The sequence below is a fragment of the Phreatobacter aquiterrae genome, from assembly GCF_053471285.1.
The window spans coordinates 1-54,285 of the sequence record NZ_JBJPHW010000008.1 but is presented as its reverse complement, the minus strand read 5'-3'; the positions used below and the strand labels follow the sequence as shown (position 1 = coordinate 54,285).

Sequence of the window (54,285 nt, the reverse complement as noted above, 5' to 3'; positions counted from 1 at the left end):
TCAACGTTCTCGGCGCGACGATCATCGTCGGCTCGGAGGCCGTCGGCGCCGGCGGGGCGACCGGCTGGGCGCTGGCGAGCCTCCTGAAGCTCGGCGACCAGGCCGTGCTGGTCGCGACCCTTATCGGGGTCGGCATCGGGCTCGCCGCGACGGTGGCGTTCCTGCGGTCAGCCCATCGCGCTGAACCCTTCGGCTGAGCCTTCAGGCGATCTCTTTCGCCATATGCTGCGTGCGCCTGTCGGGCTTCACGTCGACGAAGGTACAGACAAACCCCTTGCGCTCGTACCAGGCGATGCGCTGGGTCAGCTTGGCGTGGGTGAACAACGCCAGCTTGCGCGCACCGAGCGCGATCAGCCGCTTCTCGGAAAATGCCAGGATCGCGTCGCCGTAGCGCCGCCCCTGCTGTGAGGGATGCACGGCCAGCGAGTAGATCACGCCTTCGTCGCCGGGCTCGATCACGGTGGCGGCGGTGAGGCCGTCCTCTCCGTCCGCCACCCAGATCTCGTGCGTGTCGAGGATCTGCGCATAGTCGACCATGCGCGGCAGCGACGTCACCTCGATGATCTTCTCGTTCTCGGTGTAGCAGACGTCCTTCAGCGCCTTGATGGCCGGGACATCGCGCAGCGTGGCGCGACGCAGCGTCAGGCCGCCCTCCTCGGCGGTGATCTCATTCATCGCCGCCAGGCTCACCTTCTGCCGGCCGTCAGCGTCAAAATTGTCCGGCGAGAGCCAGCAGGTGAAGGCGAGGCGCCGCTGCGGCCATTCGCAGTCGAGCATCGAATACCAGGCGGTGTCGCGATTGGCCCCCTTGGCGATCATGTGCTGGCGGAATAGCCCCTCGAAGGTGAAGCCGAAGCGTACGGCCGCTTTCTTCGAAGGCGCGTTCAGGTCGTTGCACTTCCACTCGTAGCGGCGGTAGCCCAGCGTCTCGAAGACGTACTGCATAAGGAGAAACTGGGCCTCGGTCGCCGCCGGCGTGCGCTGCAGCGCCGGTGTATAGAGGATCGATCCCACCTCGATCACGCGGTGGGTCGTGTCGATCCGCATCAGCGACAGCCAGCCTATGGCGCGGTCGTCGGTGTCGGCGATCGCCCAATAGACGGGATCTGTGGTGCCGGCAGCAATGGTCCGCACATGCGTGTCGAAATCGGCCTTGTCGGCATAGGGGCCGGTGAAGAGATAGGCCCATTGCCAAGCGGCTTCCGGCCCGTGCGACAGGGCATAGAGACCATCGGTGTCACGCGCCGGGTCGAGCGGCCGCAGGCGGCAGTAGCGCCCCTCGAGGGTCACGTGGGTTGGCCGCGGAGCCGGCGTTGGATCGACGGGGAAGCCGAATGTGGGCGCGTTCAAGGCAAGGCTCCGGTCAGGTCTGCGGGTGATGGGTGCGGAAAAAGCTGTTGAGTGCGCCAAACGGCTCCGCCTCGGCGAGGGCATGGAAGGTGCCGTCGCCGGCGAGCTCGCGGGCGGCCTTGAGGAAGCCGCCCCAGGCCGCCCGCGCCAGCGCCGAACCGAGGGAGATGCGACGCACGCCGAGCGCAGCGGCATCAGCGACGGACAAGCCGATGGGGGCGGATATGATCAGGTTCACCGGTTTCGGGGCCACCGCCGACACCACCTCACGGATCTGTTCCGGCGTGCGCAGGCCGGGGGCATAGAGCACGTCGGCACCCGCCTCCGCATAGGCGACGAGGCGCTGCAGCACCGTCGCCTGGGCGCCCGGCAGGCCGAAGAGATGCGCCTCGCAGCGCGCCGTCAGAAGCACACCCGTTCCCTTGAGGGCCTCGGCAGCGGCCCGGATGCGATCCACGGCGAGGTCGAGGGGATAGATCACCTCGTCGGGACTGTCGCCGTGATCCTCGATGGAAAGCCCGGCAACGCCGGTCGCCGCACAGAGGCGGCAGTTGTCCGCGACCCCCTCGGGATCGCGGGCATAGCCGGATTCGAAATCGGCGTTCACTGGCAGGTCGGTCGCCTTCACGATCTCGGCGATATGGCTGAGCGCCATGTCGCGCGGCACGGCCCAGTCGGCATCGGGTAGGCCGCGCGAGAAGGAAAAGCCTGCCGAGGTGGTCGCGAGCGCCTTGAAGCCGAGGTGCTTCAGCATCATCGCGGTGCCGACGTCCCACGGATTGGGAATGACGAAGCAGCCGCTCTCATGCAGGCGGCGGAAGACGGCGCGTTGTGGCGAGACGTCCATCGGACCCTTCCCTTCCTCTGAAATGCAAAAGTCGCGCGGACGGGGCCGCGCGACAATCGCGTTTTTCGTGATGTCAGGGATCGATGGACGCGATGGCCCGTCAGTGGTTGTCGCGCGGAACGCCGCGCTTCTGGGCGATCTTCTGGTATTTCACCGCCGGCTTCAGCACCATGCCGTCTGACAGCTGGCTGACCATCGACCGCTGGATCTCCTGCCACGGCGTCTGGCTTTTCGGCACCTTGTAGCCGCCGTTCGCCTTCAGTTCCGCCATGCGCGTCGCGAACTCCTCCTCGGAGATGAGGATGTTGGCCGAGCGCTTCTTCAGATCGATACGCACCCGGTCGCCGGTCTTGAGCACGGCAAGCCCGCCATTGGCCCCGGCCTCTGGTGAGGCGTTGAGGATCGACGGCGATCCCGACGTGCCGGACTGGCGGCCATCGCCAATGCAGGGCAGGTCGCGGATGCCCTTCTTCAGGAGCGCCGAGGGCGGCTGCATGTTGACCACCTCCGCCGAGCCCGGATAGCCGAGCGGGCCGACGCCGCGAACGAAGAGCACGCAGGTCTCGTCGATGGCGAGCGCCGGATCGTCGATCCGGTGGTGATAGTCCTCCGGTCCGTCGAAGACGATGGCGCGGCCCTCGAAGGCGTCCTTGTCCTTGGGGTTCGACAGGTAGCGCTTGCGGAAGTCCGGCGAGATGACGCTGGTCTTCATGATGGCACTGTCGAACAGGTTGCCCTTCAGCACGATGAAGCCGGCATCCTTCACCAGCGGCTTGTCATAGGGGCGGATGACGTCCTCGTCGGTAATGACCGCGTCCTTGACGTTGTCGCCCATGGTCTTGCCGTTGGCGGTGATGGCATCGGCGTGGATCTTGCCCGCCTTGAGCAACTGGTTCATCACCGCCGGCAGGCCGCCGGCGCGGAAATACTCCTCGCCGAGATAGGCGCCCGCCGGCTGCATGTTGACCAGCAGCGGCACCTCGTGTCCGACCTTCTCCCAGTCGTCGATGTCGAGCTTCACGCCGATATGCTTGGCGATGGCGTTGATGTGGATCGGCGCATTGGTCGAGCCGCCGATGGCCGAATTCGCAACGATGCAGTTCTCGAAGGCCTTGCGGGTGAGGATATCGGAAGGCTTCAGGTCCTCCCAGACCATCTCCACGATCCGCCGGCCCGTGGCGTAAGAAATCTGGCCCCGCTCGCGATAGGGCGCAGGGATCGCGGCGCAGGAGGGCAGCGACATGCCCAGCGCCTCTGCAAGGCCGTTCATGGTCGAAGCCGTGCCCATGGTGTTGCAATGGCCGATGGAGGGCGCCGACTTGGTGACGACGTCGATGAACTCCTCATAGGTGATCGTGCCGTCGGCCTGCAGCTTGCGGGCCTCCCAGACGACCGTGCCGGAGCCGGCGCGCTTGCCGTTCCACCAGCCGTTGAGCATCGGCCCACCCGACAGCACGATGGCCGGAATGTTGACGGTGGCGGCGCCCATCACCATGGCCGGCATGGTCTTGTCGCAGCCGGTCATCAGCACGACGCCGTCCATCGGATAGCCATAGAGGATCTCGACCAGCGACAGGTATTGCAGGTTGCGGTCGAGCGCAGCGGTGGGGCGCTTCAGCGTCTCCTGGATCTGGTGGACCGGAAACTCGAGCGGGATGCCGCCGGAGTCGCGGATGCCGTCGCGCACGCGCTGGGCGAGCTCGATGTGGTGGCGGTTGCAGGGCGATATGTCCGAGCCCGTCTGGGCGATGCCGATGATCGGCTTGCCGGAGCGCAGCTCTTCCACCGTGAGGCCCCAGTTGACCGTGCGCTCCAGATAGATCGCGGTCATTCCCGGATTGTCCGGGTTGTCGAACCACTGCCGCGAGCGCAGGTTATGGGGCTTCATTTTCCGGCGGGCCATGTGCATTCCTCCAATGCTGCACCGCGAAGCATTCAAATCGATTGAAGAGCCTGCGGCATCGTCGTTTGAAGCAATTTGACCGCGGGACCCGGCGGATTGCAACGCCAAAAGCGGCGCGCCCGACATGCAGGACTGGACAGGATGTGATATGCTGCGGAAGCATATGCTTCCAATGGGAGAAGATGATGGCGATAACCCTGCGCAACAAACCGGCAGAAGAGTTGATCAAGCAGATTGGCAGACAGCGCGGCCTCGGGCCTTCCGCCGTGATCATTCAGGCCGTGGAGGCGTTCGCCAGGATGCCTGCCCCGGAGATTCCGCCCGAGGAGGTCGCGCGGCGGAGGGCCTTCTTTGACGCGTTCCTGGCGGAGATGGCCGCCAAGACGACCGACGAGGATCGCAGGATCGCCCGGGAGATCGAGGCGGACATGTATGACGAAAACGGTCTGCCGAAGTGACGATCCTTGTCGACACCTCGGCACTGATTGCTGTCATCCAGAATGAGCCGGAGGCCCAATCCTTCGGAACATGCCTAGCAGCGGCGACTGCGGCGGCAATCCCAGCCTCTTGCTATCTCGAAGCCTGCATGGTGCTGCGAAGACGCCCCGATGGTCGTGCCGACCTCGATCAGTTGCTTGCCATGGCTTCCGTTACCATCAAGACGATCGACGAGGCCGTCGCGCGTCTCGCAGCCGACGCCTTCGCCCACTACGGCCGCGGTACTGGCCATCCAGCACAGCTCGATTTCGGCGATTGCATCAGCTATGCGACGGCGAAGCACCTCGATTGCCCGCTCCTGTTCAAGGGCGACGACTTCCGGCATACCGATGTGAAGGCCGCCCTCTAGCGCGGCCGTCGCTTCATTCGGAAACGCGCCATGACCCTCCAGACCGTCTCGAACTTCGACCGCATCGGCGAGGAGAATGCCTTCGCCGTTCTCGCCCGCGCCACCGCGCTGATGCGGGCCGGCAAGGACGTCATCAACCTCGGCATCGGCCAGCCGGATTTCGCCACCCCTGCCAACATCACCGAGGCCGCCATCAAGGCGATCCGCGACGGCCACCACGGGTATACGCCGGCCAACGGCATCCTGCCGCTTCGCGAGGCCGTCGCGGCCGATCTCGACCGCCGCTTCAGGGTTTCCGTCTCGCCGGACGAGGTGATGATCGTCCCCGGCGGCAAGGTCACCATGTTCATGGCGATCCTGATGTTCGGCGAGCCGGGCGCGGAAATCCTCTATCCCGACCCGGGCTTTCCCATCTATCGCTCGATGATCGAGTTCACCGGCGCGACGCCGATCCCGGTGCCGATCCGCGAGAAGAACGGCTTCGCCTTCTCCGCCGACGAACTGCTGTCGCTGATCACGCCGAAGACGCGCCTCGTCATCGTCAACTCGCCCGCCAACCCGACCGGCGGCGTCACGCCCAAGGCCGAGATCGACAAGCTGGTGAAGGGCTTCGAGCGCTTCCCCGACGTCGCCATCATGTCGGACGAGATCTACGACCAGATGGTCTATGACGGCGAGGAGCATGTCTGCCTCCTCTCCTACCCGTCCATCCGCGACCGGACGATCCTGCTCAACGGCTGGTCGAAGACTTACGCCATGACCGGCTGGCGCCTCGGCTATTCGGTCTGGCCGGGCAAACTCTACGAATACGCCCGCAAGCTCGCGGTGAACTCCTTCTCCTGCGTCAACGCGCCCTCGCAGTTCGCGGCGCTGGAAGCCCTTACCGGCCCGCAGGACGCGGTGGGCAAGATGGTCGCCGAGTTCGACACGCGCCGGAAGCTCGTGGTGGACGGCCTCAACAAGCTGCCCGGTGTCTCCTGCATCGTGCCGAAGGGAGCCTTCTACGCCTTTCCCAACATCTCGGAGACCGGCTGGAAGGCAAAGCCCCTCGCCTCCGCCCTGCTGGAGGATGCCGGCGTCGCAACCATCGGCGGGCCGGACTTCGGCGTCCACGGCGAGGGCTACATCCGCCTCTCCTATGCCAATTCCTCGGAGAACATCCTGAAGGCACTGGATCGGATGAAGGCCTTCCTCGAGCGGCGCAACAGCTGACGCCGCCCTACCCCCGCCCCGTCACCAACATCACCGCCAGCGCGGTGAGGATCGGCAGCGGCAGCGAGGCGGCGACGCGCAGCCAGACGACGCGCGTCGGCATGACCGGCAATTCCCAGACGATCAGCCTCTGGAAGGCGAACAGGGCCCAGGCGGTCACGTAGGTCATGACTGCGAGATAGCCGGCGCCGCTCTTCAGCGCCGAGGCACCGATGGCAAAGCCGATCACCGGCCCGCCGGGGGTGATCGCGCCGGCGAGCGTTGCCAGCAGCAGCCCGACGATCCCGGAGTCCGGACCGAGCCATGAGCGGACCACCTCCTGCGGCAGCAGGGCGGCGAGAAAGCCTGCCCCGATCACACCGATGGCGAGGCGCGGGATGAGATAGAGGAAGTCGAGCACGCCGCTGTGCGTGCTGTCGGCCAGCACGGTTTCGCCCTTCCGCCAAGCGAGGAGCGCGAGGGTCGCAGTGATCAGCCACAGGATGAGCGTAACGGCGAGCGTGGCGCTCATCGCGGCCCTCCCGGCACGATGCGGCCGAGGGAGTGGGCGAGGAACCCCGCGAGGATCGGCATCGGCAGCGAGACCAGCATGCGCGTCGTGACGAAGTCGACGCCGAGGAAGGGCGCCTCCCAGATGATCGCGCGGTTGAGGCCGATCAGCGTCCAGCTCGTGACGAAGGCGACCGCCGGGCCGACGCCGGCGCCGATGGCGAGCAGCGCGCCCGCCAGCGGATAGATGGTGAAGGGGCCGCCCGGCATGATGGCGCCGATGGCGGTGGCGATGACGAGGCCCGTCAGCCCCGAATCGCCGCCAATCCAGCGCGATACGATCTCACGCGGCAGCAGCGCCGCGACGAAGGCCCCGATCAGGCAGCCGGCCAGCACCTTCGGCAGGATGTCGAGAAAGAGCCAGCTGTCCTCGGCCAGGACATGGCGGACACCGGCAAGGCCGTCGCGCTGATAGACGAAGGCGGCGCCGGCCAGAACCAGCGCCAGCACGAACAGGGTCGAGCCGTCGAACAGGGTCCGCGGTTTCTTCGGAAGGGGGTCGGGAGACGTTGACAAGAGGCGGGCCGGATATGGATGCGGGCAAGCCCGAAAGGGCTCACCCGCAATCTAGTCTCCGGGAGTATGCGCCGGAACCTCCGGGCCGGCGCAGCAGGCGTGCGCCGCGCGGTCAGGCGCCGCGCGCCGCCTTCGCCTCGGCCGCCGCCTGGTCGAGATGGGCGACGAGTTGCCCGTCGAGCCCGAGCGTCTGGGCGAAGTCGCGCAGGAACTTCGCCTCGGCCGGCGTGTCGACGTTCACGCCGAGCTGGGCGGCGATGTAGGCTTGCGCCTTCATCTCGTCGGTGGTGCAGGAGGCTGCGATAATCTTCATGCTCACGGGCGCAGCGAGAACCCCCTCGAGATAGCTCTTCTCGGCCTGACCGAGGCCCATGGAATCGAGCTGCCCGACGATCATGGCGCGCTCTTCGGCGGACATCTCACCGTCGGCATAAGCTGCCGCGACCATGGCGCGGAGCAGGATTTCTGCGGTGTCTTCGGACGTGCCGCCGGCGTTCGCAAAGCCCTGCGGGGCCTGCCCGAGCCCGAACATGCCGGACACGTCGTCGATCGTGCCCTGAACCACGGGCTTACCCTGCTGGTAGTTGCGCAGCGCCACATAGGCGAGGCCGCCGATGGCCGCGAGGCCGCCGAGCCGAGCCGCCGTTCCAGCGATCTGCCGGCCGGCGCCAGTGCCGAGGAGCAGACCCGCCAGCGTGCCGGCCGCAGCGCCGCCTGCAAAGCCACCGGCATTCTTCTGCAGCACCTCGGCCGCCTGGCCGAACATGCCGCCGAGGCCTCCGCCGCCCTGGGACTGCGCATTGCGCAGCGCGCCCATCAACTGGTCGAGCAGGTTGCCGCTGCCCGGCTGGCCCGAGGAGGGCGCTGCCGACTGAACACCGCCGCCCTGCACCTGCGCATTGCGGAGCGCCGCGCCCAGCTGATCGAGAAGACCACCGCCGGACTGGGGAGCGCCGGCGCCACCCGGCCCGGCCGGGTTCTGCAGACCTCCGCCGGCCATGCCGGCAAGCTGGCCGAGAAGGCCGCCGGCACCGCCCTGCTGCGTTCCGCCCGACAGAACAGCCGTCAAAATCCTGGAAATATCGGTCACCGGATGTCTCCCTGAAGCTCCGCCCGCTCCGATCTATGCATGATCGGACCTGCAGCAAGTGTGACAACTGCGCCGAATTCGTGTCGCCACGGCCGGTCGTTCATGGCCGCAAGGCGCGCGCTGCCCTCGCAAGGGCCGTGATGCGGGCGAAGTCGCCGGATGCCAGCGCGTCGTCCGGCACGACCCAGGACCCGCCGACGGCGCCAACATTGCCGAGCGCCAGATAGGACGGCGCCTTCGCCGCATCGATCCCCCCGGTCGGGCAGAAGACGAGACCGGGAAGCGGGCCCGAGAGGCTCTTCAGGAAAGCTGCGCCGCCCGACGGTTCGGCGGGAAAGAACTTCAGCGCAGCGAAGCCGCGTTCGGCGAGCGCCATGGCCTCGGTGACCGTGGCGCAGCCCGGCAGCACGGGGACCGGCAGGTTGGCCAGCGCATCCGCCAGATCAGGCGGCGTGCCCGGCGAGACGAGGAAGCGCGACCCGGCGGCGGTCGCCGCCTGGATATCACCGGCGCGGGTGATGGTACCGGCTCCGACGACTGCGTCAGGCACGTCGCGCGCAATGGCGCGGATGGCCTCGAGGGCGACGGGCGTTCGCAGCGTCACCTCGATGACGGGAAGGCCTCCGGCGACCAGCGCGCGGGCGAGCCGCACGGCCGTCGACGCGTCCTTGATCGTGAGCACGGGGATGACGGGCGCGAGAGCGAGCAGCGGGCGGGCGTCTGGGGGCATGGAGCGTCTCTCTGGTATGGCAGAGACGTAGCACCTGGGCGGGCGAACGGGAAAGGGCGCCGACCCCGGCAAGCCGGTCAAGATTGGACCCGCGTCACTTCACCGTTGAAGGATCGTAGAAGAAGCGCTCGACGGCAATCCTCTCGCCGCGCCAGGTCTGCAGCGCCATCTCGTCGAAGCGGCGGGCGGTGCCGTCGGGCAGGGTGAAGTCGAAGACCCAATGGATCGCCACGTGGTCGCCATCCACCAGGAACGTCCTGACCTTGTGTGTGTGGACGCCGGCGACCCGCGCGAGCGCCGCCTTCTCGTGGGCGACCAGCGCATCGCGCCCGACGCGCGGCGGCCCGAGGTTCTCCTGCATCGAAGCGTCCTCGGTGTAGAACTCCTCGATGGCGCGCACGTGCTCGTTGGCCTCGACCAGGGCGATGAAACGCTCGACGATGTCGCGGTTCGGCACTTTGCGCCCTCTCGGTCAGTGACGGGTCCGGCATTCAATAGGCCCGGCCGAATCAGATCGCGTCAGGAGCCGTCGCGCTCAGTTCCGATTGGGCAGGCCGTTGGCGCGCCGCTGTTCGCGGATCTTGTCGGCGTCCGCGACGATCCGGCGCCGCAGCATATCCAGTCCCTCCTGGTTCACCCGGACGGCATCGGGAAACTCGGCCGGCGCGGTGAACGTGTCGGGATAGGCGAGGTCGAAGGCGAGGACCTGTGTCAGCGCGCGCTCGAGGGCCGGAATGTCGCCGAAGGCATACTCATTGATCGGTCGCCCCACCGATTCTGAGAGCGAGGCAAAGAGTGCCGCATCGCCGCCCGGCGGCAGGTTGGGACGTGCGCGCAGGTGGCTGCGATAGCGCAACTGCCCAAGGTAGAACAGGAACACCGCTTCGTCCCGGCGGCCAATCCTGAACAGGTTCGCGGCTTCCTGATAATAGGCGGCAGGGTGCTTGCCAGCGAAATGTGCCGCGACCCCCGCCGAGCCGGACGACTGGGCGCGGGCCGGCGCCGACGCCGGCATCAGCATGGCCGACACCATGCAGGTCACAAGCGCAAGCAGGCGGCGGCGGGAGAGATGCGTGTTTTTGTCGGCAGGCTGCACGGGCATGAAGCTGATCCAGAAGCTGTGGTGACGGCCCAGCCATCGGATAGGGCCGTTTCAATTCCATGTCGTCCCCGCCACGGGGCGCCACCATCAGCGCACGGCCAGCGGCAGGCGCGGTTCATCCTTCAGTGTCTCCAGCACGATGGAGGACCGCACCCGCGCCACGCTCTCGTGCGGCAGCAGCACCTCGTTGACCAGGACGGACAATCCCTTCAGGTCCCGCACCACCAGCTTCAGCAGGTAGTCGGCATCGCCGGTCATGGCGTGCGCCTCCTGCACCTCCGGCATGGTCCGCACCAGATCGGCGAAGCGCTTCGCATTCAGCCCCGAATGGGTGGCCAGCGACACGAAGATGTAGACGGTGACGCCGAAGCCGAGACGCGGCGCATCGAGGACGGCGCGGTAGCGGCGGATGAGCCCGTCCTCCTCCAGCCGCTGGCGCCGGCGCGAGACCTGGCTCGGCGACAGGCGGACCAGATCGGCAAGCTGCTGGTTGGTCCGTGCGCCGTCAGCCTGCAGGGCATCGAGCAACCGAAGGTCAAACCCGTCGACGGCGACTGTTTCATTCATTTCGACAGTCAATCACGCATGAAACGTGCGTTCAATATCCTCCTTCTCGTGACATTCGCACGCCCTTTGCGCCCGACTCGCACGACACTGCCGAAACTGTTCCTGTCCCCGGAGGAAAACGCCATGGGTCCGTTCCCCCACGATGCCCCGCCTGCCGAAATCAGTGCCCACAATCCCATGGGCACCGACGGCTTCGAGTTCGTCGAGTTCGCCCACCCCGATCCCGACTCTCTGAAGGTGGTGCTGGAACTGATGGGCTTTACCGCCGTCGCGCGCCATCGCTCGAAGAACGTCACGCTCTATCGCCAGGGCGACGTGAACTACATCGTCAACGCCGAGCCGGATTCCTTCGCGGCCGGCTTTGCCGCCGAGCACGGCCCCTGCGCCTGCGCCATGGCTTTCCGGGTGAAGGACGCGAAATTCGCCTATGAGCGCGCCATCGCACTCGGCGCCGAGCCCTATGTCGGCAAGGTCGGCCCGATGGAACTCTCCATTCCCGCGGTGAAGGGCATCGGCGGCTCGCTGCTCTATTTCGTCGACCGCTACGGCGACAAGGGCTCCATCTACGACATCGACTTCGTCTGGACCGGCGCGCACGACGCGCACCCCGAGCCCGCGGGGCTCTACTACCTCGATCACCTCACCCACAACGTCTATCGCGGCCGCATGGATTTCTGGGCCGGCTGGTACGAGAAGCTCTTCAACTTCCGCGAAATCCGCTTCTTCAACATCGAGGGCAAGCTGACCGGGCTCATGTCCCGCGCCCTCACCAGCCCCTGCGGCAAGATCCGCATTCCGATCAACGAGAGCCTCGACGACAAGAGCCAGATCGAAGAGTACCTCGCGCTCTATAAGGGCGAGGGTATCCAGCACATCGCCTGCGGCTCGCGCGACATCTACGCGACGGTCGAGGCCCTGCGCGCCAACGGCCTGCCCTTCATGCCCTCGCCGCCCGTCACCTACTACGAGAAGGTCGATGCCCGCGTCCCCGGCCACGGCGAGCCCGTCGACCGCATGCAGGCCAACGGTATCCTCATCGACGGTGAGGGCGCGGTGGCGGTGGGCGAGAAGGAGGGGCGCATGTCGCGCGTCCTGCTGCAGATCTTCTCCGGCACGGTGCTCGGTCCGATCTTCTTCGAGTTCATCCAGCGCAAGGGCGACGACGGCTTCGGCGAGGGCAATTTCCGCGCGCTCTTCGAGTCGATCGAGGAAGACCAGATCCGCCGTGGCGTGATCGGCGGCAAGGCCGCCTGAGGGGCGACCGGAACGATCCACTTCAGCGAGGGCGTCCTGCGGGGCGCCCTCGCGCACCCATTCGGGGTCACGCCGCCAGCCGCCCCTCTATCACGGCATGGCAGGCGACAGTCCCGAACTCGTCCGAGATCGAGGCTGGCACTTCCGTCCGGCAGCGCCCGTTGGCCAACGGACAGCGCGGATTGAACGGGCAACCCGATGGGGGCGTGATCGGGTTCGGGATCTCGCCGAGCACCGGCTTGCGCGGGCGCCCCGTCATGTCGAGGTCGGGCACGGCGTCGAGCAGCATGCGCGTGTAGGGATGGCGCGGCGCGGAAAAGAGCTGGCGCCCCGGCGCGACCTCGACGAGTCGGCCGAGATACATCACGCCGATCCGCGTCGCCATGTGCCGAACGACGGCAAGGTTGTGCGAGATGAACAGGTAGGTCAGGCCGAATTCGTCCTGCAGGTCGCGCATCAGGTTGAGGATCTGCGCCTGCACCGACACGTCGAGCGCCGAGGTCGGCTCGTCGCAGACGATGAATTCGGGCCGCGAGGCAAGCGCCCGGGCGATGGCGACGCGCTGGCGCTGGCCACCCGAGAACTCGTGCGGGTATTTCGTGCCGTCGGCAGGATCCAGGCCGACTGTCCTCAGGAGCCGGCCGACCTCCGCCTCTATCTCCCGGGCGTCGCTCATCAGACCGAAGGCGCGGATCGGCTCGGCGATGATGCGGTCGACGCGCCAGCGCGGATTAAGCGAGGCATAGGGCGACTGGAAGATCATCTGGATCTTCGACCGCACCGCCTTCAGGCGGGTCGCATCATCCTTGCGGGCCATATCGACGCCGTCGATGACGACCGAGCCCGCCGAGGGCTCGAGCAGACCGACCACCATATTGGCGACAGTCGACTTGCCGGAGCCGGATTCGCCCACCAGCGCGAAGGTCTCGCGCCGGCCGATGGTGAAGGAGACGTCCTGCACCGCGCGCAGCAGGCGGCGCTCCTCGCGCTCCAGCATACGGTTGAGCCAGGGCTTCGACACGTCGAAGGTGCGCGACAGATTGCGGACGGTGACGAGAGGCTCGCTCATGCCGCCTTCTCCGCGTCATTGGCGTAGAGCCAGCAGGCGACTCGCGTCGATCCGACGGGCATGGGCTCCGGCCGCTCCGTGAGGCAGCGGTCGAAGACCTTCGGGCAGCGCGGGTTGAAGGCGCAGCCGGACGGGATCGCGGTCAGCCGCGGCATGGAGCCGGGGATCTGCACCAGCCGGTCGGCGGTGGCGTCGAGCGAAGGGATCGAGCCCATCAGCCCCTCGGTATAGGGATGGCGGGCGCGCTTGATGACGTCCTGCACCGGGCCGATCTCGGCGATCCGTCCGGCATACATGACGGCGACGCGGTCGGCTGTCTCGGCAATCACCCCCATGTCGTGGGTAATCAGCATGACCGCGGTGCCGTGATCCTTGCAGAGGTTCTTCAGGAGCGAGATGATCTGCGCCTGCACGGAGACATCCAGCGCGGTCGTCGGTTCGTCGGCGATGACCAGTTCCGGCTCGGCGCAGAGCGCCAGCGCCAGCACGACGCGCTGCCGCATGCCGCCCGAGAACTGGTGCGGATAGGCGTCGATGCGCCTGTCGGGCGCCGGAATGCCGACCTCGGTCAGGAGGTCGATGGCGCGCGATCGCGCCTGGCTACCGGTCATGCTGGTGTGGGTCTGGATGGTCTCGATAAGCTGCTCGCCCACCGTGTAGAGCGGGTTCAGCGAGGTCAGCGGATCCTGGAAGACCATGCCGATGCGCTTGCCGCGGATGCGCCGCATGGCTTCGGGCGCAAGGTTGTCGATGCGTTCGCCCGTCAGCAGGATTTCGCCGCCGGCGATGCGGCCGGGCGGTTCGAGCAGACCGATGACGGCGGCGCCGGTCATCGACTTGCCGGCGCCAGATTCGCCCACGACCCCCAGCACCTCGCCGGGCGCGATGTCGAAGGAGATGCGGTCGACCGCCGTCAAGATCCCGCGGCGGGTGGGGAACTGGACGACGAGGTCACGGACGGAGAGAACGGGCGCGGTCATCGGCGCTCACCTGAGCTTCGGATTGAGGGCATCGCGCAGCCAGTCGCCAAGCAGATTGATGGAGAGCGCCAGCAGCACCAGCGCCAGCGCCGGGAAGAACAGGATCCACCACTCGCCGGAGAACAGGTACTGCTGGCCGAAGCGGATGAGGGTGCCCAGCGAGGGCTGGGTCGCCGGCACGCCGACGCCGAGGAAGGACAGGGTCGCCTCCTCGATGATGGCCAACGCCAGGTTGATGGTGGCGATCACCAGCACCGGCCCCGTCACGTTCGGCAGGACATGGCGCACCATGATGAACAGTGCCGGGCGGCCGATGACGCGGGCGGCCTGCACATACTCCTTGTTGCGCTCGACCATGGTGGAGCCGCGCACCGTGCGGGCATATTGCGCCCAGTTGGACAGGCCGATGGCGACGATCAGCACCCAGATCGCCATCTGCTCGTGATGCGAGGGCGGAATGAGGCCGCGCGCCACGCCGAAGAACAGGAGCGCGATGAGGATCGCCGGGAAGGACAGCTGGATGTCGGCGACGCGCATGATGAAAGCGTCGGTCCGCCCGCCGGTGTAGCCGGCGAGGAGCCCGAGCCCGACGCCCATCACCACCGAGAAGGCGACGGAGGAAAAGCCGACGAAGAGCGAGACGCGCGACCCGTAGAGGATGGCCGAGAACAGGTCGCGGCCCTGGTTGTCGGTGCCGAGCATGTACACCGTATTCGTGGCCATGCCGGCCTCGCCGGGCTTGGTGTAGGCGTCCAGCAGGTTGAGCGCCGAGGGGTCGAAGGCGTCCTGCGGGGCGATCCAGTTGGCACCGAGCGCGGCGCCGAGCAGGATCACCGTCATGGCCGCCGCCACCATGGCAACGGGCGAATGGCGGAAGCTCCAGGCGAGATCGGAATCCCACGCCCGGGCGAGACGGGCTCTGATGGTGATGCGCGGCTTGGGGGTGGAGTCGGTCACGGACATGGCGGGCCTCAATGCGCCGAGGCCGGACCCGCGCCACGCAGGCGGGGGTCGAGCGCAAAATAGAGAAGGTCGACGACGAGGTTGGTCACCACGAAGACGAAGGCGACGAACATCAGGTAGGCGGCCATGACGGGGATGTCGACGAACTGCACGGCCTGCACGAACAGCGCGCCGAGACCCGGCCACTGGAACACGCTTTCGGTGACGATGGCGAAGGCGATGACGCCACCGAGCTGGAGGCCGGCGATGGTCATCACCGGCACCATGGTGTTCTTCAGCGCGTGGCGGAACCAGATTGTGCGCTCCGGCACGCCGCGGGCGCGGGCGAACTTCACGTAGTCGGTGCGCATGGTCTCGAGCATTTCCGAGCGGACGAGGCGCATGATCAGGGTGAGCTGATAAAAGCCCAGCGTCAGCACCGGCATGACCAGTGACTTCAACCCAGAGGTCGTCAGAAGGCCGGTCGACCACCAGCCGATCTTGACGACATCGCCGCGCCCGAAGGAAGGCAGCCAGCGCAGTTCGACGGCGAAGAGCCAGATGAGGCCGATGCCGATCAGGAAGGTCGGCAGCGACACGCCGATCAGCGACACCGACAGGATGGCGTGGGAAAGGATGCCGTTCCGGTAAATCGCTGTGTAGACGCCGAGCGCAATGCCGGCGAAGAGGGCGAAGAGGGCCGAGAGCAGCGCCAGTTCGACGGTTGCCGGCAGGCGCTCGGCGATCAGGTCCGACACGGGACGTCCCTGCCGGTAGCTCACCCCGAACTGCAGTTGCGCGGCATTGCCGACGAAGCGGGCGAACTGGACCGGGATCGGGTCTTCGAGGCCGAGCTCGCGGGCGAGTTGCTCACGGTCCTGGATCGTTGCCTCCTGGCCCATGAGGTTCGACACTGGATCGCCGATGAAGCGGAACATGGAGAAGGCGACCAGGGCGACCGCCAGCATGACCAGGATCGCCTGGGCGAGGCTCTTGACGACATAGGCGATCATGAGGGGGCGACCACGGGGGGCAAAACAGGAGGGATCAATGCAGCACAGCCCCCTCCCGTCACCGGAAGGGGGCCGCGCGTCAGGTCAGGCGGATCACGAGCCGGCGAAGCGGAACAGCTTGAACCAGGCGCCGGCATCCGGATGCACCGGCACCTCGATGCCGCCGCGCGAGGCGTGGCTGATCGACTGCAGGTGGAGCGGGATATAGACGGCCGCGTCGCGCAACTGCTTCTGGATGTCGGCGAGCTCGGCATTGCGCCGAGTCAGGTCCGGCATCGTCTGCAGCGCCAGCATGCGGCCGTCGAGCGCCGGGTTGGAATAGCGCGTGCCGTTCCAGGTGCCGTTGTTCGCCGAACGCGTGTGGTAGAGGAAGGTCAGGATATATTCCGCATCATAGGTCGGGATGCCCCAACCGACGAGGAAGAAGTCCAGTTCCTGCCGCTGCAACTCAGGGAAGTGCTGGGCCGCCGGCTTGGCGACGAGATTGGCGCGGATGCCGATCTGGCCGAGCATGGCGACCACCGCCTGGCAGATGTTCTCGTCAGAGACATAGCGGTTGTTGGTGCACTGGAGCGACACCGAGAAGCGCGTGTTGCCCTCGGCGGACCTGCGCGGATAGCCGGCTTCGTCCAGCGCCTTGTTGGCGGCGGCGGGGTCGAAGCGCGGCACGGCGGCGAGTTCGGCCGAATAGCCGGAAATGAAGGGCGTTCCGATATAGCCGATCGGCTGGCCCTGACCGCGCATGACGACGCGGGTGATCGCCTCGCGGTTCACCGCGATGTTGATGGCGTTGCGCACGCGCACGTCGGCGAAGGGGTTCTTGCCCTTGATGTCGGAGGACTTCAGCTCGGCGTCGCCGACGTTGAAGCCGAGGAAGATGACGCGGTTCTCGGGGCCGGTCGTCACCTTGATGCCCTGGCTCTGCTGCAGGCGCGCGATGTCCTGCACCGGCACGTCATGGACCACGTCGACCTCGCCGGAGAGCAGCGCCGCGATGCGGGTTGCGTCCTGCTGGATCGGCACGACGATCAGCTCGGTGACCTGCATCGGGAACTGGCCCTTGCCCCAGTATCCGGGGAACTGGCGCATCACCGTGCGCACGTCCGGCTCGCGCGAGACGAGCGTGAACGGGCCGGTGCCCATGGCGTTGCGCGTCGCGCCGTTCTCCTGGCGCTCGCGGATGTTCTGCGGGTCGAGCGCGTTGTTCTTCTCGGCCCAGGCCTTGGACATCATGAAGATGTTGGTGAGGTTCTCGACCAGCAGCGGGTTCGGCGCCTTGGTCTTGATGCGGATCGTGTGAGCATCGACCTTGGTGACGCTGTCGATCGAGGTCAGAAGGCCGCGATAGTCGGAGGTCGGCTTGCGGGCGCGCTCGAACGAAAAGACCGCGTCGTCGGCGGTGAAGTCGGAGCCGTCGTGGAACTTGACCCCCTGGCGGAGCTTGAACTCCCAGACCGTCGGATCATCGGGCAGGATGCGCCATTCGGTGGCGAGGGTGGCGACCAGCTTGCCGTCATAGCCGCGAATGACCAGCGGCTCGTAGATCTGGTGGGCGAGGTTCGAGGTCGGGCCGATATTGGCCGACATCGGATCGAGGGTCTGGGCATCGACCGAGCGTGCCCAGCGAACGGTGCGGGCATCCGCCGCCGTGATGAAGGCTGCGGCAGCGATCATCGCTCCCGCAAGTAGTTTCAGTCCAGAACGCATGGTCCACCTCCGCAACATGGGTTGCAGCCGGGTCTTGCGCCCGGCTCATGGGAGGAATGATAGACAGCGTTCATCGGCCTGTCACGGCGGCACAGAGGACGAAATGCCGCGTTGACAGGCTCTATTCAGCCCTTCGAACGAGAAGCTTCAGGGCTTGATCTCGATCTCGATGAAGGCGAAGTCCCGGCCCGAGATGTTGATGATGTTGTGCTTCACGCCTTCCTTGCGGAAGTAGGGCTCGTGGGTCTTCATCTCGTATTCGCCCGACGTGCCGTCGGCGAGTTCGGCGATCAGCTTGCCGTCGGCAAGCGGCACCACGACATAGTCCCAGCCGTGGGTGTGCCAGCCGGTCTCGGCGCCGTCGGAGAAGTTCCAGCGCGTGACCTTGACCTTGTCGTTGTCGATCATGACCTGGGGATCGGCGGGGGGGCGGCAGGTGAAGGTCATGGGTCGGTCCTTTCGATGCGCTGCAGGCCGGCGGAGCGGCCGGCGATGATCCAGTAGACGAGGCCGCCGGCGAGGCCGGCGATCAGGGTCACCACGATCTTCGCGACGGTGATGGCCGGCTCCTCGTCGAGAAGCGGGTCGGGAGCTTCCTGGCGGCTGTGGAGAAACGTCCAGCCGAGGAAGGCCACGGCCACCAGAACACCCAGGCCGACATGAATGGCAAGCGCCCGCCAGCGCATGGCTTCGGCGACAAACTGGAAGAGCAGGAGCGGCCAGAGCAGCCGGGCCGCGAGGAATGTGTAGAAGCCGATGGCGACCAGCCCGGCCACGGGCTCGGGCATCCGGCCCTTGTTGAGGTCGAAGACGACGACAATGGCCGCCGCGACGGCCAGCGCCGCGAGGAAGCCGAGGGCCACGCGCGTTAGGCGCACCAGATAGTAGGCGAAGCGATTCATGCCGGCGAGGGTAGTCGCCGCCCGCCTCTCGCGATAGCGGGGCGCGGCATGCCGGCCGTGCCCCGGACGCGCCTTCGATTGTCAGCGCACCACCGCGCCATAGATCAGGTTTTTGAACAGCATGCGCGTATGCACGCGGTTCGATGGCCCCTGCGCCATCAGGATGCCGACGATCCTCTCGCGCGGATCGATGGTGAAGCTCGTCCCCCAGGCGCCCGCCCACATGGCATCACCGGTGGAGCCCGGCGCGACGGCGAAGCCGTCCTGCCGGCGCACGGCAAAGCCGAGGCCGAAGCCGTAGCCCGGACCCGTGGAGGCAGCCGTCGATCCGCCCATGCCGATCAGATGGTCGGAGAGCATGAACTCGACCCATTTCGGCGACAGCAGCCGGCGCCCCTCGAGCTGGCCGCCGTTGAGGATCATCTGCGCGAAGCGGAAATAGTCCTCGGCGGTGGAGACCATGCCGGCGCCGCCCTTGAAATACTGGCCGTGGTCGGCCGGGTTCTCGAAGATGCGGTAGGCGGTCCACATGCCGGCCTTGGCCGGATCGGAATCGAGCGCCTCGGCGAGGCGCGAGCGCCGCCCCTCGGGCACGAACCAGCCGGTATCGCGCATGTCCAGCGGATCGAGGATCATCTCCTTGATCAGGACGTCGAGGCGCTTGCCGGTGACCCGCTCGAGCAGCAGGCCGAGCACGTCGGTGGAGATCGAATATTCGAAGTTGGTCGCCGGCTGGTGCATCAGCGGGATCTGGCCGAGCCGGCGCAGCATCTCGTCACCGGTGATGTTGGCGGTGCGCGCCTCGATGTTCTGGTCGGAGAGAAGCTGCTTCAGCCGCGGCGAGCGGACCGAGCCGGCATAGGTGAAGCCGGAGGTGTGACGCAGCAGGTCCTGCACGGTAATCGGGCGTGCGAGCGCCACGTCCTCAGTCGTGGTGGTGCCGTCGGGGTTGCGACGCTCGACCTGCGCCTTCATGTCCTTGAGTTCGGTGAGCCAGTTGGCGATCGGGTCGGAGAGCTTCATCCGGCCCTCTTCGATGAGCATGACCGCAGCCGTGGAGACGATCGGCTTGGTCATCGACGCGAGCAGGAAGATCGTGTCACGCGTCATCGGCTGCGTCTTGGCCGCGTCGCGGAAACCGTGCGCCTCGAAATGGACGATGCGCCCCTGGCGGGCGATCAGCGTCACGGCGCCGGGGAACATGCCCCGGTCGATCTGCTCGCTCATGACCGGCCCGATGCGGGCGAGCCGCTCGCGCGACAGACCCTGCACCGTTTCGTCGCCGCGACCGCGGCGCGCGTCGCGATCGACACGGCCCTGGCCGCGATCCTCACGCTCGAAGCGGCCCCCCTGACCCTGGCCGGGAGCGAACTGGGCGAACGCAAGCGACGGAGCGAAGGCGGCACAGGCCAGGGACAGCGCGAAGGCTCCTGTCCGCACGGGCGGCAGTCCTTGGAACGACATGGGATCCTCCCGGGATCGTGGTGGTCTCGTCCGGTCTTGTGTCGCCGGTTGTCGAAAGCTCACCACCCGGCCGCAGGAGGGTCAAGCGCGCAGCGGCGGCGGCTGCCGCGCGGCGCGTGCAGGGGATGGCGTTCAGTCCACCATGCTCATGGCGCGGAAGGCGTCCTGCTCGGCCTTCGACATCAGCGCGGCCTTGTCCTTGGCGCGCAGGCGTTCGGTCTCGCTCTTCAACTGGCCGCAGGCGGCCAGGATGTCGCGGCCGCGCGGGGTGCGGACCGGCGAGGAATAGCCGGCCTGGAAGACGACCTCGGAGAAGCGCTCGATCTGCTCCCAGTCGGAGCACTCGTAGCGCGAGCCCGGCCACGGATTGAAGGGGATCAGGTTGATCTTGGCCGGGATTCCCTTCAGCAGCCGCACGAGGCGCCGGGCATCGTCGATTGAATCATTGACGCCCTTCAGCATCACGTACTCGAAGGTGATCCGCCGGGCGTTGGACGCGGCCGGATAGTTGCGACAGGCGTCGAGCAGCGCGGCAATGGGGTATTTCCTGTTGAGCGGCACCAGTTCGTCGCGCAGGTCGTCGCGGACAGCGTGCAGCGAAATGGCCAGCGCCACGCCCGTCGCGGCGCCCACGCGGCCGATCTCAGGGACGACGCCCGAGGTCGACAGCGTCACCCGCCGCTTGGAAAACTGCAGGCCGTCCGGGTCGAGCAGGGTCATCAGCGCCCCGGTGACATTCTCGACGTTGTAGAGCGGCTCGCCCATGCCCATGAAGACAATGTTGGTGACGAAGCGCCCGCCGTCGGTCGGCACGAAGGCGTCCTCGGGCGGCTCGGCTCCCGGCCAGTCGCCAAGCTGGTCGCGGGCGACGATCACCTGCGCGACGATCTCGGCCGCCGACAGGTTGCGGACGAGCTTCTGAGTGCCCGTGTGGCAGAACGAACAGGTCAGCGTGCAGCCGACCTGGCTGGAGATGCAAAGGGTGCCGCGGTCGCGGGTGGGGATATAGACCGTCTCGATCTCGTGCCACTTCTCACCGGCCATGCTCGGCGGGATGCGCATCAGCCACTTGCGGGTGCCGTCCTGCGACACCTGCTCGGCGACGACCTCGGGACGCTCCAGCGTGTAGGCCTCGGCAAGGGCCGTGCGCAGGTGCCTGGAGACGTTCGACATCTCCTCGAAGGTCCTGGCCCCCCGCTGGTAGATCCAGCCCCAGAGCTGGGCGACGCGCATGCGCATTTCCCGGCCCTCGATGCCGATGGCGGCAAGGGCGGCCGTCAGATCGTCGCGGCCCATTCCGACGAGCGAGGGCTTCGCCGGCAGGGCGCGGGTATCGTCAGCCAAGGTAGGCTTCACGACGGGCTTGGCATTCGCGAGATCGAGCGTCGGCATCGGTTCGGGGTTCCTGGCAAGCGGGCGCCTATAGCACGAAAGCGGCGTTCCTCGCAGGATTTCCGCAGGGACGCCGTATCAGCTGGTCGAATTGGGATCGGCGCACTCTCGGCGTGCCTGGGCGAGGGCCTCGGCGAAACCCTTCAGCGCATAGGTATCGACCGTCTCCTCGCCGAGCTGCGACATCGAGCGCAGCGTCATCTGAGCCCTGTCGCGCATCGCCGCCACCAGCCGCGTCTCGTCGGCGAGGTTGGCGATCCAGGCGCCCTGCATGTCACCGGAAAGCGGGAAGGTATCGTCGCCGATCGTCAGCGTCGATCCCGACGTGACCTCGAAGCCGAACTCGACCGCGAACTCGTCGCGCACCCGGTCGGACGGCCGCGTCGTGACGAAGACGAAGGCGCGGCCCCTCACCGCCCCTTCGGGGCGGCGCAGGCGGGGCGAGCCGGCGGCATAGCAGAGCTTGCCGCGATTGGTGTCGGCGACAACGACGGACCAATCGGCATGGCGGGCAATGACGCGGTTCGTCCCGGTAATCGGACGGTCCTGCGCAGCGGCGGGAGCGATGGCGCCGGCAAGCGCCAGCAACGCCGCAGAAGTGACAGGCCTCAGCGGCATTCCTGCGCGACGCGGTCGAGCGCCTGGCTGAGGCCGTTGAGCGAATAGGTGTCGGTGGTGACATTGCCGCGCAGCGAAGTCGACCGGATGGTCAGTGCCGATCCGCCGCGCATGGCCTGGATCATGCGGCCTTCCTCGGCGGCATTCTTGATCCAGGCGCCGGTGGCCTGGGTGTAGAGCGCGAAATTGGTGGTGCCGATGGTGGCGGTGGCGTCGCCCTTCAGCGGGAAGCCGAGGGTGAGCGAAACCTCGTTGCGCACATTCTCGCCCGGCCGCGACGTCAGGAAGAAGAAGGCGGGATCGCGCTGGAGGTTGCCGGGCGCCCGGGTCTTCGGCTGCGAGGCGGCGTAGCAGACCTTTCCGCGCTGCGTCGTCGAGGTGAAGACACCCCAGTCGCCGAACTGCGCCACGGCTGAACCCTGCTGGGCGCCGGCCGCCGGTCGGGCCGCCTGGGCCTGCTGGCGCTGCTGGGCGCCGGCGTCGGACGCGGCGAAGGCGACGGCCACGAGGGCCAGGACGGGGATCATTCGGATGGAGCGCATTGCAAAACTCGGCTCGTTCGAAGGGCGGTCGGGAACGGCGGCCCCGCCGGACTTGCCCCCTAGATGTCGAAGATCAGGGTAAACAAGCCGTTAAGACGGGGCGAATCCATGGCGAAGTGGGACCCGAAAGGCAAGTCCCGGCTGTGGCGTCGATCCCCACGGAGGTAACTTAAGGCCAATCCGGGCAAGACTAGGGCGGAGAGCGACAGGCGTCCGCCAAGAATCGCCTGCCGGCCCCCGGATGAACACGCGAGGCGGCCTCCGGGCGGCAACCGTTGAACCTCTTTCCGGCTGACGGCGACAGAGCAGTCCCGGAATGCCCGGACCCGCGCCCCCGGCGGGCGGGCGCCCCTTTCCCGCCGCGGCTGCCGCGGCGCCATCGGAGAAGACCATGACCATGATGTCCAGACGCGCCGCCTTCGCGGCGATCCTCGGCGCGGCGACCCTCGCCGCCACCTCGCAGAGCCAGGCCCTGTCCATGCGCGGCCCCGGCGGCCGGTCGCCCGGCGGCTTCCGTCCCATCGACCCCGGCATCGGCAACGGCGGCGGCCGTCGCATCGATCCGGGAATCGGCAATGGGCAGCCCGCCGGTTGGTCGCTGCCGCGCGGCCACGCCTCCCGTCGCACCATCATCGGCGGGCACGGCAACGGTCCCGACCCGCAACCCTTGCCGCCGCGCTGGCGCAACCGGCAAGGAGGCCTGCTCGGCGGACTGAACCAGCAGCCGTCGGGGCCGGGCGGCTACTACCACTGCCATCCGCGCCGCCGGCGCATGGGTCTGTGCTGACCATGCGAAGAGAGCGCCTCCCGGCCGGGAGGCGCCCTCTCATTCATGCCTGGCCTTTGGGGTCGAGCCGGCCGGCGTGCCTCAGCCCCACGTCCTGATGTCGACGAAGTGGCCTTCCACCGCCGCCGCCGCCGCCATGATCGGCGAGACGAGATGGGTGCGGCCCTTGTAGCCCTGCCGGCCCTCGAAATTGCGGTTTGAGGTCGAGGCGCAGCGCTCGCCCGGCTGCAGGCGGTCGGGGTTCATGGCGAGGCACATGGAGCAGCCCGCCTCCCGCCACTCGAAGCCTGCGGCGATGAAGATCTTGTCGAGACCCTCCTGCTCGGCCTGCTCCTTCACGAGGCCCGAGCCCGGCACGATCATGGCCGAGACGGTCGGCGAGACCTTCTTGTCCTTCACGACGCGGGCGACCTCGCGAAGGTCCTCGATGCGCGAATTGGTGCAGGAGCCGATGAACACCTTGTCGAGGCGGATGTCGGTGATCTTCGTCCCCGGCTTCAGGTCCATGTAGTCGAGCGCGCGCCACTTGGAGGTGCGCTTGTTCTCGTCCTGGATGGCGTCCGGATTGGGCACGATGCCGCCGATGGAGACGACGTCCTCGGGGCTCGTGCCCCAGGTGACGATGGGCGGCAGGGCGTTGGCGTCGAGCACCACGGTGCGGTCGAAATGGGCGCCCTCCTCGGTGAAGAGCGTCTCCCAGTACTTCTGCGCCATGTCCCAGGCCATGCCCTTGGGCGCCTTCGGCTTGCCCTTGAGATAGGCGTAGGTCTTCTCGTCGGGCGCGATCAGGCCGGCGCGGGCGCCCCCTTCGATCGACATGTTGCAGATGGTCATCCGGCCTTCCATCGACAGCGCGCGAATGGCCTCGCCCGCATATTCGATGACCGAGCCGGTGCCGCCGGCCGTGCCGATCTCGCCGATGATGGCGAGAATGATGTCCTTGGCGGTCACGCCGTCCTTCAGCTGCCCGTCGACACGCACCAGCATGTTCTTGGCCTTGCCCTGGATCAGCGTCTGGGTGGCGAGCACATGCTCGACCTCGGAGGTGCCGATGCCGTGGGCGAGCGCGCCGAAGGCCCCGTGGGTCGAGGTGTGGCTGTCGCCGCAGACGATGGTGGTGCCCGGCAGGGTGAAGCCCTGCTCCGGACCGATGACGTGGACGATGCCCTGCCGGATGTCGGCGGCATCGTAATACTCGATGCCGAATTCCTTCGCATTCTGGGCGAGCGCCTCCACCTGGGTGCGGCTCTCCTCGTCCTTGATGCCGAACTTGCGGTCCGGGGTCGTGGCGATGTTGTGGTCAACGACGGCGAGCGTCTTCTGCGGCGCGCGCACCTTGCGGCCGGTCGTGCGCAGGCCCTCGAAGGCCTGCGGGCTCGTCACCTCGTGGACGAGGTGGCGGTCGATGTAGAGAAGGCAGGTGCCATCGTCCTGCGTCTCGACCACGTGGTCGTCCCAGATCTTGTCGTACAGCGTGCGCGGCGCGGCCATGGCGGACCTCCCGTTCGAAAAGGTGGCGGGTCTCTTAGCCTTGAATGGTTCTGGAGAGAAGAGGCATCGAGACGGATGCAGGGCAGAGTAGCGGCCGATGCCGAACTTCTCGCACTCGCTAAGCGTTTGGCCTCAGCCCACGTGGGAACCAAGGCACTGAGTCGCAGTCCGGCCAATGACCAGCCGCCCTCGCCCAGTAAGAAATGGCATCCTCAAAAAGCGGGAAACCGCGGGCAAGCTCAGCCCACATTTGCTTGGCTTGGTAGCGGAGCGCTGGATCGGCTGCGCGATAGGTCACCAGCCAAACCGACATTACGCCTGCGGCAGCCACCAACCCACTACGTCTAAGCTCAACGACCTTCTTGCTCACCTTATATGCAAGCATAGGGTCAGCAGCGCCGAAGCCGATAGGATCATCTGCAGTGGCTGAGATCAGTGGATCGATGCGCTTGATGATCATCACATCGACAAGCAGGAGTGCCACTTCGAAGGCATCCATCCCGCGAACCATCGCAACTAATGTTTCATTCTCCCGGCGAAGCTTTCCGCGAGACAAGCTGAGAAAGAGTCGACTGAAGAACCCCATGTTGCTGGCCCGCCTGAGAACTACTGCGAATAAGCATTATTTCAGGAGCGCCAGCAATAGTTCGACTTCAAACCCCGAAGCACCAGGCCAGCACACCCTTCTGGGCGTGCAGGCGGTTCTCGGCCTCGTCGAAGACCACGGACTGCGGACCGTCCATGACCTCGTCGGTGACCTCCTCGCCGCGATGGGCGGGCAGGCAGTGCATGAAGATGGCGTCGGAGTTCGCCGCGCTCATCAGCTGCTTGTTCACCTGATAGGCCTTGAGCAGGTTGTGGCGACGGCCGGCGTCCTCGTCGCCCATCGACACCCAGCAGTCGGTGACGATGCAGTCGGCGCGGTCCGCCGCCTGATAGGGGTCGGAGGTCCAGGAGACGTCGGCGCCCTCGCGCTGGGCCAGAGCGATCGCCTCGCGTCGTGGCGCGAGTTCCTCGGGGGTGGCAATGTTCAGCTTGAAGCCGAAGCGCGGCGCCGCCTGGATCCACGAGGACAGGACGTTGTTGGCGTCGCCCGTCCAGGCGATCGTCTTGCCGCGGATCGACCCCTTCTTCTCCTCGAAGGTCATGATGTCGGCCATGATCTGGCAGGGATGCGACAGCTTGGTCAGGCCGTTGATCACCGGCACCGTCGCCGCATCCGCAAGCTCCCGCACGGCATTGTGGTCGAGCATGCGGATCATGATGGCGTCGACATAGCGCGACAGCACCTTGGCCGTGTCGGAGATCGTCTCGCCGCGGCCGAGCTGCATCTCGGTGCCCGTGAGCATGATCGTCTCGCCGCCGAGTTCGCGCATGCCGACGTCGAAGGAGACGCGGGTGCGGGTGGAGGGGCGCTCGAAGATCATGGCGAGCACCTTGCCGGCGAGCGGCTTGCCGGCCTCCGGCGTGCGGCGGACACGCTTCAGCGCGCCTGCCTTGTCGAGAATGGCTTTCAGCTCGGCCCCGCCGAAATCGGCGAGGTCGACGAAATGGCGCGGGGAATGGGTCACTCGGCCGCCCCCTTGACCATCTGCGCCTCGATGGTCCTCGCCGCCTTGTCGAGCATGCCGACGGCCAGATCGATCTCCTCGTCGGAGACGATCAGCGGCGGGATGAGGCGGATGACGTTGTCACCCGCCGGCACGACGAGCAGATTCTCGCGACGGGCCGCCGTCGTCACCTCGCCATTGGGGACGACGCATTTGAGGCCGGTCAGCAGGCCGGCGCCGCGCACCGTCTCGAACACCTTCGGGTGCTGGTCGACGAGGCCGGCGAGCTTCTGCTTGAACAGCAGCGCCTTGCGCTGGACCTCCTCGAGAAATCCTGGCGCCAGCACCACGTCGAGCACGGCATTGCCGACGGCCGCGGCCAGCGGACCGCCGCCGAAGGTCGTGCCATGGGTGCCGGGCGTGAACACGGCAGCGCATTTCTCCACGGCGAGGATCGCGCCCATGGGAAAGCCGCCGCCGATGCCCTTGGCGATCGACATGATGTCGGGGGCAACGCCCGACCACTCGTAGGCGAAGAGCTTGCCGGTGCGGCCGACGCCCGTCTGCACCTCGTCGAAAATGAGCAGCAGATCGTGCTTGTCGCAGAGTTCGCGCAGGTAGCGGAGCTCTTCGGTCGGGACCTCGCGCAGGCCGCCCTCGCCCTGGATCGGCTCGATCATCAGAGCGGCGGTGTCGGGGCCGATCATCGCCTCCAGCGCCTTGCGGTCGCCGAAGGGCACCTGGTCGAAGCCCTCGACCTTCGGGCCGAAGCCCTCCAGGTACTTGGCCTGGCCGCCGGCGGCGATGGTCGCCAGCGTCCGGCCATGGAAGGCGCCCTCGAAGGTGATGATGCGAAAGCGGTTCGGCTCGCCGCGCACGGCGAAGTACTTGCGCGCCATCTTGATGGCGCCCTCGTTGGCTTCCGCACCCGAATTGCAGAACAGCACGGAGTCCGCGAAGGTCGCCTCGATCAGCCGCTTCGCCAGCCGCTCGGTCTCCGGCACGTTGTGCAGGTTGGAGACGTGCCAGACCTTCTTCGCCTGCTCGGTCAGAGCCTCGACGAGATGGGGATGGGAATGGCCGAGGGAGTTGACCGCGATGCCGGCGCCGAAATCGAGGACTCGTCGCCCGTCCGCCGTCACCAGCCAGCAGCCCTCGCCCCGCTCGAAGGCGAGTTCGGTCCGTGCATAGTTCGGCATCAGCGGCGTGATCACTTCGACCTCCCGTCGAAACTTCCGGAAACCCAGAAAAAAACGGCCGCCCCGAAGGGCGGCGCGGCAAATTCTATGCGATCGGGGGGGCTGAAAGTCAAGGTTGCCGCAAGGTCCTGCACGCTGCGACGCAGCATAGCCGGCTAGGATCGCGCTGCCTTTCCGACGACCTCTCGGTGGCCGGTTCACGGCAAGTCGTGACGGTCATGGCCCTGTTTCTATTGCCCGCTCATCCCGGCTCACCGGAAGGGCGAGCGTCACCAGCCAACAGGTCGCCAGCATTGCCGCCGACCCCGCGAGACATCCCAGGATGCCGCCAGCCTGGAACAGAAGCCCCGACAGCAGCGTGCCGGCGAAGCGACCCGTGGCATTGGCCGCATAGTAGAAGCCCACGTCCTCGGCCGCCTTCTCGGAGCCCGCATAGGCGAGGATGAGATAGGAATGGACCGAGGAATTGACCGCGAAGGCGAAGCCGAACACGCCGAGCCCGGCGACCAGGATCAGGTCCGGACGGGGCGGCTGGACGGCAAGGATCGCGGCAATGAGCACTGGCACCAGCATCAGGCCGAACGACCAGAGCCGCGCCGCCGGCACCTCGCTCGACAGCCCGTCGGGGCTGCGCCGCACGAGAGCGGGCGCCGAGGCCTGCACGATGCCGTAGCCGATGGTCCAGACCGCCAGGAAGGCGCCAACCATCGGGAAGGTCCAGCCGGCGCCATAGAGGAAGACAGGCAGGCCGACGACGAACCAGACATCGCGCGCCCCGAACAGGCCGATGCGCGCCGCAGCCAGCAGGTTCACGCCGCGGCTCTTGCCGAACAGTTCGCGGGCCGTGCGGCTCGCCTTGGCCTTGCCCATCATCGGGGGCAGCGACAGCACGACCCCGAGAAGCACCAGCCCGAGCGCCGCCGCCATAAGCCAGAGCGCCAGCCGAAAGCCGAAGGCCTCCAGCAGAAGGCCCCCGAGGAAGAAGCCGGCGCCCTTCATCGCGTTCTTCGAGCCAGTGAACCAGGCGACCCAGCGGAACAGGCGCCCGTCCGATCCGGCATCGGCGCTGCGCGCCTCCTTCTCGGTGATCTTGATCGCCGATTTGGAGGCCGTCTTGGTCAGGTCCTTGGCGACGCCGCAGACGCCCTGCGCCGCCACCACCCAGGCGACGAGGAAGGCGGCCTCCCAGCCGGGCGACATCGCGGACAGCAGCAGGAAGCCGACGATCTGCGTCGATAGGCCCACCGTCAGCATCCGCGTGATACCGTAGCGGGTCGCGAGCCAGCCGCCGATGAAGTTGGCGCCGATGCCCGCCGCCTCGTAGAGCAGGAACAGCAGCGCCAGGGTGAAGGGCGAATAGCCGAGCTTGAAGAAGGTGAAGAGGACGAGCATGCGCAACGCGCCGTCCGTCAGCGTGAAGCCCCAGTAGGCCGCCGTGACGATGGCGTAGTTGCGCAGGCCTGCGGAGACGGGGGCCATGTCAGATCCCGACCGCGGCGAGATGGTTGGCGAGATCGACCATGCGGCAGGCGTAGCCCATCTCATTGTCGTACCAGGCGTAGACCTTCAGCATCACGCCGTCGGTCACCAGCGTCGACGGTCCGTCGACGATGGCGGAGCGCGTGTCGCGGGCATAGTCGGCTGAGACCAGCGGTAGCGCCTCGAAGCCGAGAATGCCGGCGAGTGGGCCGGCCGCGGCGGCCTTGAACATGTCGTTGACCTCGGCCGCGGTTGTCGGCCGCTTCAACTGGAAGACACAGTCCGTCAGCGAGGCGTTGAGCACCGGTGCCCGCACCGCATGGCCATCGAGCCGGCCCTTCAGCTCCGGATAGATCAGGGCGATGGCCGTGGCGCTGCCGGTCGTGGTCGGCTGCAGCGACAGCATGGCGGAGCGCGCCCGGCGCAGGTCCTTGTGCGGCGCATCGACGACCACATTGGTGTTGGTCGGGTCGTGGATCGTGGTGATCTGGCCGCGCTCGATACCGATCCCCTCATGAACGACCTTCACCACCGGGGCGAGGCAGTTGGTGGTGCAGGAGGCCGCGGTGACGATCGGATGCTTCGCCGGATTGTAGAGGTGTTCGTTGACCCCGACGACGACGTTCAGCACCGAGGGGTCCTTCACCGGTGCGGCGACGATGACGCGTTTCGCTCCGCACTTCAGGTGCCCCTCGAGCGTCGCGGGAGTGAGGAACTTGCCTGTGCATTCCAGCACCACGTCGACGCCGAGATCGCCCCAGGGAATGTCGCCGGGCGCCGCATGAGCGGAAAAGCTCATCCGCTTGCCGCCAATGGTCACAGCATCCTCGCCATCCGCCGCGATGGCGCCGCGCCAGCGCCCCTGCACGCTGTCGAATTCGAGGAGATGTGCAGTGGTGGCCGCACCGCCCTTGATCTCGTTGAGGTGGACGATGTCCAGCCGGTTGCCGGCCCGCGGATCGTCCAGGCCCCGATGGGCGGCTCCCATGGCGGCGCGGAGCGCCAGGCGCCCGATCCGGCCCATGCCGCTGATCCCCACTCTCATGATGCTGTGCTCCAGAAGTCTCGTCTGTCCATCAATGGTCCGCCTTGCCGGCAAGCCCGGTCGGGGCGGCGACCGCAGCGCCGCGCTCGTACCAGCCCTTCGACCGGTTCACGATCCACACGACCGAGAGCATGACCGGCACCTCGATGAGGACGCCGACGACGGTGGCGAGCGCCGCACCGGAATTGAAGCCGAACAGGCTGATGGCGGCTGCCACCGCCAGTTCGAAGAAGTTGCTCGCCCCGATCAGGGCCGAGGGTCCGGCGACGCAATGCGCTTCTCCCGCCGCGCGGTTGAGGAGATAGGCGAGCGCGGAATTGAAATAGACCTGGATCAGGATCGGCACCGCCAGCAGGGCGATGACGAGCGGCTGGGCGATGATCTGCTCGCCCTGGAAGCCGAAGAGCAGGACGAGGGTCGCCAGCAACGCCACGAGCGAGAGCGGCTGGAGGCGCGCAAGCAGCCGGTCCACCGCGACCTGCCCGCCGGTTCGAAGCAGCCAGGCCCTCAGCACCTGCGCCGCGATGACCGGAATGACAATGTAGAGCCCGACCGACAGCAGCAGCGTGGCCCAGGGAACGGTGATCGCCGACAGCCCCAGCAGGAGGCCGACGATGGGCGCGAAGGCGACAATCATGATGGCGTCGTTGAGCGCCACCTGGCTGAGCGTGAACAGCGGCTCGCCACGCGTCAGGTTGGACCAGACGAAGACCATCGCCGTGCAGGGAGCGGCCGCGAGGATGATGAGGCCGGCGATGTAGGAATCGATCTGGCTTTCCGGGAGCAGCGGCCGGAACAGGTAGCCGATGAAGAACCACCCGAGCAGGGCCATCGAGAACGGTTTCACCGCCCAGTTGACGAAGAGCGTGACACCGATGCCGCGCCAGTGTCGGCTGATGGTCGACAGGGCGGCGAAATCGACGCGGAGGAGCATGGGGATGATCATCAACCAGATGAGCACCGCCATCGGGATGTTGACCTTGGCCACCTCGGCCGCTCCAAGGGCCTGGAACGCACCCGGCGCCACGTGCCCGAGCGCGATGCCGACAATGATGCAGAGGCCGACCCAGACGGTCAGATAGCGCTCGAACAGGGTCATGCGGTCAAAGCCCTGCCCGGAAGTCGCCGGTGGCCCCCTCGCTCCGCCCGATGGCATCGAGACGCGTCTGCAGGGTCAGCCTGTCGAGGCTCGCCACCGGCAGGGCCGTAAACACCGAGATGCGGTTCTTCAGATAGCGGAAGGTGGCGACGAAGGCCGTTTCCTTCGCGATGTCGGTGCCCTCCACCGCCGCGGGATCCTCGATCCCCCAGTGCGCCGTCATCGGCTGTCCCGGCCAGACAGGACAGGCCTCGCCTGCGGCGCCGTCACAGACGGTGAAGACGAAATCCATGACAGGGGCGTCGGGAGCTGCAAATTCCTGCCAGTTCTTCGACCGCATGCCGTCAGTCGGGTAGCCCGCGGAAGCGAGCACCCTGAGCGCGAAGGGATTGACCGTGCCTCTCGGATGGCTGCCGGCAGAGAAGGCGCGAAAGCGGCCGCCGCCGTCTCTTGTAAGGATCGACTCCGCCATGATCGAGCGGGCCGTATTGCCGGTGCAGAGGAACAGCACGTTGAAGATGCGCGGAGTCGTCGGGTCGGTGGTCATGGGCTGGGAGCCTTGGCGGAGCAGCGGGGGGAGAGATCCTCGACGAGCGGCGCGCAGATCTCGGGCCGGCCGCCGCAACAGTCCTGGACGAGGTGCACGGTCATGGCGCGGAAGCGGTCGAGATCGGCGCGATAGACGATCGAGCGGCTGTGCCGTTCGCCCCGCACCAGACCGGCACGGGTCAGAACCGCGAGATGCGCCGACATGGTGTTCTGCGGCACGGCGAGGCGGCGGCCGACCTCGCCGGCGGCAAGTCCCTCCGGCTCATGGGCCACAAGCAGGCGGAAGGTCGCGAGCCTGGTTGGCTGGGCGAGTGCAGCCAGGGCCGCGATGGTCTCGATGTCATCCATATATCGAGAATTATCGATTCAATATGACGGGTGCAAGACGGTCCCATTGAGGCCGCCGGAGACTTTCCCTGCAACGGAACCAGACTGCCGGCGGATTGTTTTCAGCCCATGGCAAGCATTCCGGGCAAAGGCCGAAAAAGACCCCAGACGAGTGACTCAAAAACAACACCCCCCTTAAGGTCTTGGTAAGACTCAGGCATCGGCGGGCGAGACGAGCCGACGGGCTGTGGACGGATTCGCGACGGCCCTGAAGCGCTTGGGGAAAACGAAAGCGAGATTCGCCGGACTCTTGCCGCCGATTCAATCAATAGCGTAGAGTCATGTCGTCGGCATACGACATCTCGTGCGGCGGACCTTCGCGACAAGGTTATCGGCAGTGCAGCGGCGCTCCCTTGGGGCGGCGATCACTTGCGGATTCCAGAAGGCCCGCAGCGCATCTCGGGAGGAGACAGGAACATGCAGCAGTTGCAGTGGACCGATGAACGGGTCGAGCTCCTGAAGAAGCTCTGGAATGACGGTCTGAGCGCCAGCCAGATCGCCGGCGAGCTTGGACAGGTGACCCGCAACGCCGTCATCGGCAAGGTTCACCGCCTCGGTCTGTCCGGTCGCGCCAAGGCGCCCTCCTCCAGCGCGCCGCGGGCCCGCAAGGCCCCGCGCTCGGCGCCCTCCGCGCCGCCGCGCCCCTCCATGCCGGCCTCGCGCTCGAACCTCGCCTTCAAGCCGCGCCCGGCGCCGGACCTGATGCCCGCAGTCGACGTCGCGCCGCTCCCGGATATCGACAACGTCGTGCCCATGGGCGAGCGCTGCACCATCATGGAGCTGAAGGAATATTCCTGCCGCTGGCCGATCGGCGAGCCGGGCAAGGACGACTTCCGCTATTGCGGCGCCCGTTCCGGCTCCGGCATCCCCTACTGCGCCTATCACGCCCGCATCGCCTACCAGCCGGTGGCCGACCGCCGGCGCGACCGCAAGGCGTCCGGCGGACGCTGAGCCGACGAATTCAGGGCGGCGGGCCCCGACAAACCAAGAAAAGCGATGAAACCCAACGACCCTCTCCCGCAAGGGAGGGGTTTTTCTTGGGCTAACCCCGAGGGGTCAGAACGGCATCATGCGCTCGACGACGAGATAGCCGGTCAGAAGCCCCGCGCCGAACAGGACGACCACGACTGCCGCCGCAACCTCCAGCGCACTCATGGCGAGCATCATGGCTCCCGGCCGCGCCGCCGCCAGCCGCACCGCCAGCTCCTTCGCGCCCGATGCGACCGCGGCGATCAGCGCCACCGTGATCGCCGTGCCTAGCGCCATGGCGAAGGTGGCGATGACCCCCGCCTGGACGATGCCCTGCGACATGGCGAAGACCAGCACCAGCACCGCCCCCGTGCAGGGGCGCAGGCCGACGCTGAGGATGATGGCGAGCGCCTCGCGCCAGGAATGGATCCGCGCCACCTGCTCGGCGCCGGGCAGGTGGACGCAGCTGTCGTCGCAGCCGAGCCCGGCGACCGGCCGGGCGCTCCGCCACGCCGAAAGGCGGGCGATGAAGGCGCTGCCCTTCTGCCAGACCAGCCTCAGGCCGATGGCGATGATGAGGCCGTAGGCGGCAAGCTCGATCCAGTTGACCACCTGGCTCATCGTCCGGGCCGTGACGCCGAGGACGGCAGCGAGGAAGCCGACCAGCGCGATGGCGGTCAGCGCCTGCACCAGCGACGACAGGGCCGCCAGCGTCACGCCGCGCCGCACGGTCTCGCCGGTAGCCACGATGTAGGAGGAGATCACCGCCTTGCCGTGGCCGGGCCCGGCGGCATGGAAGACGCCATACAGGAACGACAGGCCGACGAGCGTTGAGAAAGCCCCGGCATGGCCGGCGCGGATGCCGCGCACTGCCGCCGACAGCTGCCGGTAGAACACGGCCTGCTGCTCGATGATCCACCCGAAGAGACCAGTGGCCGGCGGAGTCCTGGCGCCGCCAAAGGCCGAGGGCGGCGCCTGGGCGAGGGACGGGTCGGCAAGGAGGGCGCAGGCGGCCACCGCCGCGACGGCGACAACAGCCGCAATCCGCCGCGTTGGCCTCACGGGCAGGTCACCGTGAAGCGTCCGGCGAACTGCTGGCCGAAATTGGCATTGGCGCCGAGCGCCTGGAAGAAGCTCTCCGACAGAGAACCGACCGGGGCGTTGCTTCCTTTCGGCGCCGTGTAGTCGAGCTTGCAGCCGGAAGGCGCTCCGACGAGCCGCATCGGTTCGCCGTCAGCAGGAGTGAAGGCGACGAAATAGTCGGGATCATAGACTTCGAGCGTCAAAGGCTTGCCCGCCGCCTGGAACGGCGTCGCCAGCGGCACCGTGAAGTGAAGCCTCAGCTTGCCGCCGACAACCTCGGACCAGGCATCGCGCACCTGGCCGAAGGAGACGTAGCGCCGCTCGTGGCGCATCACCGTGAAGAACTTCTGCTGCCCGAGATGCTCGACATTGACCTTGGTCAGTTCCGCCAGTTCCTCCCGGCTGAGCTGGCCGTCGCCGTTCTTGTCGAGCCCCTGGGTGGCGAAGCTCGAATACATCTCGTCAAAGGTCCACACATGGACGAAGCCGGACACCTGTCCCGCCGCATCGTGGATGAGCTGCGTCTCGGTCTCGACCTGGACATGGGGATGCGCCTGCGCGGCGCGCGGCGCGAAACCCGCGAGGGCAATGAGGCAGACGGCGAGAATGCGGAGCGGCGTCACGGCGAACCCTGATGATCGTCGCGGCAGTCATTGGGCGGCGATCACGGCCAAGATATGGCCGCCGGCAGGGTTAACGAAAGGTGCACGGCGTCGCGGGGAGAAGACCCTTGCGCCGCGGCATCTTGCCTCCCGCCCCGCCGGATGAAATGGTCCCGCTTCCCCCGCCGGACATCGCCTCGAGGACACCATGCTCGCCAACCTGACCATCGACAGCCGCCGGCTCTGGGACATGCTGATGGAGACGGCCCAGATTGGCGGCACGCCCAAGGGCGGCATCCGCCGCCTGACCCTGTCGGACGAGGACCGGCGCGTGCGCGACTGGTTCCGACGCGAGTGCGAGGCGCTTGGCTGCGCGGTGCACGTCGACACGGCCGGCAACATGATCGCGGTCCGCCCCGGCAAGGACAATGCACGCAAGCCGATCGCCATGGGCAGCCATCTCGACACCCAGCCGACGGGTGGCAAGTTCGACGGCGTGCTCGGCGTTCTCGGCGGCCTGGAGGTGCTCAAGACCCTCCATCAGGCCGGTTACGAGACCAACGCCCCCATCGCCCTCGTCAACTGGACCAACGAGGAGGGAGCACGCTTCTCGCCCTCCATGGTCGGCTCCGCCGTCTATGCCGGCGCCTATACCCAGGACCAGATGGACGCGGTCACCGACAAGGACGGCGTCACCCAGGGCGAGGCACTGGAGGCCATTGGCTACCGCGGAACCGAGAAGGCCGGTCACATCCCCTTCCAGGCCTATTTCGAGATCCATATCGAGCAGGGCCCCATCCTCGACGAGGAGGGTCTGTCGGTGGGCATCGTCACCGGCATTCAGGCGATCAAGTGGTTCAACTGCACCATCACCGGGCGCGAGAGCCATGCCGGCACGACGCCGATGGCCTATCGCCGGGACTCGCTGGCCGCTTTCGCGGAAGCTGCGACCGAGATCCGCCAGATCGCCATCGACAATGGCGGCCTCGCCACGATCGGCATCGTCTCGGCCTTTCCCGGCTCGCCCAACATCATTCCCGGCGAGATGCGCTTCACCCTCGACATGCGTCATCATTCGGACGACGTGCTGAGCACCATGGTCACGAATGCGAAGATCGCCATCGCCAAGGCGGCGACCCGGCATGATGCGGCCTACGAGGTCAGCCCGCTGCAGGACTCGCCCGCCCAGCCCTTCGACGCCACCTGCGTGGCCATGGTGCGCCAGGCGACCGAGAAGCTCGGCCTGCCCGCCCGCGAGATCACCTCGGGAGCCGGTCACGACGCCATGTACACGGCGCGGGTCTGCCCGAGTTCGATGATCTTCGTGCGCTGTGCCGAAGGCCTCAGCCACAACGAGGCGGAAAGCGCGACCCAGGAGGATTGCGGCCTCGGCGCGCAGGTGCTGCTCGAGGCCGTCCTGGCCTACGACGCGCGAGCATGACCATTCCCGCGCTTTTCATCGCGGACCACGGCTGCTAGACCGCCCGCATCGAGCGGCGGAGAGCTGAACCCATGTCGGACATGCGCGTCGTCATCGCCGGTGCCGCCGGCCATATGGGCCGGGTGCTGGTGCGTCTCGTCCAGGAGGCGCCGGGATTGAAGCTCACCGGCGCGATCGAGCCCGCCGGTCATGTCGCGCTCGGCGAGGATGCCGGGCTTCTCGCCGGCGCCGGACGCGCGCTGGTCCAGGTCACCTCCGACATGGACGCCGCCCTCGCCCAGGCCGATGCCGTCATCGACTTCACCATCCCGCGCGTGTCGGTGGAGATCGCGGGCCTCGCCGCCAAGCACCGCAAGGTGCATGTCTGCGGCACCACCGGTTGCAGCGACGCCGAGAACGATGCCATCGCCTCGTCGGCGCGCATCGCCACCATCGTCAAGTCGGGCAATTTCTCGCTCGGCGTGAACCTCCTCGCCGCCCTGGTGAAGCGCGCTGCCGAGGCGCTCGACGATGACTTCGACATCGAGGTCGTCGAGATGCATCACAACCGCAAGATCGACGCGCCCTCCGGCACGGCGCTGATGTTCGGCGAGGCCGCAGCCAAGGGGCGGAAGATTTCCCTGGCTGACCACTCCGATCGCGGCCGCGACGGCCAGACCGGCGCCCGCAGGCGCGGCGACATCGGCTTTGCGGCGGTGCGCGGCGGCACCGTCATCGGCGAGCACTCGGTGATCTTCGCTGGACCGACCGAGCGCGTGGTGATGACCCACATCGCCGAAGACCGCGCCCTCTTCGCCCGTGGTGCGCTGAAGGCGGCGCTCTGGGCCCGGGGCAAGCCGGCCGGGCTCTATTCCATGGCCGATGTTCTCGGCTTCTGATCTCTCAAGGACCTGACCCATGACCGAACGGCTTCTCGTGCTCACCCGCCATGGCGAGAGCGAGTGGAACCTGAAGAACCTCTTCACCGGCTGGAAGGACCCCGGCCTGACGCCCAAGGGCATCGAGGAGGCGAAGACGGCCGGCCGCGGCCTGAAGGCGCTGGGGCTGTCCTTCGACGTCGCCTACACCTCGGCGCTGACCCGCGCCCAGAACACGCTGACGCTGATCCTTGACGAAATTGGCCAGCCCGACCTGCCGACCATCAGGGACTGGCGGCTGAACGAGCGCGACTATGGCGATCTCTCCGGCCTCAACAAGGCCGAGACGGCGGCGAAATACGGCGACGAGCAGGTCCACATCTGGCGCCGCTCCTATGACGTGCCGCCGCCCGGCGGCGAGAGCCTGAAGGACACGGTCGCCCGCGTCCTGCCCTACTATGTCGCGGAGATCCTGCCCCGCGTGATGCGCGGCGAGCGCGTCCTCGTCGCCGCCCACGGCAATTCGCTGAGGGCACTCGCCATGGTGCTGGACCGCCTCGACGAGAAGACCATCCCGACGCTGGAACTGAAGACAGGCGTGCCGCTGATCTACCGCCTGAACGCCGACACGACGGTGGCGAGCAAGCAGGTGCTGGAGGGCTAGGACGCCTTGCGTCCCGCCGGTGGCGCGGTCATGCGCGCATCGGCCGACGCGACCTGCGCCCGCCCGGTCGTGATCGCCATGGAGGCGGAGTCGTAGAAGCACTTGATGCTGCGAATCAGACCGCCGCGAAACCGGATCAGGTCGCAGCGCTCGCTGTCGATGACCCGCCCGTTCGGCCGGAACAGCAGCGAGGAGTGCCAGTGCACGAAGGCGTTCTCATCCTTGACAACGATGTTCTCGACGAGGAACTCGCGGACCTCGAACATCTGGTGGAAATGCTCGAGAACTTCCGTCAGCCCGACGATGCCGACCCGCAGGCCCGAATGCGGATTGAGGACCGGATTGCCGACGAGCGTGAACTCGCAGTCCTCGCAGAACAGTGAGGAGAGCGCGACCACGTCGCCACGTCCCCAGGCGGCGTAGGCAACCTTGAGCTTCTGCTCCAGCCCGATCTCGTCGGTGACGAGGTGCAATGCCATGCGGCACGGTTCCCGTGTGAGCAACAATGACAAACAAGTATGGGGCACCGGCGACACAAATCAATCGCTTGGCGAATGCGCTCCATAGCCCACCCCGGCTGATTCCATCACGCAACTTTCGTTGGATGAGGCAGGCGGGCTGCCCTTGCCGCACGCCTGCCGGACCTGTCGCGGGCAAGGCTTGCGGTCTCCCCGTCCTCTGCCCTAGGCTCTCCGTAAATCGATTAAAAAGACCGCCACGGGAGGATCGCCATGCCGTCGCGCGCCGTGCGCAACGTTCCGAAATCCGTCATTCGCGACAAGGCGAAACTCATCCGCCGCCAGACGGTGAGGCTCACCGACATCTGCGGCTCCGGCCACTACGGCTCGTCCTTCTCCATGGCCGAGATCGTGGCGCTGCTTTACTATCAGCTTCTCCACGTGAGGCCGGACGAACCGCGCTGGGGCGACCGCGACCGCTTCACCATGGGCAAGGGCCACGCCGCCATCGGCCTCTTCCCGGTGCTCGCCGACCTCGGTTTCTTTCCCGGCGACTGGCTCGACACCTACAGCCGCATGGGCTCCTTCCTCGGCGACCACCCCGAGATGAAGAAGGTGCCGGGCATCGACTTCTCCTCCGGCTCCATCGGCCACAACCTTTCCGTCTCGGTCGGCATGGCGCTCGGAGCGCGGCTGAAGAATTCGCCCGCCCGCGCCGTCTGCCTGATGGGCGACGGCGAGATGAACGAGGGCCAGATCTGGGAGGCGGCGCAGGCCGGCGCCCACTACGGGCTCGACAATCTCATCGGCATCGTCGACATCAACGGCGCCGGCTCCGACGGCGATCCGCAGCAGACGCTGCGCTCCGAGCCGCTGAAGGAGAAGTGGGAGGCCTTCGGCTGGAACACCTTCGTGCTCAAGGACGGCCACGACATCGACTTGACCTTCGACGCGCTGAACCGGGCGCTGAATGCTCCAGACGGCCGCCCGGCTTGCGTGCTCGCCTACACGGTCGCCGGCAAGGGCGTCTCGTTCATGGAAGGCACCTGGCAATGGCACCTCGGATTCCTCGGGCCGAAGGACATCGAGCGCGCCTATGTCGAGATCGATGCCGGCGAGATCGGGTGAGGAGCACGTCATGAGCCAGAGCGAGAAGTACCGCGCCAACCCGCCCGCACCCGGCATGGCCTACATGTCCGCGGAATTTAAGAAGACCATCGACCTCGCGGAATCGACCGTCACCGACGATTTCGACGAGCGCTCCTGGGACATGGTTGTCTCCCTCGGGCTGTCACGCCAGCTGACGACGGGAAGGACCCTGATCGAACTCGCCGAGGCCGGCCATGATGACATCGTCGTCTGCACCGCCGATCTCGGCCGCCCGACCCAGGTCATCGGCTTCGGCCAGAAATATCCCGACCGCTACTTCAACTTCGGCATCGCCGAGCGGAACATGATCGGCGCCGCAGCCGGCCTCGCCACGATGGGGCTCACCCCGGTTATCTCGAATTACTCGTTTTTTCTCGCCCTCATGGGCGTCGAGAACATCCGCAACGACATCTGCTACACCAACCTGCCGGTGAAGATGGTCGGCACCCATTCCGGCATCGCCATGGGCTTCTATGGCACCTCGCACCATTGCTGCGAGGACATCGGGGCGCTCCGGGCCATCCCGAACCTCACCCTGATGGCGCCCTGTGACGGAAACGCGCTGTCGTCGGCGCTGCGCACCAACATCAGGCACCCAGCGCCGATCTATTTCCGTGCCGGACGCGGCCGCGAGGCGGTGGTCTATGACAAGGAGTTCGACTTCCGTATCGGCGGCTCCAACACGCTGCGCGAGGGCCGCCACGCCACCGTCCTCGCTATCGGCAACCTGGTGAAGGCCGGCCTCGACGCCCACGACATCCTGAGAAAGGAAGGCATCGAGATCACCGTCGTCGACATGTACTCGATCCGGCCGCTCGACCTTGAGGCCGTGCGCGATGCCGCCAGGCGCGGCCCCATCGTCTCGGCGGAGGAGGCCAACGTCACCGGCGGCTTCGGCGCGGCGATCGCCGAGGTCATCGCCGAGGAGGGCCTCGGCACCCGCCTGACCAAGGTCGGCATGCCCGACGCCTATTCGGTGCTCGGCCCCCCGACGCACCTCTACCGCCACTACGGTCTCGACGGCGAAGGGGTTGCTGCGGCGGTCCGGAAGGCGCTGAAGCGGTAGGGCTCAGAAGTAGCGTGCGAGATTGCGGCGGATGCGGTCGATCACCCGCCCCTCCTCGGGGTGGATGTCGAAGCGCTTGCCGGTGATCATCTCAAAGGCCTCGATATAGACCGCCGCGGTCGCGACGATCACGTCGGCGGGGATCTCGGGAATCGTATCCCTGTAGGGATCGCAGCGCGCCACCACCCAGTTCCTCACGAAGTCCTTGTCGAAGCTGTCGGGCTTCTCGCCCGCGGCGAAGCGCACCGGATAGCTGTCGGCCTTCCAGTAGCGGCTCGAATCCGGCGTATGGATCTCGTCCGCCAGCACGATGCGGCCGTCGCGGTCGGTGCCGAATTCGTACTTGGTGTCGACGAGGATCAGCCCCCGCTCGGCGGCGAGCTTCTGGCCGCGCGCGAAGAGCGCGAAGGCGTAGTCGGTGAGCCTCTTCCACTGGTCCGGCGTGACGAGCTTCTGATCGAGGATCTGCTCGGGAGACAGCGGCTCGTCGTGCCCCCCGTCGAAGGCCTTCGACGTCGGCGTGATGATCGGCTCGGGCAGCCGCTGGTTGTCCCTCAGCCCGTCCGGCAGGGTGATGCCGTACATCTGCCGCTGGCCCTTCCTGTAGAGCGTCAGGACCGAGGTTCCCGTCGTGCCGGCGAGATAGTCGCGCACCACGATCTCGACGGGAAGGATGTCGAGGCGCTGTCCGACCACCACGTTGGGGTCCGGATAGGCGATGACGTGGTTCGGACAGATGTCCGCCGTCTCCTCGAACCAGTAGCGCGCCGTCTGCGTCAGCACCTCACCCTTGAACGGGATGGCGGCGAGAATGCGGTCGAAGGCGCTGATCCGGTCGGTGGCGATGATGACGCGGCTGCCGTCAGCGAGGTCGTAGTTGTCGCGCACCTTGCCGCGGTAGTGGTTCGGCAGTTCCGGAATGGTCGCGTCGTCGAGGACGCGGTTCGCGTTCGCCCGCAACGTGTCGATGTCCATCGCGTCGCCCTCCAGTAAGCCCTTGCCCCTCCTTTATCGCCGCACACGTGGGCCGTCGACGGTCCGCGACGATTGTCCACCGCCACCATGCTTGACCCGAGGGGCGCGATCGTCTTGGCTCTCGGGCCTTTCTTTCCGCAGCGTGAGATGCATGGAAGCCTACGTCACCCCGGTCATCGAGTTCGTCAAAGCCAATCAGGCCTGGGCTCCCGCCATCATCTTCGCACTGTGCTTCGCCGAATCGCTCGCCGTGCTGTCGCTGATCGTGCCGGCCTGGGCGATGATCGTCGCCTTCGGCCCGCTAATCGGTTCGGCCGGCATCCCGTTCTGGCCGATCCTCCTCGCCGCTGCGATGGGCGCGACGCTGGGAGACGCCGTCTCCTACTGGTTCGGCTATTATTTCAAGGACCGCATCGCGACGATCTGGCCGCTGTCGCGACACCCCGACATGCTGCCCAAGGGCCATGCCTTCTTCGAGAAATGGGGCGTCTGGGCCATCTTCATCGGCCGGTTCTCGGGACCCCTGCGCGCCGCCGTGCCGCTGGTCGCCGGCATGCTGGCCATGTCGCAGTGGAAGTTCCAGATCGCCAATGTCCTCTCGGCCTTCATCTGGGCCGGCGCGCTGCTGGCCCCCGGCAACTTTCTCGGCAAATACCTGCCCTTCCTGCACTGATCGCGGCAGGCCCGCCTCAGGCGAGCGTCGCCGTCCCCAGAAGGTCCACCGGGAAGGCGTGGACGTCCTGCAGAAGCTCGACGAAGGCCTTCGCCGTGAACTCGGTCTGCTCCCGGCCGCTCGCCGGCGTTGCCGCCGCCGCATTGCCCATCGCCCCGGCCGTGGAGAGGTCCTCGCTCATCCATCCGAACGAGACGCGCTGCGTCGCCCTCAGGTGCCGGTAGCGCTGCTCCATCACCACAGCGGCGGAGACGAAGTCGCGCGCCTTCGCCATGTGCACGAGGTCGCGGCGGAAATGCAGCATCTGCGAGGTCTCGATCTCGCCGCCATGGATGCCGTGCGTCTGCTCGGACTCCGAGAAAAGGCCCGTGGGCGAGCCGAGCCGATGCCAGGAGCACTGGACAGTGAACATGCCGTGGCGGCGGCGAAGATCCCGCGCGACGATCTCCATCGTCGCAACATTGCCTCCGTGGGAATTGGCAAGGACGAGCTTCTTCACCCCCGCCCGCGCCACGCTGTCGCCGATCTCGTTCAGGAGGCGGATCTGCGTTTCAGCGGAAATGGTGAGGGTGCCGGGAAAGGCGATGTGCTCGTCCGACTTGCCCATCCAGACCGTCGGCAGGAAGGTCACCGGCAGGCCCTTCGGCAGGATGTCGCGCACCGCCTGAATATTGCCCTCGGCGATCACCGTGTCGACGGCGACGGCGAGATGCGGTCCGTGCTGCTCCACCGCCGCGATCGGCAGCACGGCGATCCAGGGCGATGTATCGGAGGAGCGGAACTCCTCGGTGGTCATTTCCACCCAGAGCTGTTTCGGCAGCATGATCGCGCCTCCCCGCTTCGATGGCGTCAGCCCGCCTTCGCGGCCACCACCTCGACCTCGACCTTGAATTCCGGCTTCGTGAAGCCCGAGACAATCATCAGCGTCGAGGCGGGCGGCGGGCTGGCCACATGGCGGTCGCGCGAGGCCATGTAGCCGGCCATGTGCGCCCGCTCCGTGACGAAGGCATTGATGCGCACGATGTCGCCCATGTCCATGCCGGCCGCCGCGAGCATATGGCCGATGGCGGCGAAGCAGAGATCGGCCTGCACCTCGGCGCTCTCCGGGATGATGCCGTCCGAAGCGAGGCCGAGCTGTCCCGAGCAGAACAGCATGCGCGTTCCGGCCGGCACCACGACCGCATGGGAGTACTTGGCGAAGGGCGCCGGCATCGTCGTCGGCGTGAGCTTCTCGAGCATGGTCAGGGCTTCCCCATCTGGATCGGCAGGGCGGTCGTCTGCTTGATTCGCTCCATGGCGAAGCGCGAGGTGACGTTCTTCAGCGGCATCTGCGAGATCAGCCGCTTGTAGAAGGCATCATAGGCGTCCATGTCCGCCACGACCACCCGCAGCATGTAGTCGACGTCACCGGCCATCCGATAGAATTCCATCACCTCCGGCATGGCGGAGACGACCTCGGCGAAGCGGGCGAGCCAGCCCTCCGAATGGTCGGCTGTCTCGACCGAAACAAAGACGGTGAGTCCGAGGCCGAGCTTCTTCGGGTCGAGCAGCGCCACGCGCCCCTTGATGATCCCTTCGGCCTCCAGCTTCTGGATGCGCTTCCACGCCGGCGTCGTCGACAGGCCGGATCGCGAGGCGACCTCCGCGATCGAAAGCGATGCGTCGGTCTGCAGGACCGAAAGAATGCGGCGGTCAGTATCGTCCATCCCGGAAATCCCTTCTATGGGGACTGATCTTCGGAGGAGATGTAGCCGCTCCGCGCGCCCATGGCGAGCAAGACAAGGGTCTTATACACGCCGGCCGCGCAACGTCCGGCGAACAGACTACCGCGTGGGATCAGTTTCCGGCGTAGAAGGCTGCCGGCCAGGGCCAGTTGACCGTGTAGGCAGGCGCGCCCCAGAACCGGTCCGGTCCCGCGACGCCACGCATGCTGGAGGACATTGCGACCGGCTCGCCGGTCGCGGAATAGGGCGAGTGGATCATATCGGGGCGCATGCCGAGCCGGTCGCCGGGGAAGGACACCTTCGGGGTGATCAGCCAGCTCGGCCGCGAAACGCGCACCTCGGGAACGGCCCGACGGCGCTGCTGCGCCTCGGCCTGATGCACGGCGGCCTCAACCGCGAAGACGGCGGTCGCTGCGACGAGGCCGATGGCGAACTGGCGGATCATGTGGTGCTCCCGATGCGTCGACGAACTCTAGCCGTGTGTCGCGTCCCGGTCGAGAGCATGCCGGTCACAGATTGAGGAACTGTGACCGGCACGCATCGCTTCCTCAGGCAGCAATGCGCCAGGCTTCGGCAAGTTCCAGACTTTGCCAACGCGGCGCCTCGACACCCGTCGGGCTGACCAGCCCCCGCGCGCCGTCCAGTGCGCCGGGAACCAGTTCCATCCCGAGAAACCGCGACCGCTCCACCGGTCCCGGCATCCACAGGCGCTCCATCTTCGCGGTCGCGAAGCCAAAGCGCCGGTAATAGGGCTCATCGCCAACGAGGATGATGGCGCGATGGCCCTCGTCCCGCGCCCGCTCGATCGCCTCGCGCATCAGCAGCCCGCCGATGCCGGCCGCGCGGATCGTGCCGTCGACGGCCAGCGGACCGAGCAGCAGCGCCGGGCAATCGGGCCCGAGCGTGACGTCCCACAGGCGCACCGTGCCAACCAGACGCCCGCCCGCGAGGGCGACCAGCGCCAGGCCGTCCGCCGGCAGGCGACCCTCGCGCAGGCGCTCGGACGTCTTGGCGAATCGGTCAGCGCCGAAGGCGGCGTCGAGCAGCATCTCGCGCGCCTCGACATGGCGCAGCTGCTCGTCGCAGACGATGATCGGATCGGCGGGGGCGAATGCGTGGTTCTGGAGGGAGACATGCACGGTCATGGCCGCGGTCCTTCTCGGTCGAGAGAGACGACAGCCCTCGTACCGAGACGGAAGGTCTCGGCCGGTCGGGACGGTTTGCTTGGGGACGCCCGCCCGGTCACCCGGGCGGGATGAGGAGCGTCAGATGCAGACGCTCGCCAGCGGCGCGAAGCCGTTGAAGCCGACCGTGGAGTAGGTCGTGGTGTAGGCACCCGTGGCCTCGATCAGCACCTTGTCGCCGATGGAGAGCGACACGGGCAGGTCGTAGGGCTTCTTCTCGTACATGACGTCGACCGAATCGCAGGTCGGGCCAGCCAGCACGCAGGGGGCCGTCTCGTCGCCATCGCGATCCGTGCGGATCGGATAGCGGATCGCCTCGTCCATGGTCTCGGCAAGACCGTGGAACTTGCCGATATCGAGATAGACCCAGCGCACCTCGTCGTCGTCCGACTTCTTCGAGATGAGCACGACCTCGGACTCGATGATGCCGGCATTGCCGACCATGCCTCGACCCGGCTCGATGATCGTTTCCGGAAGACGGTTGCCGAAATGCTTGGTCAGCGCCTCGAAGATGGCCGCGCCATAGGCTTCCGCCGCCGGAACGTCCTTGAGGTACCGGGTCGGGAAGCCGCCGCCCATGTTGACCATCTTCAGCTCGATGCCGCGCTCGGCGAGCGTGGCGAAGATCGAGGAGGCGGTGGTCAGCGCCTGGTCCCAGGCGCCCATGTTCGTCTGCTGCGAGCCGACATGGAACGACAGGCCGTAGGCCTGCAGGCCCAGACGGTGCGCATGCTCGAGGACGCGCGGAGCCATCTCCGCCGCGCAGCCGAACTTGCGGGAGAGCGGCCACTCGGCGCCCTCGCAGTCCTGCAGGAAGCGGCAGAAGACCTTGACGTCCCTGGCGCCGATGATCTCGGCCTGGCGGGCGATCTTCTCGACCTCGGGCTCACAGTCGACGGCGAACAGGCGCACGCCGTACTGCAGGGCGCGCGCGATGTCCTTCTCCTTCTTGATCGTGTTGCCGAAGGAGATGCGGTCGGCCGATGCGCCCGTCGCCAGGGCCTGCTCGATCTCGACCACGGAAGCGCAGTCGAAGCACGAGCCCATCTCGGCGAGAAGGTTGAGGATTTCCGGCGCGGGATTGGCCTTCACGGCGTAGAACACGCGCGTGTCGGGAAGCGCCCGGGCGAACTTGGCGAAGTTTGCGGCGACGACCTCGAGATCGACGACCATGATCGGGCCGTCGTCGGATCGGTTGCGGAGGAATTCGCGGATACGGTCGGTCATGACAATGTCCCCCCAGCCCTCTCTCGCGAGGACCAGCAAAGGGTTGAACCCATGGGTCGCGTTCGCTTCCCGGATCCGCTGTGGAGACGGAACACCGGTGACGTCGGCAACCCGATGACGTTCGCCGAGACATCTCTTCCGCAGCCGGGATGGACACCCGTCAGAGCAAAAGACGCCTTCGATTGGATTGGGGACATCCCGCTCCGCACGGCCGGCAAGAAGAACAAGCCTCTTCGGTAGCTGGCTCTGGACACCAGCTGAGACCAAAAAAGCCCGATCGTCGTTGCTTCAAGTCGCGTCCCCTGCGGAGGGCAGGGTTCGCCGGTTTGCCTCCGGCTGCCGGTTAGGTATCGAAGACCCCGCGTCTTGCGACGCCCCTGGAACACGGCCCGGTAGGTCCCGGCGCATTCCCAAGTCTTCGGGCGGCTGTCCGGCCTCTTGTCCGGATGCCCACCAACCGGCACGCAACCACAGGCACGTGCGAAATTGGGCAGGGCCGTAGATAGCAGAATCCGCCCGGGGCGCAAGAGAATTTCGCCCCACGCATTCAAGAAAATTTGCTTGGCCGGCCATCGGCTTAACACCTGTTCATTTTGGCCGGCTACAGTCCGTCCGCGTGGACAAATCGCCGCACGAGCGGCTAGTTTGGCGTCTGGCCGGCCGGGGGGCACATCGACCCCCGCGCCCTGCCCCGGGAACCCAACGCGCATGGCCGCTGCGGTCGATCTTGCCGCCTACAAGGACGTCCTGATCATTCTGGCGTCCACGGCCGTCACGGTGCCGGTCCTCAAGCGCATCGGCATCAGCCCCGCCCTCGCCTTCCTGGGAATTGGAACGCTGGTGGGCCCCTTCGCGCTCGGCAGCCTGGCGCCGACCTATCCTTGGCTGAACTGGGTCACGGTGGCCGATACGAAGCAGATGGCGACCTATGCCGAACTGGGCGTGGTCTTCCTGCTCTTTCTCATCGGCCTCGAGCTCTCCTACGAGCGCCTGACGCGGATGAAGAAGCTGGTCCTCGGCCTCGGATCGCTGCAGGTGATGATCACCGCCACCGTCATCGCCCTCGCCGCCACCTGGGTCGGCCTGCCTGTGGCCGCCGCCATCCTGATCGGTGGCGCGCTGGCCCTCTCCTCGACCGCCGTGGTCGTCGAACATCTCGCCGAGCAGAAGCGGCTGGCGACCACCAGCGGCCGCACCACCTTCGCCATCCTGCTCATGCAGGATCTGGCCGTCATCCCCCTCCTTTTCCTCATCGGGGCCTTTTCCCAGCGCGGCGAGGGATCGGTGGTGATGGGTCTCGCCATCGCCATCGGCCAGGGCTTCCTTGCCGTCGCGCTGGTGGTGCTGGTCGGACGCACGATCCTGCGACCCTTCCTCCGCCAGGTGGCCGCGCTGCATGAACCGCAGGTGTTCATGGCGGCGGCAGTCCTCATCGCGGTCGGCACCGCCGTCGTCACCGCAGCCTTCGGTGTGTCGATGGCCCTCGGCGCCTTCGTCGCGGGCCTGCTCATCGCCGAGACCGAATACCGCCGCGCCATCGAGGCGACGCTGCAGCCGTTCAAGGGCATCCTGCTTGGCGCCTTCTTTTTCTCGGTCGGGTTGTCGATCGATCTGCCGGCCCTTTTCGGCCGGCCCGGCAGCTATGCCCTCGCCGTCGCTGCGCTGATCGCGCTGAAGATCGTCATCATCGTTCCACTCGTCCGCGCCTTCGGCCTGAGCTGGCTCGTGGCGATCCGCACGGCCCTGCTGCTGGGCCCCGCCGGCGAATTCGCCTTCGTCACCATGGGGCAGGCCACGGCGAGCGGCGTCGTCAGCGCGGAGACGGCGGCCTTCATCACCACCATGACGGCGATCAGCATGGCGACCGTGCCGCTGCTCGACCGCATCGGAGGCTGGATCGCCCGGCGCATCGAGACGAAGGCGGCCCCTGATCCGGAGCTCGCGGTTACCCCGCCGACAGCAAGCGGCAAGCGCGTCATCGTGGTGGGCTTTGGCCGGGTCGGCCAACTCGTCTGCGAGATGCTGGCGCGGCACAAGGTGTCGTTCATCGCGGTCGACAGCGACCCGCGCGAGATCGCCAGCCTCAGGCGGCAAGGGCACGACGTCTACTTCGGTGACGCCAACAACCAGGCCTTCCTCGAGCAATGCGGCATCCGCGACGCCGCCTCCCTCGTCCTGACGCTGCACACCGAGGGCGCGCTCGACGAGATCGCCCAGATCGCCCGCGCCCTCAATCCCGACCTCACCATCATCGCCCGCGCCCGCGACGCCGACCACGCCAAGAAGCTCTACGGGCTCGGGGTCACCGACGCCGTGCCGGAGACGATCGAGGCGAGCCTGCAGCTCTCCGAGGCTGTGCTCTTCGATCTCGGCGTGCCGGCCGGCAAGGTCATCGCCTCCGTCCACGAGCGCCGCGATGTCTTCCGCAGGGAGCTCCAGGAGGCCGGCGTCGACGAGACGCGCGTGCGCAACGCCGTGCGCTCCAGCCACCCGGAATCGGGTGCGCGCCGCCAGCCCTTGCCTGCGGCGAAAAGCTGAGCCATGCTCAATTGCTCACTGACGGCCCTCCGCCACACCGGACGGGGGGCCGTATCCGTTCCGCAGGGCCTTTCGGCATCGAGGACAGGATGAGCGTCAACAAGTCGGGTCACATCAGGCTGACCTCGCATCCCGGCGCCGGCACGGCGTCGCGCTTCAAGATCAACTGGGGGGCACCTAGCCCCGTGGAGCGAGGGCCGGTGGTCGCCACCGTCAATGCCGGGCCCGACCGCAACGCCATCGGCACCCATGGCGGCTCCTATGCCCTCTACCGGGCGCTCGCAGTCTCGGCCGGCGCGCTCAATCCGATCCAGCGACCCGACCTCACCAACACCCATCCCGTCGTCGATATCGGCCCCTTCCCGCAATGGTCGGAACCGGGGCGCATCGTCTCCATGGACCCGTTCGGCCATCTCGTCGGCGAAGCCTTCCGGCGTGACATCGCAGAGGGCGTTGACATCCGCCCCTCCATCGCCATCACCAAGGCGCGGCTGACGCTGCCCGAGCTGAAGGACGACATCGGCAAGCGCCTGAAGGTCGATGGCACCATCGTTCGCGACAGCGGCGACATCGCCTGCGTGAAGATCGCCATCGATCCGGTGTGGTACCTCCCCGGCATCGCAGAGCGTTTCGGCACGTCGGAGACCAACCTGCGCCGCACCCTCTTCGAGCAGACCGGCGGCATGTATCCGGAACTGGTGACACGGCCGGACATCTCGGTCTTCCTGCCGCCGATCGGCAACATCACCGTCTATCTCTTCGGTAACGTGGCGAAACTCGGTGACCCCGGGACGTTCATCTCCGGGCGCCTGCACGACGAGTGCAACGGCTCCGACGTCTTCGGCTCCGACATCTGCACCTGCCGGCCCTACCTGGTACACGGCATCGAGGAGGCCGCCCGCGACGCCCAGGCGGGCGGCGTCGGCTTCATCGCCTACAACCGCAAGGAAGGCCGCGCCCTCGGCGAGGTGACCAAGTTCCTCGTCTACAATGCCCGCAAGCGCCAGGAGGGCGGCGACCAGGCCTCCACCTATTTCGAGCGCACCGAATGCGTCGCCGGCGTGCAGGACGCGCGTTTCCAGCAGCTCATGCCCGACGTCATGCACTGGCTCGGCATCCGCCGCATCGACCGTTTCATGTCCATGTCGAACATGAAGCACGATGCGCTGATCGAAGCCGGCGTCGACGTGGTCGAGCGCGTGCCGATCCCGGCCGACCTCATTCCCGACGATGCCTCCGTCGAAATGGAGGCCAAGAAGGCCGCCGGTTACTTCACGCCAGAGGCAGCGCCCTCGAAGGATGACCTCAGCCGCGTCGTCGGCCGCAAGATCGAAGATTTCTGACGATGGGCCGCCCCTGCAAGACCGGAGTGCGTCCTTCGAGGCTCGGGCTCGCGCCCTCGCACCTCAGGATGAGGAGGGAGGCGCGTGGCATATGTCGCCCGAACGTGGCTTTGAGGTTCTCGCGTCCCCACGGAGGCGCAAGCCACAGCCCTCCTCATCCTGAGGAGCGAGCCCGCCAAGGGCGAGCCTCGAAGGACGCACTTCATTCATGCAGGGCCAATGCTGCCCTGCCATTCATGCCGGAGACGCCGTAATGGCCTTCGCAATGCTCGACGCGCCGCGTGCGGCGCGGTCTCTTCTCACCGCCTCCGCCGTTCGCGAACGCTCGGCCAAGATGCTCGATCTCGGCATCGAGGGGACACTCACCGCCTTCACCGTGGACATGGACCACCTGCCGGCCACCGCCGATGTCGTCGTCGAGGTGATCCGGGCGAACTATCCCGACCTCGTCATCCCCTTTCATGCCCGCTGGCGCCACTTCGTCGCCGGCGGACGCGATCTCGGCGCAGAGCTTCTGACAGGCATCGCAGATCCCGCCGAGCGCGGCCGCACGGCCTTCGACCTCGCCATCGTCTCCGTGCTGCTCGATGCTGGCGCCGGCATGGGCTGGCGCTATCGCGACGCGCCCACCGGCACCGAACTCTCGAAGTCGGAAGGGCTCGCCGTCGCCTCGCTCAGGATGTTCGCCGCCGGCGCCTTCGCCGACGACGGGGTGAGCCCGCGCGCCAATGCGGCGCGTCTCGCCGCACTCACCGCCAACGACATCGCGCGGGGCTTCCAGGTCGGTCCTGACAACCCGCTGGTCGGGCTCGATGGCCGCGCCGCCCTGCTTGCGCGGCTCGGCGATGTCGCGGCCGCCGCGCCCGCCATCTTCGCCATGCACGACACGCCACGACCCGGTGGCCTTTTCGACTATCTCACGGCGAGGGCGGATGACGGAAAGCTGCCGGCGACCGATATCCTCGCGGCGGTCCTCGCCCATCTCGGGCTGATCTGGCCGAGCCGGGTGATGCTGGGCGGCATCGCCCTCGGCGACTGCTGGCACCATCCCCTCATCCGCGCCGGCGACGCCTCGGACGGGCTGATCCCGTTCCACAAGCTGTCGCAATGGCTTTCCTACTCGCTCATCGAGCCGCTGGAGAGCGCCGGCCTCACCGTGACCCATGTCGACGGGCTGACCGGCCTGCCCGAATATCGCAACGGCGGCCTCTTCGTCGACACGGGTGTCATCGCTCTGCGCGATCCGGCCATGGCCGGGGCCAACAATACGGTCGACAGCCCGCTCGTCGTGGAGTGGCGCGGCCTCACCGTCGCCCTGCTCGACGCCATCGCGCCGCTGGTGCGCGAGCGGCTCGGGCTCACCGCCGCGGCCTTCCCGCTGGCACGGGTGCTGGAGGGCGGCACCTGGTCTGCCGGGCGGTGCCTCGCCCGCGAAAGGCGCGCCGATGGCGGTCCGCCGATCCGGGTCGTCAGCGACGGCACCGTCTTCTAAGCTGAAGCGATACAGCCAGCGCCTGGAGGGGCGAATGAACAAAGTGACCGTGGTCGATCATCCGCTGGTGCAGCACAAGCTCACCCTGATGCGCGACAAGAACCGCTCCACCAAGGGCTTCCGCCAGCTCCTCCATGAGATCGGCATGCTCCTGTGCTACGAGGTGACGCGCGACCTGCCGCTGGAAATGACGGAGATCGAGACGCCGCTGCAGACCATGATGGCGCCGCAGATCGGCGGCAAGAAGCTGGTCTTCGCACCGATCCTGCGCGCCGGCCTCGGCTTCGTCGACGGCATGCTGGAACTGGTGCCTTCGGCCCGCGTCGCCCATATCGGCCTTTATCGGGATCCTGCGACGCTCACCGCCGTGGAGTATTATTTCAAGGCGCCCGAGGACGTCGCCGACCGCCTCGTCATCGTCATGGACCCCATGCTCGCAACCGCCAATTCGGCGATTGCCGCCGTCGAGCGGCTGAAGGAGCGCGGGGTCACCAACCTGCGCTTCGTCTGCCTTCTGGCCGCGCCGGAGGGCGTCGCCAAGTTCCACGCCCACCATCCCGAAGTCGCCATCTGGACGGCGTCCATCGACAGCCATCTGAACGACCATGGCTATATCGTTCCGGGTCTCGGCGACGCCGGCGACCGGATGTTCGGAACGAAGTAGCCCGATCAGGCATCCGGCCCGTTCAGCCGCGCGATCAGCGCCATGGCAGCCGCCGGCGCCTTCGGCTTGTGGCCGTTGATCATGAAGATGAAGACGTCGCGCGGCTGCTGCGGAATGACGGCGCCGCCGTCGATCCGCGGCAGATCGTCGGGGATACCGCCCGATGCCCAGATCGACGCGCGGCGGGCCCAGGCGTCGAGCACCTCCGGCGCGTAGCCCACTGGCTCCGCCTCCTGCGCGCATTGCAGGCGCAGATAGACAAAATCGGCCGTCGGATCGAAGAAGTGGGGATAGTCCGGCTCGTCGGCGAAGACGGCGCCTACGCCATATCGGCGCAACAGACCGACGAACTCCGGCACCATGAAGCTCGCATGCCGCACCTCGACGACGTGACGCAGCGCCAACCCATCGGCCTCCCGCGGCAGCAACGCCAGAAAGGCCTCGAAATCTTCCGGCTGGAACGTCTTGGTCGCGGCCATCTGCCAGTTGATCGGCCCGAGCTTCGCCTTCAGCCGCGCGATCCCACTGGCGACGAACCGGTTCACCGACTCTCCCGCCTCCGCAAGGACGCGCCGGTTGGTGGTGAAACGCGGACCCTTCAGCGAGAAGACAAAATCGTCCGGCGTCTCGTCATGCCATTTCGCGAAGCTCTCCGGCTTCTGCGAACCGTAGAAGGTGCCGTTGATCTCGATCGCCGTGACCTTCCGGCTGGCGAAGGCGAGTTCCTGCTTCTGCGGTAGCCGGTCCGGGTAGAACACGCCGCGCCAAGGCTCGAAGGTCCAGCCGCCGATGCCCACCCGGATATCGCCTGTGACGTTCATGATGCTCTCCCCGACAGGAGGACATACTGCCATGACGACCGGCGGATGCGTGTCAGGAGCAGACAGACGATGGACCCGGCGCGCGGTCGGCGAAAGGTGGATGGCCGCCGCGCGGCGTGCCCGCCGTCAATCGCGCGGCCCACGACCCGAGCGCCCGACGAAATCCCGGATCGGCTCGAAGTCGCAGCCGAGCAGGAGATGGCCACCTGCCGGATAGACGATCAGTTCCGCCTGCGGAATGGCCCTCGCCAAATGGCGCGCGGCGGGCAGGGTGTTGAACAGGTCGTCTTCGGCGGCGACGATCAGCGTCGGCGCCCGGATCGCCGCAAGGTCGCGCTCCCTGAGGTCGGGCCTGCTGTCCCTGTTGATGCCGTGAACGCGGCGGGACAGCGGCAGCAGCTCACGCAGCATGCGCAGCGCACGCGCCTGTTCGAGCGGTCCGACCCGCGCGAAAACGGCGGGATCGACGCCGAGGAAGCGCAGGAGCCGCAGGGGCGCCAGCCGTGACCCGGCCCACCACAGGAAGTCGCCGCCGATATTGACGACCCGGAAGGCGAGCGCACTGGCCGGGCTCGGATCGATGGCGACAGGATCGTCCGGTGACAGGGTTGCGGGGACGACGAGGACCAGCGCGCGGACCCGGTTTGGATGGAGGATTGTCAGATCGAGGGCCGACCGCGCCCCAGTAGAGGCGCCGATCACCACAGCGCTTTCAATCTCGAGGTGCGCGAGGAGGGCTGCATGCGCGCTGGCCTCACCGTCGGGATCGTCGCCGGGAGCAAGGGGCGTTCCGAGATAGCCGGAGCGCGATGGAGCGACGATCCGGTAGCCGCTACCGAGAAAGGCCGCCGCATTGGCGAGCCCCTGATCGAAGCCGCCTCCCGCACCGTGGACGGACAGCACTGCCATGCCCTCTCCACACTCAGCATACTCGATTGGGCCGGTTCCGGTTATCATCCGTTTCGCGCCGTGCAGCGCGAGTTGGGCCCGCCGCAGATCCCTCCGGTAGGCGGCGCTGACAAGAGCTGCCATGACGACGACAATGACGTACGCATCCGGCGAAGGCCACCTTGCGGGAGTTGAGGCAAATCGTTGAGCACTGTCGGTATGGACAGCCATACGCACAGTGCCTTTGGGCGGCTTGAGATTGTCGAGACGGGGCGTCGCCGTCGT

Annotated in this window: 59 protein-coding genes (1 of these 59 only partly in view); 17 read left to right on the top strand and 42 right to left on the bottom strand. The window is 67.1% G+C overall.

Annotation, left to right across the window (positions count from 1 at the left end; all coding sequences use genetic code 11):
• Window positions 1-197: the 3' portion of a hypothetical protein gene (locus ACJ4V0_RS13435; protein WP_448300093.1), read on the top strand. It extends 37 nt beyond the left edge of the window; 197 of the gene's 234 nt are visible here — the last part of the coding sequence; its start codon lies off the left edge, out of view; it ends in the stop codon at window positions 195-197.
• Between the two features lie 4 nt (window positions 198-201).
• On the opposite strand, the gene ACJ4V0_RS13430 is transcribed toward ACJ4V0_RS13435, so the two are convergent.
• The 3 genes from ACJ4V0_RS13430 to ACJ4V0_RS13420 all read right to left on the bottom strand — a co-directional run bounded on the left by ACJ4V0_RS13430 (window position 202) and on the right by ACJ4V0_RS13420 (window position 4,100).
• On the bottom strand, window positions 202-1,350 hold the full coding sequence (locus ACJ4V0_RS13430) for a GNAT family N-acetyltransferase (protein WP_448300092.1): 1,149 nt from the start codon (window positions 1,348-1,350) through the stop codon (window positions 202-204).
• A 13-nt stretch (window positions 1,351-1,363) separates the two neighbouring features.
• The gene (locus tag ACJ4V0_RS13425; RefSeq protein WP_448300091.1) at window positions 1,364-2,197 is read right to left on the bottom strand and encodes an isocitrate lyase/PEP mutase family protein; all 834 of its coding nucleotides are present in this window, start codon (window positions 2,195-2,197) and stop codon (window positions 1,364-1,366) included.
• 100 nt (window positions 2,198-2,297) lie between these two features.
• A complete protein-coding gene (locus ACJ4V0_RS13420) occupies window positions 2,298-4,100 on the bottom strand; it encodes an IlvD/Edd family dehydratase (protein WP_448300090.1) in 1,803 nt (600 codons plus the stop codon).
• Between the two features lie 185 nt (window positions 4,101-4,285).
• Here ACJ4V0_RS13420 and ACJ4V0_RS13415 point away from each other — a divergent pair, with 185 nt between their 5' ends.
• Genes ACJ4V0_RS13415 through ACJ4V0_RS13405 form a run of 3 tightly spaced genes read left to right on the top strand, consistent with a single transcriptional unit; the run spans window position 4,286 to window position 6,159 of the window.
• Window positions 4,286-4,558: a type II toxin-antitoxin system VapB family antitoxin gene (locus ACJ4V0_RS13415; protein WP_448300089.1), complete on the top strand. Its 273-nt coding sequence runs from the start codon at window positions 4,286-4,288 to the stop codon at window positions 4,556-4,558.
• A complete protein-coding gene (locus ACJ4V0_RS13410) occupies window positions 4,555-4,947 on the top strand; it encodes a type II toxin-antitoxin system VapC family toxin (RefSeq protein WP_448300088.1) in 393 nt (130 codons plus the stop codon). The genes ACJ4V0_RS13415 and ACJ4V0_RS13410 overlap by 4 nt, the downstream gene beginning before the upstream one ends.
• Before the next feature lie 30 nt (window positions 4,948-4,977).
• Window positions 4,978-6,159, top strand: coding sequence for a pyridoxal phosphate-dependent aminotransferase (locus ACJ4V0_RS13405; RefSeq protein ID WP_448300087.1), 1,182 nt, complete (start codon window positions 4,978-4,980; stop codon window positions 6,157-6,159).
• Window positions 6,160-6,166: 7 nt separating this feature from the next.
• On the opposite strand, the gene ACJ4V0_RS13400 is transcribed toward ACJ4V0_RS13405, so the two are convergent.
• The 7 genes from ACJ4V0_RS13400 to ACJ4V0_RS13370 form a co-directional block, all read right to left on the bottom strand.
• Complete coding sequence (locus tag ACJ4V0_RS13400) at window positions 6,167-6,670, bottom strand: hypothetical protein (RefSeq protein WP_448300086.1); 504 nt, start codon at window positions 6,668-6,670, stop codon at window positions 6,167-6,169.
• Window positions 6,667-7,224, bottom strand: coding sequence for a permease (locus tag ACJ4V0_RS13395; protein ID WP_448300085.1), 558 nt, complete (start codon window positions 7,222-7,224; stop codon window positions 6,667-6,669). Before ACJ4V0_RS13395 ends, ACJ4V0_RS13400 begins: the two co-directional genes overlap by 4 nt.
• A 112-nt stretch (window positions 7,225-7,336) precedes the next feature.
• On the bottom strand, window positions 7,337-8,314 hold the full coding sequence (locus tag ACJ4V0_RS13390; RefSeq protein WP_448300084.1) for a tellurite resistance TerB family protein: 978 nt from the start codon (window positions 8,312-8,314) through the stop codon (window positions 7,337-7,339).
• A 100-nt stretch (window positions 8,315-8,414) separates the two neighbouring features.
• Complete coding sequence (locus ACJ4V0_RS13385) at window positions 8,415-9,044, bottom strand: bifunctional 4-hydroxy-2-oxoglutarate aldolase/2-dehydro-3-deoxy-phosphogluconate aldolase (protein WP_448300083.1); 630 nt, start codon at window positions 9,042-9,044, stop codon at window positions 8,415-8,417.
• A 94-nt stretch (window positions 9,045-9,138) separates the two neighbouring features.
• A complete protein-coding gene (locus tag ACJ4V0_RS13380) occupies window positions 9,139-9,501 on the bottom strand; it encodes a nuclear transport factor 2 family protein (protein WP_448300082.1) in 363 nt (120 codons plus the stop codon).
• Between the two features lie 78 nt (window positions 9,502-9,579).
• Window positions 9,580-10,146, bottom strand: a complete 567-nt coding sequence (locus tag ACJ4V0_RS13375; protein ID WP_448300081.1) for a hypothetical protein — start codon at window positions 10,144-10,146, stop codon at window positions 9,580-9,582.
• An 87-nt stretch (window positions 10,147-10,233) separates the two neighbouring features.
• A complete protein-coding gene (locus ACJ4V0_RS13370; RefSeq protein ID WP_448300080.1) occupies window positions 10,234-10,713 on the bottom strand; it encodes an Lrp/AsnC family transcriptional regulator in 480 nt (159 codons plus the stop codon).
• A 123-nt stretch (window positions 10,714-10,836) separates the two neighbouring features.
• Between ACJ4V0_RS13370 and hppD the strand changes: the two genes are divergently transcribed.
• Complete coding sequence (gene hppD, locus ACJ4V0_RS13365; protein WP_448300079.1) at window positions 10,837-11,967, top strand: 4-hydroxyphenylpyruvate dioxygenase; 1,131 nt, start codon at window positions 10,837-10,839, stop codon at window positions 11,965-11,967.
• A 67-nt stretch (window positions 11,968-12,034) separates the two neighbouring features.
• On the opposite strand, the gene ACJ4V0_RS13360 is transcribed toward hppD, so the two are convergent.
• The 11 genes from ACJ4V0_RS13360 to ACJ4V0_RS13310 all read right to left on the bottom strand — a co-directional run bounded on the left by ACJ4V0_RS13360 (window position 12,035) and on the right by ACJ4V0_RS13310 (window position 22,596).
• The gene (locus ACJ4V0_RS13360; RefSeq protein ID WP_448300078.1) at window positions 12,035-13,036 is read right to left on the bottom strand and encodes an ABC transporter ATP-binding protein; all 1,002 of its coding nucleotides are present in this window, start codon (window positions 13,034-13,036) and stop codon (window positions 12,035-12,037) included.
• Entirely contained in the window at window positions 13,033-14,016 is a 984-nt protein-coding gene (locus ACJ4V0_RS13355; protein ID WP_448300077.1) for an ABC transporter ATP-binding protein, read from the bottom strand. The genes ACJ4V0_RS13360 and ACJ4V0_RS13355 overlap by 4 nt, the downstream gene beginning before the upstream one ends.
• Before the next feature lie 6 nt (window positions 14,017-14,022).
• The gene (locus ACJ4V0_RS13350) at window positions 14,023-14,979 is read right to left on the bottom strand and encodes an ABC transporter permease (protein WP_448300076.1); all 957 of its coding nucleotides are present in this window, start codon (window positions 14,977-14,979) and stop codon (window positions 14,023-14,025) included.
• Window positions 14,980-14,987: 8 nt separating this feature from the next.
• Window positions 14,988-15,971, bottom strand: a complete 984-nt coding sequence (locus ACJ4V0_RS13345) for an ABC transporter permease (RefSeq protein ID WP_448300075.1) — start codon at window positions 15,969-15,971, stop codon at window positions 14,988-14,990.
• Window positions 15,972-16,064: 93 nt separating this feature from the next.
• Window positions 16,065-17,678 carry an ABC transporter substrate-binding protein gene (locus ACJ4V0_RS13340; RefSeq protein ID WP_448300074.1) on the bottom strand — a complete coding sequence of 538 codons (1,614 nt, stop codon included), beginning with the start codon at window positions 17,676-17,678 and terminating at the stop codon, window positions 16,065-16,067.
• 147 nt (window positions 17,679-17,825) lie between these two features.
• Entirely contained in the window at window positions 17,826-18,125 is a 300-nt protein-coding gene (locus ACJ4V0_RS13335; RefSeq protein WP_448300073.1) for a cupin domain-containing protein, read from the bottom strand.
• Window positions 18,122-18,580: a hypothetical protein gene (locus tag ACJ4V0_RS13330; protein WP_448300072.1), complete on the bottom strand. Its 459-nt coding sequence runs from the start codon at window positions 18,578-18,580 to the stop codon at window positions 18,122-18,124. Before ACJ4V0_RS13330 ends, ACJ4V0_RS13335 begins: the two co-directional genes overlap by 4 nt.
• 81 nt (window positions 18,581-18,661) lie before the next feature.
• Window positions 18,662-20,044, bottom strand: coding sequence for a serine hydrolase domain-containing protein (locus ACJ4V0_RS13325; RefSeq protein WP_448300071.1), 1,383 nt, complete (start codon window positions 20,042-20,044; stop codon window positions 18,662-18,664).
• 132 nt (window positions 20,045-20,176) lie between these two features.
• Entirely contained in the window at window positions 20,177-21,436 is a 1,260-nt protein-coding gene (rlmN, locus tag ACJ4V0_RS13320; protein WP_448300070.1) for a dual-specificity RNA methyltransferase RlmN, read from the bottom strand.
• 78 nt (window positions 21,437-21,514) lie between these two features.
• A complete protein-coding gene (locus tag ACJ4V0_RS13315; RefSeq protein WP_448300069.1) occupies window positions 21,515-22,054 on the bottom strand; it encodes an invasion associated locus B family protein in 540 nt (179 codons plus the stop codon).
• Window positions 22,045-22,596: an invasion associated locus B family protein gene (locus ACJ4V0_RS13310; RefSeq protein ID WP_448300068.1), complete on the bottom strand. Its 552-nt coding sequence runs from the start codon at window positions 22,594-22,596 to the stop codon at window positions 22,045-22,047. The genes ACJ4V0_RS13315 and ACJ4V0_RS13310 overlap by 10 nt, the downstream gene beginning before the upstream one ends.
• 391 nt (window positions 22,597-22,987) lie before the next feature.
• On the opposite strand from ACJ4V0_RS13310, the gene ACJ4V0_RS13305 reads away from it, so the two are divergent.
• Window positions 22,988-23,383, top strand: coding sequence for a hypothetical protein (locus tag ACJ4V0_RS13305; protein ID WP_448300067.1), 396 nt, complete (start codon window positions 22,988-22,990; stop codon window positions 23,381-23,383).
• Between the two features lie 81 nt (window positions 23,384-23,464).
• Here ACJ4V0_RS13305 and leuC read toward each other — a convergent pair whose 3' ends face one another.
• The 9 genes from leuC to ACJ4V0_RS13260 form a co-directional block, all read right to left on the bottom strand.
• The gene (leuC, locus tag ACJ4V0_RS13300) at window positions 23,465-24,874 is read right to left on the bottom strand and encodes a 3-isopropylmalate dehydratase large subunit (RefSeq protein ID WP_448300066.1); all 1,410 of its coding nucleotides are present in this window, start codon (window positions 24,872-24,874) and stop codon (window positions 23,465-23,467) included.
• 118 nt (window positions 24,875-24,992) lie between these two features.
• On the bottom strand, window positions 24,993-25,460 hold the full coding sequence (locus tag ACJ4V0_RS13295; protein ID WP_448300065.1) for a hypothetical protein: 468 nt from the start codon (window positions 25,458-25,460) through the stop codon (window positions 24,993-24,995).
• 67 nt (window positions 25,461-25,527) lie between these two features.
• Window positions 25,528-26,445: an ornithine carbamoyltransferase gene (argF, locus tag ACJ4V0_RS13290; RefSeq protein ID WP_448300064.1), complete on the bottom strand. Its 918-nt coding sequence runs from the start codon at window positions 26,443-26,445 to the stop codon at window positions 25,528-25,530.
• The gene (locus ACJ4V0_RS13285) at window positions 26,442-27,638 is read right to left on the bottom strand and encodes an aspartate aminotransferase family protein (RefSeq protein WP_448300063.1); all 1,197 of its coding nucleotides are present in this window, start codon (window positions 27,636-27,638) and stop codon (window positions 26,442-26,444) included. The genes argF and ACJ4V0_RS13285 overlap by 4 nt, the downstream gene beginning before the upstream one ends.
• 201 nt (window positions 27,639-27,839) lie before the next feature.
• Entirely contained in the window at window positions 27,840-29,102 is a 1,263-nt protein-coding gene (gene arsJ, locus ACJ4V0_RS13280; RefSeq protein ID WP_448300062.1) for an organoarsenical effux MFS transporter ArsJ, read from the bottom strand.
• A gap of 1 nt (window position 29,103) precedes the next feature.
• Complete coding sequence (locus ACJ4V0_RS13275; RefSeq protein WP_448300061.1) at window positions 29,104-30,147, bottom strand: ArsJ-associated glyceraldehyde-3-phosphate dehydrogenase; 1,044 nt, start codon at window positions 30,145-30,147, stop codon at window positions 29,104-29,106.
• Between the two features lie 31 nt (window positions 30,148-30,178).
• Window positions 30,179-31,246 carry an ACR3 family arsenite efflux transporter gene (gene arsB / locus ACJ4V0_RS13270; RefSeq protein WP_448300060.1) on the bottom strand — a complete coding sequence of 356 codons (1,068 nt, stop codon included), beginning with the start codon at window positions 31,244-31,246 and terminating at the stop codon, window positions 30,179-30,181.
• 4 nt (window positions 31,247-31,250) lie between these two features.
• A complete protein-coding gene (locus tag ACJ4V0_RS13265) occupies window positions 31,251-31,793 on the bottom strand; it encodes an arsenate reductase ArsC (RefSeq protein ID WP_448300059.1) in 543 nt (180 codons plus the stop codon).
• Window positions 31,790-32,143, bottom strand: a complete 354-nt coding sequence (locus ACJ4V0_RS13260) for an ArsR/SmtB family transcription factor (RefSeq protein ID WP_448300058.1) — start codon at window positions 32,141-32,143, stop codon at window positions 31,790-31,792. Before ACJ4V0_RS13260 ends, ACJ4V0_RS13265 begins: the two co-directional genes overlap by 4 nt.
• A 465-nt stretch (window positions 32,144-32,608) precedes the next feature.
• Here ACJ4V0_RS13260 and ACJ4V0_RS13255 point away from each other — a divergent pair, with 465 nt between their 5' ends.
• Window positions 32,609-33,133, top strand: coding sequence for a GcrA family cell cycle regulator (locus tag ACJ4V0_RS13255; RefSeq protein WP_448300239.1), 525 nt, complete (start codon window positions 32,609-32,611; stop codon window positions 33,131-33,133).
• Window positions 33,134-33,238: 105 nt separating this feature from the next.
• Here ACJ4V0_RS13255 and ACJ4V0_RS13250 read toward each other — a convergent pair whose 3' ends face one another.
• Both ACJ4V0_RS13250 and ACJ4V0_RS13245 read right to left on the bottom strand, forming a co-directional pair.
• Window positions 33,239-34,213 (bottom strand): nickel/cobalt transporter, encoded by a 975-nt coding sequence (locus tag ACJ4V0_RS13250; protein WP_448300057.1) that lies wholly within the window; start codon window positions 34,211-34,213, stop codon window positions 33,239-33,241.
• Window positions 34,210-34,857 (bottom strand): DUF1007 family protein, encoded by a 648-nt coding sequence (locus ACJ4V0_RS13245; protein ID WP_448300056.1) that lies wholly within the window; start codon window positions 34,855-34,857, stop codon window positions 34,210-34,212. The genes ACJ4V0_RS13250 and ACJ4V0_RS13245 overlap by 4 nt, the downstream gene beginning before the upstream one ends.
• A 187-nt stretch (window positions 34,858-35,044) precedes the next feature.
• Between ACJ4V0_RS13245 and ACJ4V0_RS13240 the strand changes: the two genes are divergently transcribed.
• The 3 genes from ACJ4V0_RS13240 to ACJ4V0_RS13230 all read left to right on the top strand — a co-directional run bounded on the left by ACJ4V0_RS13240 (window position 35,045) and on the right by ACJ4V0_RS13230 (window position 37,798).
• A complete protein-coding gene (locus ACJ4V0_RS13240; protein ID WP_448300055.1) occupies window positions 35,045-36,277 on the top strand; it encodes a M20 family metallo-hydrolase in 1,233 nt (410 codons plus the stop codon).
• 71 nt (window positions 36,278-36,348) lie between these two features.
• Window positions 36,349-37,155 (top strand): 4-hydroxy-tetrahydrodipicolinate reductase, encoded by an 807-nt coding sequence (dapB, locus tag ACJ4V0_RS13235; protein WP_448300054.1) that lies wholly within the window; start codon window positions 36,349-36,351, stop codon window positions 37,153-37,155.
• Window positions 37,156-37,174: 19 nt separating this feature from the next.
• Complete coding sequence (locus tag ACJ4V0_RS13230) at window positions 37,175-37,798, top strand: 2,3-bisphosphoglycerate-dependent phosphoglycerate mutase (protein ID WP_448300053.1); 624 nt, start codon at window positions 37,175-37,177, stop codon at window positions 37,796-37,798.
• Here the strand turns inward: ACJ4V0_RS13230 and ACJ4V0_RS13225 are convergent.
• On the bottom strand, window positions 37,795-38,277 hold the full coding sequence (locus ACJ4V0_RS13225) for a nuclear transport factor 2 family protein (RefSeq protein WP_448300052.1): 483 nt from the start codon (window positions 38,275-38,277) through the stop codon (window positions 37,795-37,797). The two genes, ACJ4V0_RS13230 and ACJ4V0_RS13225, sit on opposite strands and share 4 nt — an antisense overlap.
• 252 nt (window positions 38,278-38,529) lie before the next feature.
• Between ACJ4V0_RS13225 and ACJ4V0_RS13220 the strand changes: the two genes are divergently transcribed.
• On the top strand, window positions 38,530-39,384 hold the full coding sequence (locus tag ACJ4V0_RS13220) for a transketolase (protein ID WP_448300051.1): 855 nt from the start codon (window positions 38,530-38,532) through the stop codon (window positions 39,382-39,384).
• Between the two features lie 10 nt (window positions 39,385-39,394).
• Window positions 39,395-40,471 carry a transketolase family protein gene (locus ACJ4V0_RS13215; RefSeq protein ID WP_448300050.1) on the top strand — a complete coding sequence of 359 codons (1,077 nt, stop codon included), beginning with the start codon at window positions 39,395-39,397 and terminating at the stop codon, window positions 40,469-40,471.
• A 3-nt stretch (window positions 40,472-40,474) separates the two neighbouring features.
• Here ACJ4V0_RS13215 and ACJ4V0_RS13210 read toward each other — a convergent pair whose 3' ends face one another.
• A complete protein-coding gene (locus ACJ4V0_RS13210; RefSeq protein ID WP_448300049.1) occupies window positions 40,475-41,446 on the bottom strand; it encodes a phosphoribosylaminoimidazolesuccinocarboxamide synthase in 972 nt (323 codons plus the stop codon).
• A 151-nt stretch (window positions 41,447-41,597) separates the two neighbouring features.
• Here ACJ4V0_RS13210 and ACJ4V0_RS13205 point away from each other — a divergent pair, with 151 nt between their 5' ends.
• On the top strand, window positions 41,598-42,119 hold the full coding sequence (locus ACJ4V0_RS13205) for a DedA family protein (protein WP_448300048.1): 522 nt from the start codon (window positions 41,598-41,600) through the stop codon (window positions 42,117-42,119).
• A gap of 16 nt (window positions 42,120-42,135) precedes the next feature.
• On the opposite strand, the gene ACJ4V0_RS13200 is transcribed toward ACJ4V0_RS13205, so the two are convergent.
• From ACJ4V0_RS13200 to ACJ4V0_RS13175, 6 genes are all read right to left on the bottom strand, one after another.
• Window positions 42,136-42,942 carry a creatininase family protein gene (locus ACJ4V0_RS13200; protein ID WP_448300047.1) on the bottom strand — a complete coding sequence of 269 codons (807 nt, stop codon included), beginning with the start codon at window positions 42,940-42,942 and terminating at the stop codon, window positions 42,136-42,138.
• Between the two features lie 26 nt (window positions 42,943-42,968).
• On the bottom strand, window positions 42,969-43,358 hold the full coding sequence (locus ACJ4V0_RS13195; protein WP_448300046.1) for a RidA family protein: 390 nt from the start codon (window positions 43,356-43,358) through the stop codon (window positions 42,969-42,971).
• Window positions 43,359-43,360: 2 nt separating this feature from the next.
• Window positions 43,361-43,825: an Lrp/AsnC family transcriptional regulator gene (locus ACJ4V0_RS13190; protein WP_448300045.1), complete on the bottom strand. Its 465-nt coding sequence runs from the start codon at window positions 43,823-43,825 to the stop codon at window positions 43,361-43,363.
• 130 nt (window positions 43,826-43,955) lie between these two features.
• On the bottom strand, window positions 43,956-44,288 hold the full coding sequence (locus ACJ4V0_RS13185) for a hypothetical protein (RefSeq protein WP_448300044.1): 333 nt from the start codon (window positions 44,286-44,288) through the stop codon (window positions 43,956-43,958).
• Between the two features lie 103 nt (window positions 44,289-44,391).
• Entirely contained in the window at window positions 44,392-44,988 is a 597-nt protein-coding gene (locus ACJ4V0_RS13180; protein WP_448300043.1) for a GNAT family N-acetyltransferase, read from the bottom strand.
• 120 nt (window positions 44,989-45,108) lie between these two features.
• Window positions 45,109-46,254: a type III PLP-dependent enzyme gene (locus ACJ4V0_RS13175; protein WP_448300042.1), complete on the bottom strand. Its 1,146-nt coding sequence runs from the start codon at window positions 46,252-46,254 to the stop codon at window positions 45,109-45,111.
• A 708-nt stretch (window positions 46,255-46,962) separates the two neighbouring features.
• Between ACJ4V0_RS13175 and ACJ4V0_RS13170 the strand changes: the two genes are divergently transcribed.
• From ACJ4V0_RS13170 to upp, 4 genes are all read left to right on the top strand, one after another.
• Complete coding sequence (locus ACJ4V0_RS13170; RefSeq protein WP_448300041.1) at window positions 46,963-48,792, top strand: cation:proton antiporter domain-containing protein; 1,830 nt, start codon at window positions 46,963-46,965, stop codon at window positions 48,790-48,792.
• Window positions 48,793-48,881: 89 nt separating this feature from the next.
• Window positions 48,882-50,135 (top strand): GTP cyclohydrolase II, encoded by a 1,254-nt coding sequence (locus ACJ4V0_RS13165; protein WP_448300040.1) that lies wholly within the window; start codon window positions 48,882-48,884, stop codon window positions 50,133-50,135.
• 253 nt (window positions 50,136-50,388) lie between these two features.
• Window positions 50,389-51,627, top strand: coding sequence for a DUF1688 family protein (locus tag ACJ4V0_RS13160; protein ID WP_448300039.1), 1,239 nt, complete (start codon window positions 50,389-50,391; stop codon window positions 51,625-51,627).
• A 34-nt stretch (window positions 51,628-51,661) separates the two neighbouring features.
• On the top strand, window positions 51,662-52,291 hold the full coding sequence (gene upp / locus ACJ4V0_RS13155; RefSeq protein ID WP_448300038.1) for a uracil phosphoribosyltransferase: 630 nt from the start codon (window positions 51,662-51,664) through the stop codon (window positions 52,289-52,291).
• A gap of 5 nt (window positions 52,292-52,296) precedes the next feature.
• On the opposite strand, the gene ACJ4V0_RS13150 is transcribed toward upp, so the two are convergent.
• Both ACJ4V0_RS13150 and ACJ4V0_RS13145 read right to left on the bottom strand, forming a co-directional pair.
• On the bottom strand, window positions 52,297-53,112 hold the full coding sequence (locus ACJ4V0_RS13150) for a DUF72 domain-containing protein (protein ID WP_448300037.1): 816 nt from the start codon (window positions 53,110-53,112) through the stop codon (window positions 52,297-52,299).
• A 126-nt stretch (window positions 53,113-53,238) separates the two neighbouring features.
• Window positions 53,239-54,021 (bottom strand): alpha/beta fold hydrolase, encoded by a 783-nt coding sequence (locus tag ACJ4V0_RS13145; protein WP_448300036.1) that lies wholly within the window; start codon window positions 54,019-54,021, stop codon window positions 53,239-53,241.
• Window positions 54,022-54,285: the final 264 nt, after the last annotated feature.

Coding starts and splice junctions, on each gene's coding strand:
- ACJ4V0_RS13355 (WP_448300077.1), bottom strand. CDS start 14,016: ATGACCGCGCCCGTTCTCTCCGTCCGTGACCTCGTCGTCCAGTTCCCC.
- ACJ4V0_RS13210 (WP_448300049.1), bottom strand. CDS start 41,446: ATGGACATCGACACGTTGCGGGCGAACGCGAACCGCGTCCTCGACGAC.
- ACJ4V0_RS13350 (WP_448300076.1), bottom strand. CDS start 14,979: ATGTCCGTGACCGACTCCACCCCCAAGCCGCGCATCACCATCAGAGCC.
- ACJ4V0_RS13315 (WP_448300069.1), bottom strand. CDS start 22,054: ATGCCGCTGAGGCCTGTCACTTCTGCGGCGTTGCTGGCGCTTGCCGGC.
- ACJ4V0_RS13370 (WP_448300080.1), bottom strand. CDS start 10,713: ATGAATGAAACAGTCGCCGTCGACGGGTTTGACCTTCGGTTGCTCGAT.
- ACJ4V0_RS13225 (WP_448300052.1), bottom strand. CDS start 38,277: ATGGCATTGCACCTCGTCACCGACGAGATCGGGCTGGAGCAGAAGCTC.
- hppD (WP_448300079.1), top strand. CDS start 10,837: ATGGGTCCGTTCCCCCACGATGCCCCGCCTGCCGAAATCAGTGCCCAC.
- ACJ4V0_RS13330 (WP_448300072.1), bottom strand. CDS start 18,580: ATGAATCGCTTCGCCTACTATCTGGTGCGCCTAACGCGCGTGGCCCTC.
- ACJ4V0_RS13375 (WP_448300081.1), bottom strand. CDS start 10,146: ATGCCCGTGCAGCCTGCCGACAAAAACACGCATCTCTCCCGCCGCCGC.
- ACJ4V0_RS13195 (WP_448300046.1), bottom strand. CDS start 43,358: ATGCTCGAGAAGCTCACGCCGACGACGATGCCGGCGCCCTTCGCCAAG.
- ACJ4V0_RS13425 (WP_448300091.1), bottom strand. CDS start 2,197: ATGGACGTCTCGCCACAACGCGCCGTCTTCCGCCGCCTGCATGAGAGC.
- arsJ (WP_448300062.1), bottom strand. CDS start 29,102: ATGGCCCCCGTCTCCGCAGGCCTGCGCAACTACGCCATCGTCACGGCG.
- ACJ4V0_RS13340 (WP_448300074.1), bottom strand. CDS start 17,678: ATGCGTTCTGGACTGAAACTACTTGCGGGAGCGATGATCGCTGCCGCA.
- ACJ4V0_RS13170 (WP_448300041.1), top strand. CDS start 46,963: ATGGCCGCTGCGGTCGATCTTGCCGCCTACAAGGACGTCCTGATCATT.
- ACJ4V0_RS13265 (WP_448300059.1), bottom strand. CDS start 31,793: ATGACCACCGACCCGACGACTCCGCGCATCTTCAACGTGCTGTTCCTC.
- ACJ4V0_RS13160 (WP_448300039.1), top strand. CDS start 50,389: ATGGCCTTCGCAATGCTCGACGCGCCGCGTGCGGCGCGGTCTCTTCTC.
- ACJ4V0_RS13405 (WP_448300087.1), top strand. CDS start 4,978: ATGACCCTCCAGACCGTCTCGAACTTCGACCGCATCGGCGAGGAGAAT.
- ACJ4V0_RS13310 (WP_448300068.1), bottom strand. CDS start 22,596: ATGCGCTCCATCCGAATGATCCCCGTCCTGGCCCTCGTGGCCGTCGCC.
- ACJ4V0_RS13260 (WP_448300058.1), bottom strand. CDS start 32,143: ATGGATGACATCGAGACCATCGCGGCCCTGGCTGCACTCGCCCAGCCA.
- ACJ4V0_RS13420 (WP_448300090.1), bottom strand. CDS start 4,100: ATGGCCCGCCGGAAAATGAAGCCCCATAACCTGCGCTCGCGGCAGTGG.
- ACJ4V0_RS13190 (WP_448300045.1), bottom strand. CDS start 43,825: ATGGACGATACTGACCGCCGCATTCTTTCGGTCCTGCAGACCGACGCA.
- ACJ4V0_RS13335 (WP_448300073.1), bottom strand. CDS start 18,125: ATGACCTTCACCTGCCGCCCCCCCGCCGATCCCCAGGTCATGATCGAC.
- dapB (WP_448300054.1), top strand. CDS start 36,349: ATGTCGGACATGCGCGTCGTCATCGCCGGTGCCGCCGGCCATATGGGC.
- ACJ4V0_RS13200 (WP_448300047.1), bottom strand. CDS start 42,942: ATGCTGCCGAAACAGCTCTGGGTGGAAATGACCACCGAGGAGTTCCGC.
- ACJ4V0_RS13205 (WP_448300048.1), top strand. CDS start 41,598: ATGGAAGCCTACGTCACCCCGGTCATCGAGTTCGTCAAAGCCAATCAG.
- ACJ4V0_RS13385 (WP_448300083.1), bottom strand. CDS start 9,044: ATGCCCCCAGACGCCCGCCCGCTGCTCGCTCTCGCGCCCGTCATCCCC.
- ACJ4V0_RS13150 (WP_448300037.1), bottom strand. CDS start 53,112: ATGAACGTCACAGGCGATATCCGGGTGGGCATCGGCGGCTGGACCTTC.
- upp (WP_448300038.1), top strand. CDS start 51,662: ATGAACAAAGTGACCGTGGTCGATCATCCGCTGGTGCAGCACAAGCTC.
- ACJ4V0_RS13415 (WP_448300089.1), top strand. CDS start 4,286: ATGGCGATAACCCTGCGCAACAAACCGGCAGAAGAGTTGATCAAGCAG.
- leuC (WP_448300066.1), bottom strand. CDS start 24,874: ATGGCCGCGCCGCGCACGCTGTACGACAAGATCTGGGACGACCACGTG.
- rlmN (WP_448300070.1), bottom strand. CDS start 21,436: ATGCCGACGCTCGATCTCGCGAATGCCAAGCCCGTCGTGAAGCCTACC.
- ACJ4V0_RS13180 (WP_448300043.1), bottom strand. CDS start 44,988: ATGACCGTGCATGTCTCCCTCCAGAACCACGCATTCGCCCCCGCCGAT.
- ACJ4V0_RS13145 (WP_448300036.1), bottom strand. CDS start 54,021: ATGGCAGTGCTGTCCGTCCACGGTGCGGGAGGCGGCTTCGATCAGGGG.
- ACJ4V0_RS13400 (WP_448300086.1), bottom strand. CDS start 6,670: ATGAGCGCCACGCTCGCCGTTACGCTCATCCTGTGGCTGATCACTGCG.
- ACJ4V0_RS13230 (WP_448300053.1), top strand. CDS start 37,175: ATGACCGAACGGCTTCTCGTGCTCACCCGCCATGGCGAGAGCGAGTGG.
- ACJ4V0_RS13305 (WP_448300067.1), top strand. CDS start 22,988: ATGACCATGATGTCCAGACGCGCCGCCTTCGCGGCGATCCTCGGCGCG.
- ACJ4V0_RS13185 (WP_448300044.1), bottom strand. CDS start 44,288: ATGATCCGCCAGTTCGCCATCGGCCTCGTCGCAGCGACCGCCGTCTTC.
- ACJ4V0_RS13240 (WP_448300055.1), top strand. CDS start 35,045: ATGCTCGCCAACCTGACCATCGACAGCCGCCGGCTCTGGGACATGCTG.
- arsB (WP_448300060.1), bottom strand. CDS start 31,246: ATGACCCTGTTCGAGCGCTATCTGACCGTCTGGGTCGGCCTCTGCATC.
- ACJ4V0_RS13215 (WP_448300050.1), top strand. CDS start 39,395: ATGAGCCAGAGCGAGAAGTACCGCGCCAACCCGCCCGCACCCGGCATG.
- ACJ4V0_RS13345 (WP_448300075.1), bottom strand. CDS start 15,971: ATGATCGCCTATGTCGTCAAGAGCCTCGCCCAGGCGATCCTGGTCATG.
- ACJ4V0_RS13325 (WP_448300071.1), bottom strand. CDS start 20,044: ATGTCGTTCCAAGGACTGCCGCCCGTGCGGACAGGAGCCTTCGCGCTG.
- ACJ4V0_RS13220 (WP_448300051.1), top strand. CDS start 38,530: ATGCCGTCGCGCGCCGTGCGCAACGTTCCGAAATCCGTCATTCGCGAC.
- ACJ4V0_RS13275 (WP_448300061.1), bottom strand. CDS start 30,147: ATGAGAGTGGGGATCAGCGGCATGGGCCGGATCGGGCGCCTGGCGCTC.
- ACJ4V0_RS13295 (WP_448300065.1), bottom strand. CDS start 25,460: ATGGGGTTCTTCAGTCGACTCTTTCTCAGCTTGTCTCGCGGAAAGCTT.
- ACJ4V0_RS13175 (WP_448300042.1), bottom strand. CDS start 46,254: ATGACCGACCGTATCCGCGAATTCCTCCGCAACCGATCCGACGACGGC.
- ACJ4V0_RS13360 (WP_448300078.1), bottom strand. CDS start 13,036: ATGAGCGAGCCTCTCGTCACCGTCCGCAATCTGTCGCGCACCTTCGAC.
- ACJ4V0_RS13165 (WP_448300040.1), top strand. CDS start 48,882: ATGAGCGTCAACAAGTCGGGTCACATCAGGCTGACCTCGCATCCCGGC.